Raw genomic sequence first — 57,029 nt, forward strand, 5'->3', positions numbered from 1 at the left:
GTATGCCCAGCGCCGCGTACAGCATGACCAGGCCGAATTTGTTGTCCACCAGCCCCATCGCATCCAGCAGGTAGAAGACCGGCAGGATGGCGAGATAGACCGGCAGCATCAGCCCGGACAGGAAGACGGCCTCGACAATGCTGGTCACCCGGGATTTGCTGCGCGCCAGCGCATAGGCCGCCAGCAGCGAGACGACAGTGGAAATCAGCACCGAGCCGATCGTGACCAGCAGGGAGTTCACGAAGAAGGTCCCGAAGGACGCCTGCACCCAGGCCTTGGTGTAGCTGGCGAAGTTGGGGTTCAAGGGCAGTGCCAGCGGGCTCCGTGCCATCTCGCGGGTGGTCCGCAGCGAGCTGAACACCATGACCAGCAGGGGCGCGACGGCGATCACCGCGTAAACCCAGAGGAAGCCCGAGACGGCGAACCTGCCGGCCGCGCCCTTCCTCCGGGCCGGCCGGCGGCGCGTCGGCTCCGCGGCCGGCACGCTGCCGGCAGGCTTCTTCTCTGTGAGGAGACTCATCAGGAGAGCTTCCTTTCCCTGCGTCGGATGATGGAGGTGAAGACCAGCGCCACTCCGAAGATGAAGACGAACAGCAGTGTGGCCAGGGCCGAGGAGACCCCGATGGCATTCGAGGCCCCGGATTCAAACGCGGTCCGGTAGAACATCAGCGACAGGACGTCGGTGGCCCCCGCCGGTGAACCGGAAGACCCTCCCATGGCGTACGGCAACGCCAGCGCCTCCATGGACCCGATGAAGGTGAGGATGCTGACGGTGCCGATCGCCGAGGTCAGCAGCGGCAGCGTGATCGAGCGGAACCGTTGCCACGCCGTCGCGCCGTCCAGCGACGCCGCTTCGGTGAGCTCCTCCGGGATGCCGCCCAGGGCCGCGCCGTAGAGCAGGATCGGGAAGCCCAGCCACTGCCAGGCGGTGACGAGCACAATCACCCAGAGCGCGGTGGACGGCTGGCCCAGCCAGGGCTGCGCCAGTTCGCCCAGTCCGATTGCCTTGAGCAGCGCGTTCACCGGGCCGAACAGCGGCGAGAGAAGCAGCGTCCACAAGTAGCCGATGACCAGCGGGCTCACCAGGTACGGCAGCGTGTAAAGCGTCTGGAACAGCTTCTTGAACCGCTTGCGCTTGTACAGGAAGGAGGCGATCGCCAGCCCGACGGTGTTCTGGAAGACCATGGCACCGGCGAACAGGAGCAGGTTGTGCATCAGCGCCCGCGGCAGCTCCGATTTGAACGGCTCCACGGTGAAGAGCGTGAAGAAATTCCCGACGCCGGAGAACGCACCCCGGGCGGTGCCCTGCCAGTCGAAGAAGGAGTAGCTGAAAGCCGTGATCATCGGGTAGAGCACGAAGATGGAGAAAATGATCACCGCCGGGGCGAGGAAAATCACGGTGGCCGGCCAACCAAGGACGGTCCCCGCCGGGCGGGGACCGCGCTTGCGCGGCTTGGGGCGGCTCAGCTGGTCGGCTTGAACCACTGGGAAACTCCGTCCTGGACCTTCTGGGCGACGCCGGAGGCGTCCTTGCCGCCGAGGAACAGTTCCTGGACTCCGGAACCCATGAGGTCGGTGCCGGAGGGCGTGCCGTACCGGAAGTCAACCAGCAGGGTGTAGGGAGCCGAGTGCGCCTGGTACAGGTCCCAGATTTCCTTCATGACCGGATCGTTGAAGGAGACGCCCTCGACCGGGGAGAACTGCTTCAGTTCGTCGGCGACCTTCTGGCCGAACTCCTTGGTGCCCATCCACTGCAGCAGTTTCAGGGACGCTTCCTGCTTCGGGGACTTGGCGTTGATGGCCCAGTTTCCGTCGGCGTAGGCCGGCGACACCGGCGTCGAGGACGCGGAGCCGTCGCGGACCGGGACCTGGAAGACGCCGAGCTCGAGCTCCGGGTTCTGCTTCTGGAAGAAGGCCAGCTCAAAGGACCCGCCGGGGAACATGGCGGCCTGCTCGTTGCTGAAGAGGACCTGGGCGTCGGTGTAGCTCACGCCCACCACGTCCTTGGGCATGAAGCCCTGCAGGTCCTTCAGGTTCTGGATGGAACTGACGTACTTCGCATCGGTGAAGGTCTTCTTCCCGGACTGGACGGCGTCGCGGAAGTCCTTGCCGCCGTACTCGGCCGAGCCGAAGATGTCGTGGATGAACGGCATCATCCAGGCGTCCTTGGCGCCGACGGCCAGCGGCGTCATGCCGGAGCCCTTGATCTTCTCGTTGGCCTTCATGAACTCGTCCCAGGTTTTGGGAACCTCGATGCCTTCATCCTTGAAGATCTTCTTGTTATAGAAGACCTGCATCGTCTGGGTGGCAAAGGGGACGCCATAGACCTTTCCGTCGGCTTTGCCCGTGGCACCGGTGACGATGGTCGGGTCCATGCTCTTCAGGCCGTCGACCTTGCCAGTGATCTCGGTGAGGTTTCCGCCGGCGATCAACGGCTGCAGGGCGCCGTAGGCTCGCGCCTGGACGACGTCGGGGCCGTTGCTGCCGGTCAGCCCGGTGGTGAGGATCTGGTTGTATTCGGTGTTTTTGAAGGCCTGGAAGTCGACTTTGACGCAGTTCTTCTCCTCGTAGGCGGCGAAGATCTTCTTGTACGCTTCCACATCCTCGGGGCGCCAGGACCACACCTTCAGCGATTCCGGGGAGGCACACCCGGCGGCGGTTCCAGCGGGCTTTTCCTGCGGCGTCGACGATGAGCCGGGGGCGCAAGCGGTGATCGGCAACATGGCGAGCGCAACGGCCGCGATCAGGTGCCTGGGACGTACCTTCATTGTTTTGATCCTTCTGGTTGGAAACAGACGTCGGAGGGTGGGACGTGGTTGCAAAGAAGCGGCGCCGGGCCTCGCCCGGCGGTGTGGGACAGCGTCAGACGGCGTCAGGCAGTGTCAGGGTCTCGACGGCGGCACGGACATCGCCGCCGGACGCGGCGAGCGCGTCGCGGGAGGGCCCGGGGCCGGCGCCCGTCAGCATGGCGGCCAGGGCCACCTTGAGGTCGCCGTCCGCGCCGGCAAGCGCGGCCCTGCAGGGCTCTTCGCCTTCTCCCGTGGCCTCCATCAGGATCCGTACGGTCCGGGCGCGGAGCTTCTCGTTCGTCGCGAGTACGGAGACCATCAGGTTGGACCAGGTCTTGCCGAGCCGGATCATCAGGGCGGTGGAGAAGCTGTTGAGCATCATTTTCTGGGCTGTCCCGGCCTTCAGTCGGGTCGACCCGGCCAGGGCTTCGGGGCCGGTGTCGGCGGCCAGCACAAAGTCGGCCAGGTAGCCGAGTTCCGGATCTTCGGCGCAGGTCATCAGGGCCGTGGGGACGTTGAGCCGCCGGGCCCGGTCCAGTGCGCCCCCGACGTAGGGCGTCCGCCCCGAGGCCGCAATGCCGATCACGACGTCGCCGGCCCTGACGTCTGCGGCATCGGCGCTGCCGGCTTCCCAGGAGTCCTCAAGGTTCTCGACAGCCCGGATGAGCGCGGCAGACCCGCCGGCCTGGTGGGCGATGACAACACCTTCGGGCAGGTTGAACGTTGGCATCAGCTCGGCTGCGTCGATGATCCCCAGCCGACCGGATGTTCCGGCACCGAAGTAGTGGATCCGGCCGCCGCCGCTGACCGCGTGCGCCGCGGCATCGACCAGCAGTGCCATGACCGGGAGCACCTGCCGGACGGCCTCCGGGGCGATCCGGTCCTCGTCGTTGAGCGCCTCCAGGATGCCGAGCGTGGTGCGCCGGTCCAGGTCCAGCGTGCGGGGATTTCGCACCTCCGTGCTGATGTCGAGCCAAGCGCTGCTCAACTGTCCGCTGGTGGGGTTCTCTGAACTCACCGATTTTCCTGTTCTCTCAGAAGGCGTTCCGTGATTTCCGTCACCAGTGAACTTACGGGCACCGACGATTTGTGTCAATCGCTTACAGAAATGCACCTTGCCATGTAAGCTTGTTACACGCCGGTTCCCCTGCCGGTTCCGGCGGGTCCCGCGGGTCCAGCACCCGAGAATACGAAGGATGGTCCCTGGTGAGCGCAGTCGCGGGAAACGAATCGTCACGGACCGTCCTGGTCCGCATCCGCTCGGCACTCCCCTCCTTGCGGCCCTCCGAGCAGTCCATCGCCACTGCGGTCCTGGCCGACCCCGCCCTTGCGGCGACCCTGTCCATCGGCGGGCTCGCCGAGAAATGCGAGACGTCGACGACGTCGGTGGTCCGCTTCTACAAGAAAGTCGGCTATCAGGGCTACTCGGACTTCCGCATGGACCTCGCCCGGGAAACAACCCGGGAGCAGGCCGTGGCCAACGTGTCCGCGGAAATGTACGAGGATATCGCCAAGACCGACTCGCTGCAGGACGTTGTGTCCAAAATTGCCTTCAACGAGACGATGTCCATTGCCGACACGGCCCAGGTGCTCGACGTCGGCAGGCTCTCCGACGCGGTGGCCGCCCTGTCACGCGCCAGACGGATCGACATCTTCGGTGTCGGCGCCAGCGCCTGGGTCGGCCAGGATCTTCAGCAGAAATTCCACCGGATCGGGATGACAGCCCACAGCTGGTCCGACGCGCATTCGGCCTGGACCTCGGCGGCCCTGCTGGACGGCGGGTGCGTGGCCGTGGCGATCTCCCACTCCGGCTCGACGCTGGATACCGTAGAAGCCCTGCGCATCGCCAACGAGGCCGGGGCCCGGACCGTCGCCATCACCAACCACTCCGACTCCCCGCTGGCACAGATCGCGGACATCGTGCTCACCACGGCGGCCCGGGAAAGCCCGTTCCGCTCCGGCGCCCTCGGCAGCCGCATGGCGCAGATGATGGTCATCGACTGCCTTTTCGTCGGCGTCGCCCAGCAGTCCTACGACACCTCCATCGCGGCACTCCGGAAGACCTACACGGCCGTCCAGGGCCGGAAAGTGTGACCCGGCGCCCCGGACGCCTTTCGCAGCCCGGTAGAAATCGCCGGTAGAATCGGGGGACCTCCCGCAGCCGGCAACGCCCGCGGGGGCAACCATGGCCGCCGCTGGTGAAGGGAGTGTTCCGTGCGCACAGCCGCCAGAGCACCGTTCCACGCCCTGCGCTCAGCCATGGTGGCCATCACCGCCCTGTCCCTTGCGGCGGGCGCGCACACCCTGGCCGGCGGTCAGCTTCCTCCCCCCGGCATCCTGCTGGCCCTGCTCGCCCTCACCGGGCTGGCCGCCACCACCGCGGCCCGGCTCAAACTCAACCTCCCGGCCCTGGCCGGGATCCTCGGCGCCGGGCAACTCGTGCTGCACGAGGCCTTCACGGCCTTCAGCGGCCCCGCCCTCGGCGGCTCCGCGTCCGGAACTGCGGCCGACGCCGCGCCGCACCACGTCGCCTCGGCTCACCTCACCGTCGGTGCTGACAGCACACTCGCGGCGTCCGGACCGGACCTGCAGTTTTCGCTGCTGTCCGTGCTGATGCTGGCCGGCCACGCGCTGGCGACGCTCCTCTGCGCCGGCCTCCTCGCCAGGGGCGAGGACGCGCTGTGGTCGCTGGCGGCCTGGCTCCGCCCGCTGCTTCGGCTCCCCGCTGCCGTGGCGCCCGACGCCGTCGCGGGTCCGGCAGTCACCGGCTGGCCGGCGGAGTCCGCGCCGCTGCCGTGGCGGAACCTCCGGCGGGATTGCCGCCGCGGGCCGCCCGCCGGCGTCGTATTTTCCTGACTCTCTTCCCGGCCGCGGCCGCGCGCCTGTTCCCAACACCTGGACCAGGTCACCGGCATTGCCGTGCCACCCTTCCCCCATTTTGTGCGCCTGCCGCTGGGCTGCGCACACGCCTGAAAGGCAACCCCTGTGAAGACTTCCTCCACCTCCGTCCTGCGCCGCACCCTCACTGCCACAGCTGTGGCGGGGGGAACCGCAGCCCTGATGCTCGCCGGCATTTCCGCCGCCTCGGCGCACGTCGGCGTCACCCCGGACAAGACCGACGCGAACTCCTACGCCCTGCTGACGTTCGGAATCCCCCACGGCTGCGAGGAATCCGGCACCACGAAGGTGACCATCACCCTCCCCGCCGAACTCAACGATGCCCAGCCGACGGTCAACCCCAACTGGACAGCCGCGAAAGTCACCGAGCAGTTGGCCGAACCGAAGAAGCTCGCCGACGGCACGTCCATCACCAAGCGGACCAGCCAGATCGTCTACACCGCCAAGGCGCCGCTGGAACCCGCCCTCCGCGATGCCCTCGTGCTCTCGGTGAAACTGCCCGACGCAGCAGGGAAGACCCTGTACTTCCCCACCCTGCAGAACTGCGAGGTGGGCCAGACCGACTGGTCGCAGCTCCCCGCCGAGGGGCAGGACCCGCACTCGCTCAAGGCGCCGGCGCCGTCCGTGACCGTCACGGCGGCCGCTGCGGCTGACGGGCACAACGCCCATGCGGCCAGCACCCCGGACGCCGCACCGGAGACGGTCCAGGCCGCTGCCGTGAACGACGACGGTACCCAGGCCCGCAGCTGGGCCGGACTGGTGGCCGGCGTCGGCGGGCTCGCCCTCGGCGGCCTCGCCCTGGCCCGCAGCCGGAGCAGCAAGCCGGTTCCGGTCCGTGTGCCGGCGGCGTCCACCGCGCCCACCTCCGATCCCAAGTCCGCGCCCAAGGAGTAGCTGACCTCGATTGATGCTTCGGAAATCACAATCCGGGCACCAATCGGGCGCCGCCGTCGTGGCATCGTTGACTCCGGCCCCATCGGGCATGAAGGTGGTGCCATGACGGCTCAGCGAATCAACAACAGACTGGTATTCACGACGGCGGCAGCCGCGGCAGCGCTTTTCCTCGCCGGCTGCGGCGCCGGCACCCCGCAGTCCCAGACCTCCAGCACCCCGGCGTCCTCCGCCGCCAGCTCCCCGAGCCAGTCCGCCGCCGCAGCCGCGGGGCCCAGCTCTGCGACGCCCGCACCGGCAGCATCCACCCCGGCCGGGCCCGCACTGTGCAAGGCCGCCGGCCTGACCGCAACCACCGATGCCACCGGCGGCGGCGCGGCCGGCAGTGTCTACATGCAGCTGATCCTCACGAATTCCGGCGCCGAGCCGTGCCGCCTGTTGGGCTTTGCCGGCGTCTCCCTCACCGCGGATGCGAACGGCGAACCGATCGGCGCCCCCGCGGCACGTGACGAGGCCACACCCGCCACCGACGTGCTGCTCGCACCGGGGCAGGCCGGAACCGCCACGCTGCGCTACACGCAGGCACGCAACTACTCGGACTGCACCGTCGTTCCGGCGGCCGGCTTCCGGATCTACCCGCCAGAGGACACCGCGTCCCTGTTCATCGCCGAACCCCATGACGCCTGCAGCAACGCCGGCATCAACGTGTTGACCATCGGGGCGTTCACGGCCAAGTAGCCCCGCTAACGCCGAGGTGATATTTCCTGCCCATGCGCGCACGCATCATCGGCGTGAAATCTCACCTCGCGGGGGTCCCGGCCGTCCAGGGCGGCCGGAATCCGCTCCCTGAGACCGCCCGCCAATTACTGTCACTGCCGTAAGGCATGATGGAGGAATGAAGGGGCAGGAGCTCTCCGGCGGCACACTCGCGGCCGAGGCCATGGACCGGTTCAGCCGGCCAACCCGGGACTGGTTCCTGGGTGCCTTCACCGCGCCCACCCCGGCCCAGAACGGCGCCTGGAATGCGATCTCCTCGGGCGCGCATGCGCTCGTGGTCGCCCCCACCGGTTCCGGCAAAACGCTCGCGGCCTTTCTCTGGGCGCTGGACCGGCTGCTCGCCGCAACGCCGGCCGAACCCGAGGGGCTGCCCGGCCTGGACACCGTCAAGGGCGCCCGGCGCAAGGCACCCAAACGCAAAACCCGGGTGCTCTACATCTCGCCGCTCAAGGCGCTCGGCGTCGACGTCGAACGCAACCTGCGCGCCCCGCTGATCGGCATCACCCAGACCGCCAAACGCCTCGGCCTGCCCGCACCGCTGATCACCGTGGGCGTCCGTTCCGGGGACACCCCGGCGTCGGACCGCCGCTCGCTGCTGAGCAACCCGCCGGACATCCTGATCACCACGCCCGAATCCCTCTTCCTGATGCTCACCTCGAAGGCGCGGGAGACGCTGAGCGAGGTGGACACCATCATCGTCGACGAGGTCCACGCCGTCGCGGGCACCAAACGCGGCGCCCACCTGGCCGTGTCCCTGGAACGCCTCGACGCGCTGCTCCCGAAGCCCGCCCAGCGGATCGGACTCTCGGCCACCGTGGAGCCCAAGGAGCTGGTGGCGCAGTTCCTCGCCGGCTCCGCACCGGTGGAAATTGTGGCCCCGCCATCGAAAAAGACCTGGGACCTAACGGTCTCCGTCCCGGTGGAGGACATGTCCGATCTGCAGGGCGCGGCCGGCGCCTTCGACTCCGGCCCTGCGTCCGGGCTGCAGCCCCAGGCTTCGATCTGGCCGCATGTGGAGGAGAAGATCGTGGACCTGGTGCTGGCCAACCAGTCCACGATTGTGTTCGCGAATTCCCGCCGTCTCGCCGAGCGCCTTACCGCCCGGCTCAACGAGATCTACGCCGAGCGGCAGCTGATGGCCGCCGGCGGCGGCTGGGGCGAGTTTGGCGCCGGGGCTCCAGACTTCGAGTCCGTGCCGTCGGGGGCACCGGCCGGCGGCGCTCCCGCGTTGCCGGCCTCCGTCGCCGCGCCGGCGTCCACCTCCACGCCGGCGCACATGATGGCCCAGGCCGGCAGCACCGCCGGCGCCGATCCGGTCCTGGCCCGCGCCCACCACGGCTCGGTCTCCAAGGACCAGCGCGCCCTGATCGAGGATGACCTGAAATCCGGCCGGCTGCGCTGCGTCGTCGCCACGTCATCCCTTGAACTGGGCATCGACATGGGCGCCGTGGACCTCGTGGTGCAGGTGGAGTCCCCGCCGTCCGTGGCCAGCGGGCTGCAGCGGGTGGGCCGCGCCGGCCACCAGGTCGGCGAGATCTCCCAGGGGGTGCTGTTTCCCAAGCACCGGGCAGATCTTGTGCACACGGCAATTACGGTGGAACGGATGCTGGCCGGCAAGATCGAACGGCTTTACGTCCCCGCGAATCCGCTGGACATCCTGGCCCAGCAGACCGTCGCGGCCACGGCCCTGGGGTCCATTAATGTGGAGGACTGGTTCTCCACGGTCCGCCGGTCAGCGCCCTTCGCCTCGCTCCCCCGCTCCGCGTTCGAAGCCACGCTGGACCTGCTCGCCGGCCGGTATCCCTCGGACGAGTTCGCGGAGCTGCGGCCCCGGATCATCTGGGACCGCAACGCCGGCACCATCGAAGGCCGGCCCGGGGCCCAGCGGCTGGCCGTCACCTCCGGCGGCACCATCCCGGACCGCGGGCTTTTCGGCGTCTACATCATCGGCACCGACGTCGAAGGCTCCGGCTCCCCGGGTTCCGCGAGCGGCGACGGCAGGGCGGCCAGCCCGGCCGCCGCCGCAGCCAAGGGCGGGCGGCGGGTCGGCGAACTCGATGAGGAAATGGTGTACGAATCCCGGGTGGGTGACGTGTTCGCCCTGGGCGCCACCAGCTGGAAGATCGAGGACATCACCCATGACCGGGTCCTGGTCTCCCCCGCGTTCGGCCAACCGGGGAAGCTCCCTTTCTGGAAGGGCGACTCCCTCGGCCGCCCGGTGGACCTCGGCCGCGCCCTGGGTGCGTTTATGCGCGAACTGTCCGCGTCCGACGTCGGGCCGGCCACGGAACGCTGCAAAGCCAGCGGCCTGGACGATTTCGCCGCCAACAACCTGATCCAGTACCTCGCCGAGCAGAAGCTGGCCACCGAGGTGGTCCCCAGTGACACCACCTTGGTGGTGGAGCGCTTCCACGACGAGCTCGGCGACTGGCGGGTGGTGCTGCACAGCCCGTTCGGCATGCCGGTGCACGCGCCGTGGGCCCTCGCCGTCGGGCAGCGGCTGCATCAGCGCTATGGCATGGACGGTTCCGCGATGGCCGCCGACGACGGCATTGTGCTGCGCGTGCCCATGATGGAGGACGAACCTCCCGGGGCGGAGCTGTTTATGTTCGACCCGGAGGAACTCGAACAGATTGTGACCGCGGAGGTCGGCGGCAGTGCCCTCTTCGCCTCCCGGTTCCGTGAGTGCGCCGCCCGGGCACTCCTGCTGCCCCGGCAGAACCCCGGCAAGCGGCAGCCCCTGTGGCAGCAGCGCCAGCGCTCCGCCCAGCTGCTGGACGTGGCGCGGAAGTACCCCACGTTCCCGATCGTCCTGGAGACCGTCCGGGAATGCCTGCAGGACGTCTACGATCTTCCGGCCCTGAAGGACATCGCCGCGTCCATCGAGCGGCGCGAGCTGCGGATCCTGCAGACCACCACCCAGCAGCCCTCCCCCTTCGCCAAGTCCCTGCTGTTCGGCTACGTCGCGCAGTTCCTCTATGAGGGCGACTCCCCGCTGGCCGAGCGCCGGGCCGCCGCCCTGGCGCTGGATTCGACCCTGCTCAACGAGCTCCTCGGCCGCGTGGAGCTGCGTGAACTGCTCGATGCCAAGGTCATTGACGCCACCGAGCAGGAACTGCAGCGGCTCGCCCCGGACCGGAAGGTCCGCGGGCTGGAGGGGGTCGCGGACCTGCTCCGCCTGCTGGGCCCGCTGGCTCCGGAGGAAGTCGCCGCCCGGCTGGAACCGGCCGGCGAGTCGGCCCCGGCGGCCGGGCTTGAAGGATCGGTCGCCGAGCCGGTGGTCGACGCTGTCGAGGCTCCGGTTGCCGATGCCGCCGCGCACCTCGTGGCGCTCCAGCGCGCCAACCGCGCCATCAAGGTCAACGTCGGGGGTGCCGAGCGGTACGCCGCTGTGGAGGATGCCGCCCGGCTGCGCGACGCCCTCGGCGTTCCGTTGCCGATGGGCGTGCCGCTTGCCTTCATCGAGCCGGTCGCTGACCCGTTGGGCGACCTCGTCTCGCGCTATGCCCGCACCCACGGGCCGTTCACCTCCGCCGAGGCCGCCGCCCGGCTGGGACTCGGCGTCGCGGTCGTCGGCACGGCGCTGAAGCGGCTCGCCGCGGACGGGCGTGTCGTGGAAGGCGAGTTCCGCCCGCACGCCGCACCCCCGCCGTCGACGGCACCGGAGGCCGACGACGGTGAGGCGGCCGCCGTCGGGACCCAACCCACCGGCGCCCCCACGGCGCCGTCGCTGGCCGGCGTCAGCGAATGGTGCGATGCCGAAGTCCTGCGCAGGCTCCGCCGCCGCTCGCTCGCCGCACTGCGCGCCGAGGTGGAGCCCGTGGATGCCGCCGCCTATGGCCGCTTCCTGCCGGCGTGGCAGAACGTCCGCGTCCCGGGCAAGCGCGGGCAGTCGGCGCTGCGCGGACTGGACGGGATCATTACCGCCGTCGACCAGCTGTCCGGTGTGCCCATTCCGGCATCGGCCTGGGAACCACTGGTCCTTGCCAGCCGGGTGGCCGATTACCAGCCCGCCATGCTCGACGAGCTCATGGCGGCCGGCGAAGTGCTCTGGTCCGGTGCAGGAGCGCTCCCCGGCAACGACGGATGGGTCAGCCTGCACCTGGCCGATTCGGCCGAGCTGACCCTGAACCCGGCGATCGACTTCGAGCCCGGTGACGCGCAGCAGCGGCTGCTGGACCACCTGCACAACAACGGCGGCGGCTACTTCTTCCGGCAACTGACAGAGGTTGCCGGCGGCATGGATTCGGTGCTCAGCGACCAGGACGTCATCTCCGCGCTCTGGGACCTCGCCTGGGCCGGCCGGATCACGGGCGACACCTTCGCCCCGGTCCGGGCGATGATTGCCGGCGGCCACACGGCCCACCGGCAGGTCGCCCGCGCCCCGCGGGCCAGGGCCCCCAGGTTGAGCCGGCTCGGGCGCTCCCACGGCACCGGTTTGCTCGGGTCCCCCGGGTTGACCGGCGGGCGGTACGGCTCCGCCAGCGGCACCGCACCCACTCCCCCGCTGGCCGCTGGCCGCTGGTCCGCCCTCCCCGCACCCGAACTGGACGCCACCATCCACGCACGGGCCACTGCGGAACTCCTGCTGGACCGGTACGGCGTGGTCACCCGCGGCTCGGTCATGGCCGAGAACATCCTGGGCGGCTTCGGCCTGATGTACAAGGTCCTGGCCCGGCTGGAGGAAGCCGGCCGGTGCCGGCGCGGGTACTTCATCGAGCACCTTGGCGCGGCCCAGTTTGCCGTTCCCGCAACTGTGGACCGGCTGCGGTCGTACGCCGAGGACACCCAGCTTCACAAGCCCGAGCCGGTGGCCCTGGCCCTTGCCGCGACGGACCCCGCCAATCCTTACGGCGCCGCCCTGCCGTGGCCTGCCCTCAGCGTCGAGGCCGGGACCGGCCACCGCCCGGGCCGGAAGGCCGGAGCCCTGGTGGTCCTGGTCGACGGCGCTCTGGTCCTCTATGTGGAACGCGGCGGCAAGACCCTGCTGGCCTTCAGCGAGGACACGGAGGTTTTGGCTGCGGCCGGAGCGGCGCTGGTCAGCGTGGTGACGCGGGGCGCGGTGGACAAACTGATCATGGAAAAGGTCAACGGCCACGGCATCCTTGATACTCCCGTCGCCGCCGCACTGGCGTACGCCGGGGCCTACTCCACGCCCAAGGGATTGAGGATCCGTGCCTGAGGGCGATTCGGTCTTCCGCGCGGGCGCCCAGCTGCATGCTGCTCTGGCGGGCCAGCAGCTCATCTCCTCCGATTTCCGCGTTCCGCGGTTCGCCACCCTCAAACTCGGCGGCTGGACCGTGACCGAGGTGGTACCGCGTGGCAAACACCTGCTCATGCGGCTGGAGGCCCCGGCACGGCCAGGTGCCGGCAGCCCGGCGGAACCGGAACGGCTGACCATCCACTCCCACCTCAAGATGGAAGGCACCTGGCAGGTCTACCCGCCAGGCGGCCGGTGGCGGAAGCCGGGATTCACCGCCCGCTGCGTGCTGCGCACCGCCAGGGCAGACGCCGTCGGGTTCTCGCTCGGCGTCCTCGAAGTGGTACGCAGCTCCGAGGAAAACTCCGTGGTCGGCCACCTTGGTCCGGATCTGCTGGGACCTGACTGGGACCTCGCCGAGGCGGAGCGGCGGATCCGGGCCGCTCCGGACGTCCCGATCGGCGTCGCGCTGTTGGACCAGCGAAACCTGGCGGGGATCGGCAATATCTACCGCTGCGAGGCCTGCTTCCTTTCCGGGGTGCACCCCGGGGCGCCCGTCTCGGCCGTGCCTGACGTGGCGGCCATGATCACCGACGCCAAGCTCCTGCTGGAGGCAAACCTGGGCGCCGGCCGCCGGACCACGGTCCTGAACCAGCGCGGCATTGCCGTGGGCCGGACTTCCGGGCTGCCCGGTTACTGGGTCTACCGGCGCGAACACCAGCCGTGCCTGAAGTGCCGGACACCGGTGCGGCGCGGAGTCCTCGCCAAGGCCACGGGTACCGAGGAGCGGGACATCTACTACTGTCCGACGTGCCAGCCGCTGCCGGGTGCCGGCGTGAGTGCGGGATAGATGCGTCCAGGGTGCGGCGCGATGAGGTCACGACGCGGCAATGAGCTGGCGACGCGCTAATTACCTGACGCCCACCGAATTCCGGTAGCGAGCGGCACTCTGCGCGTCGCCAAGGACTTCCCGCATCGTCAACCTGCAGGACGTGATGCAGCGGCAGCTCGGGACTGCGGCCCTGGGGTGTGCGGCTCAGGGGCCGGCGACTGCCGGATCGGCTGCCACCACCACGAGCGCGGGCTTCTTCTCTTCCGGCACGGTGAACCGCGGCAGCAGGAGCTGCACGAGCGGCCCGATCGCCAGGGCGTAGAGCACGGTCCCGACGCCGACGGAGCCGCCGAGCAGCCAGCCCGCGGCGAGGACCACGATTTCAATGCCGGTCCGGGATGTCCGCACGGACCAGCCTGTGCGGCGGGCGAGTCCGGTCATCAGGCCGTCCCGCGCACCGGGTCCCAGCCGGGCACCGATGTAGCAGGCCGAGGCGATTCCGTTGAGCACGATGGCCCCTGCGAGCATCCCGGCCTGCCCTCCGAGGTGGGAGATTTCGGGGATCAGCGCCAGTCCGACGTCGGCGAAAACGCCCACCAGCACGGCGTTGCACAGGGTGCCGACACCCGGCCACTGGCGCAGCGGAATCCACAGGAGCAGCACGAGGAAACTCACGATCACCACCACCGTGCCAATGCTGAGCCCGGTCTTGACCGCGAGGCCCTGGTGAAACACATCCCAGGGGTCCAGGCCTAGGCCGGCGCGGATGAACATTGCCAGGGATATGCCGTACATGGCGAGGCCGATAAGGAGCTGAAGGAGCCTGCGGGTCATCATGCAACCCATCCTCCCGGAAAACTGGCCTTGCATCCCATAGCCAGTTTGAAATACTGGCCCTATGCCCGGATCCCTGAACCCCAGTTCGCTGGCCCGATTGCTCGGCGACTGGAACCTCGGCGCAGCCCCCGCCTACCGGGAGCTGGCCGACGTCATCCGCCTCCTGGTCCTTGACGGCCGCGTGCCATTGGAGGTTGCGCTGCCCAGCGAACGGGCCCTGGCCGCGACGCTCGGCATCAGCCGGACCACCGTCACCGCCGCGTACTCGCTGCTGCGCGAGCAGGGATTCCTGAGCAGCGGGCAGGGCAGCCGCGGCCGGACGTGTATCCCGCAGACCATTCCGGTCGGCGGCCGCAGCGGCGGCGGCGGGGCGAGCCTCAGCGGCGCTCCGGGCCTGGCCGTTCCGGACGGAATTCTCGACCTCGCCTATGCCTCGCTGCCGGCCAGCGGCGAGGTGGTCCATCGGGCATTCGCCTCGGCCCTGACCGAGCTTCCGGCGCTGCTGCCCGGCTTCGGCTACGACGCCCTCGGCGTGAGACCGCTGCGGGACGCCATTGCCGGGCACTATTCGGCAGCCGGCGTGCCCACCACCGCGCAGCAGATTCTCGTGACGTCCGGCGCGCAGCACGCGCTGAACATCGTGCTGCGCACCCTGGCCGGCCGGTCTGACAAGGTCCTGGTGGAGCATCCCAGCTACCCCAACGCGCTCGACGCCATCCGGGCCGCGGGCTGCCGGCTGGTTCCGGTGGCCATGCCCGCGGCCCATACGGCCACCCGCCCGGGGCAGGCTTCCGGCGGCCGGCCCGGCTGGGACCTGGAGGCGATCGAGACCGCCCTGATGCAGCAGCGGCCCGCCATGGCCTACGTGGTCCCGGACTTCCACAACCCCACCGGGCGGCTGATGTCGGATGCCCAGCGGCGCCGGCTGGTCCACGCTGCCACCGCAGCCGGCACTGTCCTCGTGGTCGACGAGACGCTCCGGGAGGTGAACCTCGACGGCGCCGAGTCCACTCCGCTGGCAGCCTTCAGCCCCGCCGTCGTCGCCATCGGTTCGCTCAGCAAGTCGCACTGGGCCGGGTTGCGGACCGGCTGGATCCGGGCCGAGGAGCCGCTGATCCAGCGGTTCGCCGCCGCCCGCACCACCATGGACCTGGGCGGCCCGGTGGTGGAACAGCTAGCGGCGGCCCACTTGGTCAACGCCCTCTCCGAGCCACTCCCGGCACGGCTGGCCTCCTTGCGGGACAACAGGGACACGCTGCTGGACCTTATCGCCGGACACCTGCCGGGCTGGCAGAGCGAACGGCCCGACGGCGGGCTGTCCGTGTGGTGCCGGCTCCCGGCCCCGATCAGCACGGCCCTTGCCGTGGTGGCCCCGGACTTCGGCATCCGACTCGCGGCCGGGCCCCGGTTCGGCACCGGCGGCGCTTTCGAGCACTACCTCCGGGTGCCGTTCACCCTGCCCCCGGAGCAGCTCGAAACCGCGGTGGCGGCACTGCGTTCCGCCCAGGACCGGCTGGAGGCTTCCCCGCAGTTGCGTCGCAGCCTCGGGTCGACGCCAGCCGCGGCCATCGCCTGAGCCTCACGCGGTGAGGGCAGACCCGAGCGCACGGCCCGGCGACGCGGCTACTTCTCCACGAGGCGAAAAATTCCTGGCGCGCCCGGATTCCGGCGTCGCCAGGAATTTGGAGTGTCGCTCGTGACTTTCGGTGTCGCCCTCGCGGCCAGGAGCTGCGGATCCGCTAGGCGTAGACCTTCTCGAGGAAGCCGCTCCAGGCCTTCGCCGTGGCCGCAGAGTCCCCGCTGCCGCTGAAGTCGTGGACCGTCATCCCGACCGGAGCGCCGAAGGCGTTGCGTCCGAAGAAACGGTACAACGCATCCGCGGTGCGCAGGCCGAGAAAGTTCTCGTTGGCGAAGTCCACCTCCGCGGAGAGCGTTCCGACGCCGTCGAGCTCAAGTTCCACGGCGCGGCCAGGCGCCGTCCCCTCGATGCCCAGGGCCTTCCTGAGCCGGACAAAGCCGTCCGGCGTCGCCGAGGAGGGCGGAGCCTGAACGTCGGTGAAAACCACGGGCCTGCCGTCAAAGTACTTCAGATACTGACCCAGGGTGTGGAGGTAGAACGCGGTGTGCTTGCTGGCGCCGTCGTACTGCTGGTCCCAGTCCTCGGCGAAGATGCCGCTGTGGACGTAGTGCAGCCGGGCCCGGCCGCCGTCGAGCGGTTCCAGCACGTGTTCCAGCTGGTTGAACCAGCCGTCCGGGCCGTCCATCCGGGACACGAGGTGGGCCGGGTACTCATCAACTGTTCGCACTGCCGGCCACTCGTCGGTGGGGAACATCCATGCCGGAGTGCCCGCGGTGACGGCTTCCCAGACCCGCTCGGGGGTGCCGGGCAGTTCCGTGTCCACGATAATTTCGAAGTTTCGCTTGTCAGTCATTGTCCTGCTCCTTAGCTGAGGGGGTTCCGGGTGATGCCTTGCGTGGTGTCCTGAGCGACGGGTGAAGCGCGACGACGAGGCGGTGCTTGCGACCGCCGCCCGCGGTGGCGCCGGACCCCGGTCCGCCGTCGTGGTATTCGTCCACGAGCCGGGTCACGGCGACGCCGAGTTCTTCGGCGAAGGCGGCCCGGTCCGCGGCGGTGCGGAAGGTGATCTCGCCGTCGATGGCGAAGGTGGCGACTGGCTGTTTGGCCGCGGCGGCGCCGGCGATCAACTGGCCCATCTCCTGGACCATGCGGCCGGCCAGCGCCAGCAGCCAGAAGGCCGAAAAGCGGTCCGAGAACCGGTGCGGGTCGGGTGCCACGGACGCCAGTGCCGCCGGGGATATGAGGTAGGAGGCCGCGCTCGCACGCAGGATGCGCTCCGTGACGTTACCCCGCCGCCGCTCTTCGACAAGCTCCACCAGCCCGTGCCGCTCCAGGGCCTTGAGGTGGTAGTTCACCTTCTGCCGCGGCAGGCCGACTTTCGCGGCAAGCTGCGTGGCCGAGCCGGGCTCGGCGAGCTCCATCAGGATGCGGGTCCGGATCGGGTCCAGGGACGCCTCCGCGGCCGCGGGGTCTTCGATCACTTCGATGTCCAACATGCTTCCAGTGTCGCTGCCGACAGTTTTATTTGTCAAGAACTTTTTTACCGTCGGCGGAGGAGTAGTGCGCCGAGGTCGCCGGCGAAGGGTGCGCCACCCCCGGCAAAGTAGAATGGACCGGTGATGCAATCCCCCCTTCCCGTGCGCGACGGCGTCAACGCGACCCGCCTCCGTCTCCCGGACGAGGGGCCCTGGGACACCGCGATGGACTACATGATGCACCGCTGGGGCCACATCGACCCGCAGGGCATCGAGGACCGCTTCGACGCCGGCGAGATCGTGGGCGAGGCGGGCATCCCCCTGGACCGCGCCACCCCGCTGCGGCACCACACCTTCATCTGGTACTACCGCACCCTGCCGCCGGAGGTCCGGATCCCGGTGGAACTGACCATCCTGCACCAGGACGAGCACCTCCTCGTGGTGGACAAGCCGCACTTCCTGCCCACCACCCCGGGCGGCACCTACATCCAGGAGTCGGCACTGGTCCGGCTCCGGAACCAGCTGAACCTCCCGGACCTCATTCCCATGCACCGGCTGGACCGCATGACCGCCGGAATCCTGCTGCTCTCCACGAATCCCGAGACCCGGGGCAAGTACCAGGTGCTTTTTGAGAAGCGCCAGGTCCAGAAGGAGTACGAGTGCGTGGCCGCGGCCGAGCCTGCTCCCGGGCACCCCGCCGTCGACTTCCCCGTGGTGGTCCGGAACCGGATGACCAAGTCCCGCAGCTACCTGCTCGCCGAGGTGATCGACGGCGAACCCAACGCCGAGACCAGGATTGAGCGGCTGCGGACCTTCGACGGCCCCGCCCCGGAAACGGCCGGCGCCCCTGCCCTGCGAGCCCCCAACGCCGCCACCCGCCGCGCCGTATACCGGCTGGAGCCGCACTCGGGCAAGACCCACCAGCTCCGGGTGCACATGGCCTCGCTGGGGCTGGGGATCGTCAACGACGCCTTCTACCCGGAGCTTTTGGACAAGGCGCCGGACGATTACTCGAAGCCGCTCCAACTCCTCGCCCGCGGCATCCGGTTCGTGGACCCGATCACCGGGGTGCCGGTGGAGTACGGCAGCGGGCTGGAGCTCAGCGAAGCCCGCTAGGCCCGCCAGGGAACCAGTTCCGGGCCGGCCGGCAGCCCGTCATGGACCGGCGTCCGGCCGGAAGTGCGGTACCTTGTGCCCATGGACTTCGGCAACGCTGACAGCTGGGGGGACACGATCTATTTCTGGATCATCCCGGTGGTCATGGGCGATGCCATTTTCCCGCCCATCCCGTCCGAAATGGTGGTCATTACCGGCGGTGCGCTGTCCGCCATCGGCCGCGCCAACGCTTTCCTGGTGGTCTTCCTCGCCGCCGGAGCGTCCTGGCTCGGCGACATCCTGGTGTTCCAGCTTTTCAAACGGCGCCTGAGCCATGTCCTGGACCGCTGGCGGTGGGGCCGCGCGTTCCATCAGGCCGTGCACACAGCAATCGGGAAGGCCGGCCGGTCCACCACCTACGGGGCCATCATCGGAATCCGCTTCATTCCCGGCGGGCGCCTCGCGACGACTGCCGCGGCGGGCATCGCCAACGTCTCCACCCGCGGCTTCAGCCTTTGCGCGGCCCTGGGTGGACTTCTTTGGGCCGCGTGGTCCGTCGGTCTCGGGTATGCCACCGGCGCCGCCACCGGGCTGCCGTTCTGGGTGAGCTCATTGATCGGCGTCGGCGTCGGGATCGTGATCGGCGCCGCCGTGGGTGTGATCGTCACCAGGAAGCGCGGCAACCGCTCCCCCGTCGTGGACGGCCCCGACGAGGAACTGGACTTCTGAGGCCGGTGCCCGGCACTTACACGGGCGCCCAGCGGCCGCGGTTGCGGCGGAGCACCAACAGGTTCCCGGTGACCGCAACGCGTTCGACGGCGTCGCGCATCATCGCAGCCGACTCCAGCGCCTGGCGGTTCTCGCCGCTGTAGGAGGTGGGCTCAACGAGGAAGCGCAGGTTCAGCTGCGGGACCCCGCCGGCCAGGTCCAGCTGGTTCGCTTCGACGTGGTGCCGCGTCTCCAGTGCTTCGACGGCCGCGGCCATCACGGCCTCCGGCGGGTTGCCCGGCTTGAGTCCGGTGATCTTCAGTCTGGTCTGGAACGACGGCATGCAACCACCCTAGCGGGACGGGCCGCCGGACCCCTTCTGGGCCTAGCCGGTGTTGCGCAGGCCCGCCGCGACTCCGTTGACGGTGATGAGCATGGCGCGCTGGAGGCGTTCATCGATCCCGCCGTTGGGCATGCCCTCCCCTGTGGCCTCGGAACGCACCCGGCGCAACAGTTCCACCTGGAGGTAGCTGATCGGGTCGAGGTACTGGTCGCGGATCTCCAGTGAGCGCTTCAGGGTGGGCTGCGCGTCGAGCAGGAGGTCCTCGCCGGTCAGGTTCTGGATCTCGGTGACGGTCAGCTCGTATTCGGCCCGGATGGCATGGAAGAGGTGGTGGAGCTTCTCCGGCACCAGGGTGGAGACGTAGTAGCCGGCGATGTCCAGGTCCGTCTTCGCCAGCGTCATTTCGACGTTGGAGAGCACCGAGCGGAAGAAATGCCAGCCGTCCATCATCTCCACCAGCTGGGCGGAGTTGCCGGCCTCGCGGGCGGCCTTGAGCCCGGAGCCGACACCGAACCAGCCGGGGACGATCTGCCGCGACTGGGTCCAGCCGAACACCCACGGGATGGCCCGCAGGCCTTCGAGCCCGGCGCCGGAATCGGGCCGCTTGGACGGGCGGGAGCCGATGTTGAGGGACCCCAGCTGTTCCACCGGGGTGGAGGCCATGAAGTAGGCGGGCAGGTCCGGGTCGTCGATCAGGGTCCGGTAGCGGGCGAAAGCGGCGTCGGAAATGGTCTCCATAACGTGGCCGTAGCGTTCGCGCTGGTCCTCCGAGGTGCGTGGGGTGCGGTGCAGCGCGGACCCCTGCATGACCGCCGCGAGGGAGAGCTCCAGGTTCTCGCGGGCGAGTTCGGGCAGCGAGTATTTGTCCGAGATGACCTCGCCCTGTTCGGTGAACTTGATCTCGCCTTCGAGCACCCCGTTCGGCTGGGCCATGATGGCGTCGTAGGTCGGCCCGCCGCCGCGGCCCACGGAGCCGCCCCGGCCGTGGAAGAGGCGTACCCGGACGCCGTGTTTCGCTGCGATGTCCCGGAGTTTGCGCTGGGTCTTGTGGATCTCCCACTGGCTGGTCATGACGCCGGATTCCTTGTTGGAGTCCGAGTAGCCGAGCATGATTTCCTGGACGTCGCCGCGCAGCCGGACCAGCTCGCGGTAGGAGGAATCGGAGAGCAGCTGGTCCACGATTTCGGCCGAGGCCCGCAATTCCTCCACGGTTTCCAGCAGCGGCGCGAAGCCGATTTTGGCATACGGGGCTGCGCCGAAGAGGCTGACCAGCCCGGCTTCGCGGGCCAGCACCGCAGCGGCCAGGACGTCGTCCGCGCCGCGGGTCATCGAGATGATGTACGTCTCGATGACGTCCGGGCCGTAGGTGCGCAGCGCCCGCCGGATTTCGCGGAAGACGTCGTAGGTGCCGTCGGCGACGCCGTCGAGCTTGATCGGGTGGCCCGAGAGCGGGCGCCGGGAGGCGAGTTCGGAGCCCAGGACCTCGAGCCGCTCCGGGCGGCTGAGTTCCGCGTACCGGACGCCGGGGCCGCCGAGGCGGTCCATCAGCTGGCCGACGGCGTCGTGGTGGTGGTCGGCGTGCTCGCGGATGTCGAGGGTGGCCAGATGCAGGCCAAAGGAGGCGATGGCGCGGCGGGTCCGGGCAAGGGCGCCGTCGGCGGCGAGCGCGGCGTGGTGGTTGCGGAGCGAGCGCTCCAGCAGGCCCAGCTCGGCGAGGAGCTCCGCGGTGGCGGTGTAGTCACGGCCGTGCTCGTGCGCCGACGCGGCCGAGACGCGCCGGGCGGTGTTGAGCAGTTTGGCCTTGATGCAGGTGAGTTTGAGCCGGTAGGGCTCCTGCGCGTTCAGTTCGAGGACCCGGCGGTCAAGGCCCGGCAGGTTCTGGAGGTCGACGTCGATCGAGTCCAGCAGCTCCTGGTCAGCCCCGGCGAGCGCCGTGGAGTTGGACAGGATGGAGATCAGCCCGTCGATGAGGCCGATGCTGATCCGGACGGCGTGCTGGTTCTGGATCTGCAGGATTTCGCGGGTGACGGCTGCGGTGACGTTGGGGTTGCCGTCCCGGTCGCCACCGATCCAGGAGCCGAAGCGGATGGGAGCCCTCTCCGCGGGGAGCGTGACGCCGTGTTCGCCGAGCAGATCGGAGAGGTCCGCGAGCATCTCCGGCAGGGCGTCGCCCAGGATGCCGGTGAGGTAGTAGATCGCGTTCCGGGCCTCGTCCACCGGGGTGGGCCGGACCTGGCGGAGTTCGTCCGTCTGCCACATCTGGTCGATCACTTCGGCGAGGTGGCGGTCCTGGCGGCGGCGGGCGGAGGTGCCCTCCGCTGTGCTCTCGGCGAGGATGTCCGAGAGCCGGCGGACCTTGTCCAGCACGGAGCGGCGGGACGCTTCGGTGGGGTGGGCGGTGAAGATGGGCCGGACGTCGAGTTCATTCACGACTTCCTGCAGGACCGACGTGCCGGCCTGGCCGGCGATGTCGGTGACGGCCTTGGCCAGCCAGCCGTCCTTTTCCTGCCGCGTGCGCAGCCCGCGGACCCGGTGCACCTGCTCGGCGGCGTTCGCCAGGTGGAAGTAGAACGCGAACGCGCGGACCAGGTCGGTCGCCTGGTCCAGGGGCAGGGAGCCGAGCAGCTCACGGACCTGGGCGACGACGTCGTACGAACTCCACGGACCGGTGGCGTCCGCGCCGCCACGGGCGGCTTCCTTGGACTCCTTGGTCAGCAGGCGCACCTGCTCGACGAGGTCCAGGAGCTCGGGACCGTGCTGGCGGACCAGGGATTCGCCGAGGAGGGTGGAGACCCGGCGGACGTCGGCGCGCAGTTCGGAGGCGAGGTCGGTGCCGGAATTCGTTGCAGTGTCAGCCATGGAGACAATCTTTCGGGAGGACTTGGCTCGTACACTGCGCTGGATACTGTGAGCCGGGTTACGTTCTTCCTACAGGATGCTACCCGCCGCCGCGGCCGGCGGGGAATCCGTCTCAGATAGTGTCGGCGCACCCGCCCCCGGCTTGAAGGTCCTAGCGGGCGATCTTGAAATTGAAGTCCGCTGTTCCGAGCGCACCCCAGAGCCGCAGCCAGATCGGCAGGATCATCTCGGCGCCGCGGGCCGTGGTGATGTCGCCCAGGTCGATGATGTCCCGGTGGCCCAGGCTCGCCAGGAGCGCGGCCACGTCCCGCTTGGCGTCGGAATCGTTGCCGGAGACGAAGACCGAGTGGTCCCCGCCGGCCACGCGCCCGGGTTCCACCATGAGGGCAGCGTTCATGGTGTTGAGGGTCTTGACCACCCGGATGTCCGGGAAGGTGCGCTGGATTTCCTCGCCGAGGCTGTCGGTGTTCACCGGGTTCAGCACCGGCGGCATGCCATGCCGGAAGTCCAGGGGGTTGGCGATATCCACCAGCACCTTGCCGGCGAGGTTCGCTGCGCCGGCCGCCGTGAGCGCCGCGAGGGAGCCGACGCCGTTGGTCGCGTTGACCACGAGGTCGGCCCCGGCAGCGGCGTCGGCAAAGCGTGCGACGTCGACCTGCCCGTGGGACTGATGCCACTGGGCGAACGGCGCTGTTCCCATTACGTCGGGCTCGGTCCGCGCCAGGGTTGCCTGCGGGTCGCGGGTGCCGATGACGACGTCGTGGCCCAGGCCCGCGAGCGCAGCGGCGATCGTGCGGCCCACGGTGCCGGTTCCCAGTACAGCGATCTTCATGGCATCCTCACTCAACAAAGCGGTGGAGTAGACAGGTTCGTCTACCGGTGCGCAAGACGCTATCAGACAGACCTGTCTACGGCAAGGAGGCCAGCGTTCACTCGGAGTGGATGCCCGGCTACGGCTTGGGGATCCATCGCTCAAGGGAGCGGTCGCCCACCACCGATATGACCAGGAGCAGCACCGCCGCTACAGCGAGACCAAGCGGCGTCTTGGCGAAGTCCCACTGAACCAGCAGGGGAAAGTGGAACACGTACAGGCCGTAGGAAATCGAGGCGGTAAATGCGGCCGGGACCGCCAAGGGCGCGGCAACCCGGACGAAATATCTCGCCAGAACGGTGGTCGAAGCGGCAACGCAGGCCAGGGCGAACACAAAAAGATTCAGTGAGAGCCTCAGGATCTCCACCATCTCCGGGTGCCGGTTCAGCACAACCCCGGCACCGGCAACGGCGCACAGCGCCACCAGCCAGCAGCCAACAGGCACCACGGCCCGGAGGCTGAGCCGGTCCGAACCGTAGAGCTCGGCAATCACGGCTCCGGCCCACCACGTGAGCATGTAGGCGAAGACCAGGGAGAAGTGGTTGGGTGCCACGACGTAGGTGCCGAAGCCGATCACGGACCAGCTTCCTACGATCCCCAAAGACAGGCCGGCGGAGCGGCGGTGGGCACTCATGATCAGCGGAAAGGCCAAGTAGAAAAGCACTTCATATGACAGGGACCAGAGAGGACCATTTCCCAGGAACGGGTAGGCAATAACGCCCGGCTTGAAATCCCCAAGATCCTGGAGGGAAAGCAAGTTCAGCCCCAGCGTCAGGGGTGAGAAATCGCGGACCAGCGTGCCGTCCAGCCAGGCAACCAGTGCTGATACAGCAAACGCGACCAGCAACGGCGGGTAGATGCGGCGCAATCGGCGCAAATAATAGGACGTGACACTCTTCTGCACCCGGGTGCTTTCGTTGGCGAAGATGACGAATCCGCTAAGCAGGAAGAAGACAATAACAGCCTGGGGTCCGTACTTGAAGACCACCTGCGGCAGGCCGGTCATGGTCGAGTTGACCACGACGTGATGGATCACGACGTAGACGGCGGACAGTGCACGGATAACGTCAAGAGCCACCCGGAGGCGCGGACTTGGACGCCGGACGGAAACTGACGGCGTGGCGACGGCAGAAGTCATGCGCCAAACGTATTGGCCAATGGAATTGCCGCCAACAGTACTGACTACTTGGATTTCGCAAAGAACGGGTCCTCCGGAGGCAACCGTAGACAGACTTGTCTGTGTAGCATGAAACCATGACTCCGACCGCCAACAGGACACCGCAGGCCGTCCGGACGGCCGCCGGGCAGGCGCGGGAAAAGATCCTTGCCACGGCGTTCCGGCTCTTCTACGCCCAGGGGCTCCGCGCCGCCGGCATCGATACGATCATCGCCGAATCCGGCGTCGCGAAGGCCACGTTCTACAAGTACTTTCCGGCCAAGGACGACCTGATCCTGGCCTACCTGGAGAAGGTGGACAGGGTTTGGACCGGGCAGCTCCAGGCCGCGGCGGATGCCGCCGGGCCTGACGCCGCGGCCCAGCTCGTGGGGTTGTTCGACGCCCTGGCCAGCGCCTGCCGCCGCGACGGCTACCGCGGTTGCGCCTTCATCAACGCCGCGGCCGAGTCCGCCTCCGGAACCCGCGTCCACGAACGGACGGTGGCCCACAAGGAGCACATCAGGGCCTGGATCCGTGACCTCGCCGTCCAGGCCGGCGCCCCGGATCCGGACAAGCTCGCCCGCAGCCTGACCCTGGTGCTCGACGGCGGACTCGCCAGCGGCGTGCTCGACGCCGATCCGGCGGCGGCCACCGCCGCCCGCGACACCGCATCACAACTTGTCGCCGCCAGCCTCGGGAGGAACCCTTGAACGCGACGCATCCCGCCCCTGACGCCCAGCTCGCCCGCTGGCAGCGCTTCCGCAACAGCCGCAACACGGCCCTCGCCAGCGAGTACGGCTGGCTGACACTGACCTCCTTCCAGTGGCTGGAGGACCGGCCTGCCGCCGTCGACCTCGCCCCCGGGCTCTGGTCCACCGACGGCACGACGGCGTTCCTCACCGCCGCCGCGGCCGAGGGCCTCACCCTCGTGGACACCGGCGAATCCGTGGAGGGCACCGTCAGCGCGGCGCTGTCCAATGAGGAGTCCCTGATGTGGGTCCGGTACGGCGGCGCGGACGGCCGGCAGGTGGTAGTCGAACTGGCAATGCGCGCCAACAGGTACGCCGTGCGCACCCGGGATTCCAAGTCCCCGGTGTTGACGGAATTCGACGGCGTGCCGACCTTCGATTTCCGCCCGGACCTCGTGGTCGAGGCCCGGTTTGTCCCGTATCCGGAGCCCGTCGACGTCCCCATCGGCACAGCCAACCCGCTGGTGGACGGGGTCCACCGTTCCGTGGGCGAGCTCGTGTTCCGGCTCCCCGGCAAGGACCACGAGTTCCACCTGCAGGCCGAGGAGGAAAAGCTCGGCGCCCTGACGGTCACGTTCCACGATGAGACCAACGGGGAAAGTACAGATGAGTGGCGCAAGGTGTCCACGGCCCGCCCGCGCGTCGACGCCCTCGGAAACCGCACGGTCAGCCTGGATTTCAACCGGGCCATCAACTACCCCAGCGCCTTCACACCGTACGGCACGTGCCCCATGCCGGTGAAGAACAACAGCCTGGACTACCGGATCGAGGCCGGGGAGAAAGAGCCGGCCCTGTTCTAGACACCAGTTCTAGACGATCGCGGACACTCCGGTCACGGCACGTCCCACGATCAGCGTGTTGATCTCGAACGAGCCCTCGTAGGTGTAGATCGCCTCGGCGTCGGCGAAGATCTTGGCCATCCGGTAGTCGGTCACGATCCCGTTGCCGCCCAGCAGGGACCGGCCCATCGCCACGGTTTCGCGCATCCGGGCGCTCACATAGGACTTCGCCAGCGCCACCTGCGGCATGTCCGCGGCGCCCGCATCCTGCAGCTGGGCAATCCGGACCATCATCCCCATGCTCGCCACGGCGTTGCCAAGCATGGTGACCAGCTGCTGCTGGACCAGCTGGAACTTCGCCAGCGGCCGCCCGAACTGCCGGCGTTCGACGGCGTACTGCCGGGCGACGTCGAACGCGGCCAGCTGCTGGCCAACGCCCTGCCAGGCGACCATGATCCGCGAACCGCGCAGCAGTTCGTTGGTGTCCTCGAAGCTGTTGATCCCGGCGAAGCGGTCCGCCTCGGCCACCGGCACGTCCGTGAAGACGATGTCGGCGTTCTGCACCGTGCGCAGCGCGATCTTGTTCTCGATCCGGCTCCGGCTTACGCCGGGCAGGGTCGCGTCCACGATGAAGCCGCGGATGCCGCCGCCGGCCTCGTCGCGGGCCCACACGAGCATGTAGTCGCAGAACGTGCCGTTGCCGATCCAGCGCTTGGCACCGTTGAGAACCCAGGAGTCGCCGCCGTCAGGCGCCCCGCCGGGAACCCGCCGTGCCCTGGTTTCCATGCCGCCGGCCACATCCGAGCCGTGCTCCGGCTCGGTCAGCGCGAACGCCCCGGTGGTCCGGAGGTTCGCGGCGTCATCGAGCAGCCGCGCCTTCTGCTCCTCGGAGCCGAAGCCGTAGAGCGCCTCCACGAAGAGGTCATGGTGGACCAGGAAGAAGGTCGCCAGCGAGGTGTCCACCCGCGTCATTTCGGCGATGACCAGCCCCGCAAACAGATTGCTATAGCCGCGCTGGGCCGGTGCGCTGAGCTCGAGGGCGGCCAGCTTCGGCAGGATCTGCGCGGGGAACTCGGCCTTGTTCCACCATTCACCGGCGAAGGGCGCCACCTCGCGGGCCAGGAACTCCCGCAGTTCGGCCATCTTCGCCTGCTCGGCGGCGTTGAGCATCGACTCGAAGCCGAAGAAGTCGGCGGTCGGCAGCCCCGCGACGGAATCAACGGCCCCGGGCGAAGCGGCGAGTCCGGCCTGCATCATTTCGGCCCCATCCGGATGGCGCCGTCGAGCCGGATGGTTTCGCCGTTGAGCATGGCGTTGTCCACGATGTGCGCGGCAAGGTTCGCGTATTCGGCGGGCCGGCCCAGCCGCGACGGGTGCGGTACCTGCTGCCCGAGGGAGTCCTGCGCTTCCTGCGGCAGCCCGGCCATCATGGGCGTCTCGAAGATGCCCGGTGCGATGGTCACCACCCGGATCAGCGACCGGGCGAGTTCCCGGGCGATCGGCAGCGTCATCGCGTGCACCGCACCCTTGGAGGCGGCGTAGGCAGGCTGGCCGATCTGGCCATCAAATGCGGCGACGGAGGCGGTGTTGATGATGACGCCGCGCTCCGGGCCGCCGAGCCCGGTCACGGCAGGCTCGGTGGCTGCCATCGCGGCCGCTGCAAGGCGGATGACGTTGAAGGTTCCCACGAGGTTGATCTGGATGACGCGGTTGAAGGTCTCCAGCGGCAGCACGCCGTCGCGGCCCAGGACCTTGCCGGGGGTGGCGATCCCGGCGCAGTTGACCACGATCCGCAGCGGGCCGAGGGCGACGGCGGCGTCGACGGCAGCCTGCACCTCGGCTTCGCTGGTGACGTCGGCGGGCACGAAGACGGCCTTGCGGGCCGGCTCCAGCGCGGCGCCGGGTGCTCCTGTCTGGACGTTCCCGCGGGCGTTCAACTCGGCGGCGAAGGCCTGCCCGGCGGAGCGAGGCAGGTCCACCAGGACCACCGAGGCGCCGGCGTCGAACAGGCGGCGCGCCGTTGCAGCCCCGAGGCCTGAGGCCCCGCCCGTAACCAGCGCGACTGTACCTTTGATGTCCATGCATCCTCCTTGATGTGGAACCGGAACCCGCCACGACACTGTGTGCAGCGTCACGAACCGACTGGGAACATTAGTTAGTGAATGTTAACTGGAATGCCGGCATTCCGCACCTTCACCCCGCGGCGCCGCCCCTGGGGCAGCGCAAACATCCCCGCCGCCGGCCCCGAATCGCCTCCCGAACCGCCTCCCAAATCACCGCCCGAGACGCAGCAACGATCACACCCCGGACGCACTGCCGCTACTAGGCTGGAACCATGACCCCAGCAGACCTTTCCACCGCACCCAACTGGTCGTTCCGGGCTGACGAGGCGGCCCGCTCGGTGACCCGGCTGTTCGGGCAGCGGCTCTTCTTCCTGCCGGGGACCCACATCGCCGCAACCGTGCGCCCCTCGGGCCGGCTGAAGAACCTGGCCCGGCCCTGGCACTACTGGTGGCAGGCGCACTACGTGGACTGCCTCGTGGACACCGGGCGGCGCGAACTGGGACCTGAGGGCCGTCCGGAAATGCGGTTCGACGGCGGGAACCGGCCCAGCGCCGGCCGGCTCGCCTCCAGGCTGGTCACCGGGATCCGGTTCCGCAACTTCCTCACCGTCGTCAACAACTACTACGACGACATGGCGTGGCTGGCACTGTCCACGCTGCGGCTGGAGAACCTGGCCCGGGACAGCCGCAAGGAGGCCGGACGCCGCCGCAACGCCAAGGTCCTGAAAAGCCTCACGCTGCAGTTCGATTCCGCGTCCACGGACGACCTCGGCGGCGGCACTTTCTGGAGCAAGAAGCGGGATTTCAAGAACACGCCGGCCACGGCGCCAGTGGCGCTGTACTACGCCCGCACCGGGCAGCCGGCCAGGGCGCAGGCCCTGCTGGACTGGTTGGACGCCCGTCTGTTCGACCCCGAACAGGGCATGTACCGGGACGGCCTCCGGATCGCACCCGGCGGCGACGTGGTGCTGGAAAGCGCCATCTACACCTACAACCAGGGCCCCGTCCTGGGCGCGCTGCTGGAGCTCGGCGGCGAGGCCAACCTGGCCCGGGCAGCCTCACTGGTGGCGTCGGTGGCGCGCAGCCTGACCCTACCCGCGCCCCTGATGGGGCGCAGCGCCACGGTGCTGCGCTGCGAGGGCACCGGCGACGGCGGACTGTTCACGGGCATCCTGGTCCGGTCCCTGGCCCTCGCCGCCGTCGACGAGCGGCTTCCCGCCGGGACCCGGGCGACGGCCGCGACGCTCGTGAACGACACCGCCGAGGCCTTCTGGGAGGGCCGCCGCGTTATGTCGGCCCGGGAGCCGCTGGCCCGCAAGGGCGGCCGGATCCTGTTCCCCCCCCGCCCCGAACTGCCGGCCAGGCGCAGCTACCCGGCGGGCGCCGCCGTCGAACTTTCCACCCAGCTGCAGGCCTGGATGGTGCTGGAAGCCGCTGCCTCCATCGCCGGACGGGGCGAGCTTGCGCCTGTTGAGTCCCCGGCCGAGTCCCCGGCCGAGTCCCCCGCCGACAATTAGGTCACGCAATAGTTTCGTAATTGATGTGATCCTGGTCACTTAAGGCGCCCTCAGCTTGGTTGCTTAGGTTTGGCTAACCTACAGTTTTTCCTAGTGAGCATGCCCTAACTTCCCCCGCTCACAGGGGGCTAGGGTTCCGAAGACCTTCCCTCCAGAAAGCAGCCCCATGAAGATCCGCAACAACGCGCTGGCAGGTATCGCACTTGCCGCCACTGCCGCGCTCGGCCTGGCCGCCTGTGGCTCCGGCACCTCCACGTCCCCCAGCAGCAGCGCCGCCGCTGACGGCAAGATCTCCGGTGAGATCACGGTCTACAACGCCCAGCATGAGTCTTTGGCCAAGGAATGGGTGGACGCGTTCACCGCGGAAACCGGCGTCAAGGTCACCATGCGCCAGGGTTCGGACACCGAGATGTCCAACCAGATCATCCAGGAAGGCCAGGCCTCCCCGGCAGACGTCTTCCTCACCGAAAACTCCCCTGCCATGGCCCAGGTCGAAAACGCCGGCCTCTTCGCCGACGTCGACAAGGCCACCGTCGAGCAGGTGCCCGCCGAGTTCCGGCCCTCCACGAACAAGTGGACCGGCATCGCGGCCCGCTCCACCGTTCTGGTCTACGACAAGGCCAAGCTGAGCGAAGGCCAACTGCCCAAGTCCATGCTGGACCTGGCCAAGCCGGAGTGGAAGGGCAAATGGGCGGCGTCCCCGTCCGGCGCCGACTTCCAGGCGATCGTCTCCGCCCTGCTCGAACTCAAGGGCGAAGCCGCCACCGAGGAATGGCTCAAGGGCATGAAGGAAAACTCCAAGGCCTACAAGGGCAACAGCACGGCCATGAAGGCGGTCAACGCCGGTGAAGTCGACGCCGCCCTGATTTACCACTACTACTACTATGGCGACCAGGCCAAGACCGGCGAGAACTCCAATAACGTCTCCCCGTACTACTTCAAGAACCAGGATCCGGGCGCGTTCGTGTCGGTCTCCGGCGGCGGTGTGCTGAAGTCCTCGAAGAATGCCGCGGCGGCCCAGGCCTTCGTCAAGTTCATCACCGGCAAGAAGGGCCAGGAAGTCCTGCAGAAGGGCACCTCGTTCGAGTACGCCATCGCCTCCGATGTCCCGGCCAACGAGAAGCTCGTCCCGCTGCCGGAACTGCAGGCACCGACGGTGGATCCGGCCAAGCTCAACTCCGCCAAGGTCACTGAGCTGATGACCAAGGCAGGACTGCTGTAACCACGTGACAACCAAGCTGGCGGCTCCCGAAACACCGGGGAGCACGACGACGGCGGGTCGGGGCAAGCGCCCCCGCCCGCCTTTCGGCGTTTCTGTAATAGCGGTCCTGGCGGTCCTGATCGCCCTCTTCGCACTGATTCCGCTGGGCTACGTCATTGTCATGACGGTGGCCACCGGCTGGGACACCGCCGTGGAGCTGATCTTCCGGGAACGCGTCGGCGTACTGCTGCTGAACACGGTGCTCCTGATGCTGGTCACCGTGCCGCTGTGCCTCATCCTCGGCGTGGGCGGCGCGTGGCTGGTGGAACGCACGCATCTCAAGGGGCACAAGTGGTGGGCAGTGCTGCTCGCGGCCCCCCTGGCCATCCCGGCCTTCGTCAACAGCTACGCGTGGGTCTCCGCGGTGCCGTCGCTCGAGGGCTTGTGGTCCGGCGTGCTGATCGCCACGCTGTCCTATTTCCCGCTCGTCTACATTCCGGCCGCCGCCACGCTCAGCCGGCTGGACCCGGCCATCGAACAGTCCGCCGCGTCCCTGGGCCTCGGCGCCTGGCGCGCCTTCTTCCGCGTGGTGCTGCCGCAGCTGCGGATCGCGATGACCGGCGGCGCGCTGCTCGTGTCCCTGCATCTCCTGGCTGAATACGGCGCCTTCGCGATGATCCGCTTCGACACCTTCACCACCGCGATCATGGTGCAGTACCAGTCCACCTTCAACGGCACCGCCGGGAACATGCTGGCCAGTGTGCTCGTGTTCCTCTGCCTGATCCTGCTGCTGGTTGAAGTGCGCAGCCGCGGCAGTGCCCGGTACGCCAGAGTTGGCTCCGGCGCCCAGGCCCGCGCCCTGCGGCTTCCGCTGCGCGCCTACCAGCTCCCGGCCCAGCTGTTCCTGATCGCGCTGACCGCGCTGGCTTTCGGGCTTCCGCTGACCTTCGTGCTGCGCTGGATCTTCTCCGGCGGCCCGGAAATCTGGGCGGCGGACGAGTTCCTGCCCGCCCTGCTGCAGACCCTCACGTACGGCCTGGCCGGCGCCCTGGCCACCACCGTGGTCGCGTTTCCGATGGCGTACCTGGCCGTGCGGCACCCCAGCTGGTTCAGCAAGGCCCTGGAGCTCTCCAACTACATCACGAGCTCCATGCCGGGAATCGTGGTGGGCCTGGCGTTCGTGACGGTCAGCATCAAGGCCGCACCCAACCTCTACCAGACCTCGGCACTGCTGATCGCGGCCTACGTGCTGCTGTTCCTGCCGCGGGCGCTGGTGAACATCCGTTCCGGCCTGGCCCAGGCGCCGAAGGAACTCGATGAGGCCGCCCAGGCACTCGGCAAGCCGCCGCTGCTGGCCTTCCTCCGGGTCACGCTGCGGCTCACCGCCCCGGCCGCCGCGGGCGGTGCCGCGCTGGTGTTCCTGGCGATCGTGAACGAACTGACGGCAACACTCCTGCTCTCCCCCAACGGCACCAGGACGCTCGCCACCGAGTTCTGGAGCAAGAGCAGCGAAATCGACTACGCCGGGGCGGCGCCGTACGCCCTGCTGATGATCCTGATTTCGGCACCGATGACCTACCTCCTCTTCCAGCAGTCCAAGAAAGCAGCGGGACAGTGACCGACTACAGCCCCTCCCGGCTCCCGGAACCGCGGATCGCCGCGTCCGTGGCCACCAGCACCAACAGCCACCTGCAAATCGACGCCGTCACCAAGAACTTCGGCGCCCAGGCCGTGCTCAAGGGCGTCAACCTCTCGGTGGCGAAGGGCGGCACGACGGCGATCGTGGGACCTTCCGGCTCCGGCAAGACCACGCTGCTGCGGCTGATCGCCGGTTTTGAACACCCGGACACGGGCAGCATTTCGCTCGACGGCGCCAAGGTGGCGGGCGACGGCGTCTGGGTCCCGGCGCACAAGCGCCACGTGGGCTACGTGGCGCAGGACGGCGCCCTGTTCCCGCACCTGAGCGTCGGTCAGAACATCTCCTTCGGGCTCGACGCCGGCAAGCTCCCCGGCGGGCACCGTGGTGTGAACGACCGGGTGGCGGAACTGCTGGACATGGTCTCCCTGGACCCGGCCATGGCCAAGCGGCGCCCGCACGAGCTCTCCGGCGGGCAGCAGCAGCGTGTGGCCCTGGCCCGTGCCCTCGCCCGCGAGCCGGAACTGATGCTGTTGGACGAGCCGTTCTCCGCCCTGGACGCGGGCCTGCGCGTGGCCACCCGCCGGGCGGTGGGCAAGGTGCTCCAGGACGCCGGCGTCACCACCATCCTGGTCACGCACGACCAGGGCGAGGCGCTCTCATTTGCGGACCAGGTGGCGGTGATGCGCGGCGGACGGCTGGCGCAGATCGGCAACCCGTTCATCGTCTACACCCGCCCAGCGGACCGCGCCACCGCCGAATTCCTGGGCGACGCCGTCATCCTCGATGCCTGGATGGAAGGCTCGCTCGCCACCTGCTCCCTGGGCGGCATCCCTGTCCGCCGGCCGCCAGCGCAGGGCCGGGTCCAGCTCATGCTGCGCCCGGAGCAGATCCGGATCGCCGAGGACGGACCCATCCGCGGCGTTGTGGTGGACACCGACTACTTCGGGCCTGAAACCACGGTGCGGCTCAAGCTCGCCGTCCCGCCGGTCCTCGCGGAAGGCGCTGTAGCCGACCCCCGCTACCCCGGCGGCGGCGAGATCATCACCATCCGGCACTGGAACGCCTCGATCGCCCGGCCCGGCACCGAACTGTGCCTCCGCGTCGTCGGCGAAGCGGTGGCCTTCCCGATGGAAGACCTGCCGCCGGCGTAGTCAGGGACAGTCCCTCGCCCCTCCTGCTCCATCACGCGGGGCCCCGCGGTGCCCGTTGAGACGGTCCGTCACCCGGCATAGGGTGGGGCGCATGACTGTCCAGCCAGCACTCCACCGCCAGCACTGCTCGGTTGCCGCCCCCACCCAGTTGTGGCTCGATGCCGAGGGGCGGCTGTCCAGCGGACCCCGCACCTCGGACGCGTCCGGCGGTGCGGGCGGCGGCTGGTTCACGGGCCTGCTGCACGGGGACACGCGGATGCTGTGCCGGGCAGAGGTTCGGGTGAACGGCCTCGAGCCGGAGCCCGCCACGGTCGAGGCGGAGCCCGGCGGTGTGCTGCGGGTGCGTGGACTGGTCCGTGGCATCCCGGGGCCCACGGAGGACCCCGCCGTCGAACTTCTCCAGACCTGGACAGTCACGCCCGGCGTCGTCCGGCACTCCCTGCAGCTGCGTACCTCCTTGGAAGCCCTCGACGTGGAAATCGACATCCAGCTCGCCGCCGACTTCACCGATCTGGCCGCCATCCGCCTCAGCCGCTTCCGGGAGCCCGGCGCACCGTTCTCCGCGGACGATTCCACGCTGCGCTGGCGCGACGGCGGACGGGCCCTGACTGTCGCCGCCCCCGGGAGCTTCGCCGCCGGCGAACGGCTCCTCTGGCGCGGCACGGCGGGCCGGGGTCGTCCGTTCGAAGCGGAGTGGCAGGCAGTGCTGGCTGACAGCGAGGACGCGGTTGTGGCAGCCCGCCCGCCCGCCTCGCGCCGGGTCCGGGCCGAACCGTCCGGCGCCCTGGGCCTGCTGCTGGACAACGCGCTCGATGAGCTCGCCGGCCTCCGCCTCGCCACCCGGAAGCTGCCCGACGCGCCGTTCGCCGCCGCCGGGGCGCCCTGGTATTTCACCCTGTTCGGACGCGACTCGCTGTGGGCCGCGCGGCTGCTGCTGCCGCTCGATGCCGGGCTCGCCGCCGGAACGCTGCGCACCCTGGCCGCCTTCCAGGGCAACAGGAACGATCCCGACGCCGCCGAGGAACCCGGCAAGATCCTGCACGAGCTCCGGTCCAAGGAGCTGGTGCTGGAGAGCCAGGGCCTGCGCCTGCCCCCGGTGTACTACGGCGCCGTGGATTCCACCCCGCTGTGGCTGTGCCTGCTGGCCGAACTTGGCCAGGCCGGGCTGGACGACGCCGCGGTCCGCTCGCTCCTGCCCAACGCGGCCCGGGGGGCCGACTGGCTGCTGGCCGCACGGGGTGCGCCCGGACGCGCAAACGGCGGGTTCCTCAGCTACCAGGACACTACCGGCCACGGTCTCAGCAACCAGGGCTGGAAGGATTCCCAGGACGCCATGCAGTTCCGCGACGGCCGCCTGGCCGACGGCCCGATCGCGCTGTCCGAAGTGCAGGGCTACGCCTACCAGGCCGCCGTGGACACGGCCGATCTCTTCGACGCCTACGGCGAACCCGGTGGCCAGGCGCTGCGGGACTTTGCCGAGGCGCTGCAACAGGACTTCCGCGAACGCTTCTGGGTCGAGGACGACGGCGGCCCCTTCCCCGCCATGGCCCTCGACGGGCACGGCGATCCCCTGGACATCCCCGGCTCCAACATGGGGCATCTGCTCGGCACCGGAATCCTGGACGCGTCCGAAGCCCGGCTCGTGGCGGACCGCCTGCTGGGCCCCGAGCTGTTCTCCGGCTATGGCGTCCACACACTCTCCCGGCGCGCCGCCGGATTCTGGCCGTTCAGCTACCACTGCGGCTCGGTCTGGAGCCACGACACCGCGATCGCGGTCCGGGGGCTGCTCGCGGAGGGCTTCACCGTCGAAGCCCGGACCATCGCCGAGGGCCTGCTGGCCGCGTCCGGTTCGTTCGGGCACCGCCTGCCGGAACTCTTTGCCGGGATCACGGCCGGGGAAGCGAAGCACGCGGTGCCGTATCCGGCGTCGTGCCGTCCGCAGGCGTGGTCCTCAGCGTCTGCCGTGGTGATCGCCCAGGCCATGGGCGTCGGGTTTTAGCTCGTCCCTGTTGCTCCGGGACGGGAGCGCCAGGCCTGGGCCGGTCACGGGCCGGGCGGCCGTTTGGCCTGCGGGTACGGCGTTTCGTGCCGGGCGAGCATTTCGACGAAGCCCGCGATCTTCCGCTCCCTCGTAGCGGCTTGTTTGACCGCATTGGTCCGGTAGATCAGGGCGTACCTGTTGACGGAGGTCAGGACCTCGAACATTGCCTGCGCCCGCGGCTCGGACGCGATGGCCGCGGCGAGGTCCCCGGGCACTTCCGCTGCCGCGGCGCCGGAGTAGGCAGCCTCCCAGCGGCCGTCGGCTTTGGCGCTCTCGACGGCGGCGCGGCCCGCGGGAGCCATCCTGCCCGCCGCCTCGAGGCGGGCGATGCGCTCGACATTCCGGGCGGACCACACACTCTTCGGGCCCCGGCGGGTCATCCGCTGGAAGGAACTGCCCTCGTCGCGGCGCCGCCCCTGGCCGTCGATCCAGCCGAAACACAGGGCCTCCTGCAGGGCGGCCCCGTAGTCGAGCTCCGTCACCGTGCCGCCCTTCTTGTGCAGCACCAGCCACACGCCGGGGCTCTGCGCGTGGTGCTGCTCCAGCCAGGCGCGCCACTGGACAGAGTCCCTCACCAGCAGTTCCTCAAGTTCAACGGCCATGGCCCCATTCTGCTCCGTACTGACCAAAAGCGCTGTTTGGTGGCACGATATCCCTGAGAGCCGGATCCCGTCACAACCTACAGGAGCAACGATGCTGCGTGTCCGCCCGATCCATTTCACCTCCCGCCTTGATGCTTGGGAGCGGCTGCTAACCGACTTGGGCATGGTCAAGACCGTCGACGAGCCCACGTGGCGGGAGCTCGACGCCGGCTCCGGCCGCCTCGCCCTCCGCTTCGTCGAACAGGGCTCGGCTGAGGATGGCACCACCTCCTTCGGCGTCGAGGTGGGCGACCTGAAGGAATTCGCCAGGCGGACCGAGGAGGCCGGGACGGCCGCAGGCACAACGGCTGCCGGGACCTCCGCGGAACTCATCGAGGCGGACCACGGGCCTTCCTGCCGCGTCACCGCTGCGGACGGATTCACTTTCCTCGCCGACCCGGCCGCGCGCGCCGCCGACGGCAGCTGGGTGGGGTCGGCGGAAGCGGACCCGGGCATCGCCGTCGTCGAAGTCTGGTTCTCCGAAGACGCCGTGGCGGCGGCCCAAACCCTGCGCGATATCGGTGCCCGGCCCCGTCCGGTCGCGGATAGTGGCGCGGGCGCCGCCGACACTGTCGAATCGGAAACGTTCACGGCGAAAAACGGCGGGGTCCTCATGGTCGGCGCAGGGACCGGTGCCGGGCGTGCCGGCCTGGGCTTCGAATACGACGGCGACTTTGACGCCCTCCGCGAACGCCTGATCGAGGCGGGGCACGAGGCCGCGGTCATCGAGGAAGCCGCCATCCCCACCCTGCATGTGGCCAACCCCGACGCGGACGGCATGGCCTCCCACCCACCGCTCTGGATCTCCGCGGCACCGGCTGCCGGGTGAGCGTGACCACGTCCTAACGGCGGGGATGGGGTAGAACTTAACCATGAACGTTCGCACTCCTGACCCGAACCCCGGCTGGCTCTCCGACGATGATTTGTTCGAGGCGCGCGGCCGGTTGCCCATGGTCTACGTCGAGGCCGTCCCGGTCCGGCTGGATCCGCTCGGGTTTGTGAACGAGGTCGGCACGCTGCTGCAGGCCGACGAGGACGGCACGATGGTCCGTTCGCTGGTTTCCGGCCGGGTGCTGTACCGCGAGACCATCCGGGCGGCCCTGCTGCGCCACATGGAGAAGGACCTCGGCCCGCTGGCCTTCCCGCAGCTGCCCATCAGCCCGGTGCCGTTCACGGTGGCCGAATACTTCCCGTCCCCGTCCCACACGGGGTTCACCGACGACCGCCAGCACGCCGTCGCACTGGCGTACATCATCCCGGTCACCGGCGAATGCTCCCCGCGGCAGGACGCGTTGGAACTGACCTGGATGACCCCGCAGGAAGTCATGAGCTCCGATGTCCAGCTGGAATTCAGTGGCGGCCGCGGTGCCCTGATCCGCCAGGCGCTGGCGTTCGCCGGCGTCGGGAACTGACCGCAGGAGGCTGCGGAAACTGACTTCCGCTGGCTGCCCACGCGCGCCTTTGTAGACTGTTGGGCGGACCGCAAAAGACTTTAAGGACTCCAGATGACCCACCCCCCGGCCGCCCCGAACTACATCGAACAACAGGCTGGATCTCTGCAAAGCGGCGATCATCTGCTTCTGCCCGACGGCAACCGCTCAGCCGAAATCCAGCGTGTGGACGTCGAAACCGACGATTTCGGCACGCCTGCCATGGTCCTGGCGACCCTCACCGGTGGCGGCGGACTCCGGATCGCCGCCGCCTCGACCGTCCTGATCCTGGAGGCTGCCGCCGAGGCCGGGGAACTCCCGGCCGAGGACGCCGGCTCCCCCCTGCAGCTCGTCGAACCGGACGCGGATGAGGGCGGCGGAAGCAGGCAGGACCGGGACGGCGAGGACGACGGCGCCGCTCCCGCCGTCGTCGTCCCTCCCTTTCCGTCCGTTCCGCCCGTGGTGAGCGGCCCCAGCGACGAGGACCTGGGGCTGATCCCGGCCCTCGAGGGCACGCCCGAGTCCGTCGTGGAGGCTGTGGCCGAGGCGCACCCGAGCTCGGTGGGAGTGCTGCTGCTCAGCGAACGCCTCGCCAAGGGGATCAACACGAAGTCCGGGAGTTGCCTCAAGGACCTCAGCGACCTCGCCCAGGAACTCTTCATTGTCCTCAAGGACGCCGAAAACGCCCTTGCCGTTGCCGACCTGCTCAACGTGTTGCCCTTCGACGGAAACCGCGGCCGCTGGACGTCGGTGGAGGCCTCGCTGGCCCTGTCCAGCTACATCTGCCGCCAGCTGGGACAGGAGGAACGCGCCGCGGTCTACGAGAAGTTCCTCCGCGCCCCCGATTCCATGGAGACGGATCAGTTCAAGGCGCGGATCAATGCCAAGGTCCGGCAGCGCTCGCTCAACGAACCGAACCTGTATGACAAGGAAATCTTCCGCGCGATGGACAACTCGAACCCGGATGCGGAACGCGAGTGGCGGCTCCTGCGGCTCGAGGCGCTGCTCTTCCTGCGCGCCCACGGCGGATCGGAAACCATCGGCGCCCCGGAGCTGGACCGCCGGATCGGCAACGAACTCGAGTCCGTCCGGTCCTGAGGCGTTTGGCCCCTACCCCCTTCCGGCCGGGCGTTGTAAATTCAGCCCATGACGAACAATCTGAGCGTTGTGATCAACTCCGACGCGCAGCAGGTTTGGACGATGCTGCGCGAACCCGCCAAGGTTGCCCAGTGGCACGGCTGGGAAGCCGATGACCAGGCGGCCGAGATCAATGAAATCTACTTCAGCCCCAATGTGATCGAAGGCGCCGACCACACCTCGCTCGTGGTCGATGGCGGGGACGTGTTCACCTTGAAACCGGTCCCGTCCGGCACGGAGGTCAGCGTCACGCGGGCCGCGGTGGACCACAATTCCGAATGGGCCGCCTGGGACGAGGACATTACTCAGGGCTGGCTGACCTTTATCCAGCAGCTCCGCTTCGCCCTCGAACGGCATCCGCACGGCAAGCGCCGAACCTTCTTCTTCTCCGTTCCCGGGAACGAGGGGTCCGCCATTGAAAAGCTGGGCCTATCGGACGTTCCCAAGCCCGGCGAGCCGTACTCGCTCACCTTGGCCACGGGCGAGGAAGTCTCCGGAAAGGTCTGGTTCCGCAGCAACCATCAGGTGGGCCTCACAGTCCACCCTTACGCGGAGCACGGAGAGGGCCTGGTGATCGTGGCGGACCAGCCGGCCATCAAGGACATCCGGCCTGAAGGCGGATCCCTGGTCATCGTCTCCACCTACGGCCTCGGGGCGCACCAGCTGGAGTCCATCCGCAAGTACTGGGACGAGTGGCGGGCTGAGAACTACCCCACATCCGATCCACTGCACTAAGGGTTGGACGCTGTTAGCTGGCACACTTGAACGGTGCCAGCCATTCCTGAATCACCTGTGTCATCACTCCTGCCGGCCCGGCAGTCCGAGTTTTCCTTCCGAGTGGGCAAACGCCTGAGCGAAAGCTGTTCACCGTCGGAGGCCCAGGTCAGCGCCAACGGCGGGGAGTTCCTCGGCCGCACCGGCACCATCACCACTCCGCACGGCGAGATCCAGACCCCTGCGTTCATCGCCGTCGGCACCAAGGCCACGGTCAAATCGGTACTGCCGGAATCCGTCGCCGAGCTGGGCGCACAGGCCGTACTGGCCAACGCCTACCACCTGTACCTGCAGCCCGGCGCGGACATCCTGGACGAGGCCGGCGGGCTGGGCGACTTCATGAACTGGCGCGGCCCCACGTTCACCGACTCCGGCGGGTTCCAGGTGATGAGCCTGGGCTCCGGGTTCAAGAAGGTCATCGACATGAAATCGGTCGACCATTCGGGACCCGACGACGCCGTCGCCCCCGGCAAGGAACGCCTGGCCCACGTGGACGAGGAAGGCGTGTGGTTCAAGAGCCACCTCAACGGCGACCGGCACCGCTTCAGCCCGGAGATCTCCATGAACGTCCAGCACCAGATCGGCGCGGACATCATGTTCGCCTTCGACGAGCTCACCACGCTGCAGAACTCCCGCGACTACCAGGAGGAGTCACTGGAGCGCACCCGCCGCTGGGCCGAGCGCTGCATCACCGAGCACTTCCGGCTCACGGACGAGCGTGCCGGGAAACCGTACCAGGCGCTCTTCGGCGTGATCCAGGGTGCCCAGTACGAGGACCTGCGCCGCAAGGCCTGCCGGGATCTCGGCGCCATGAACTTCGACGGCTTCGGCATCGGCGGGGCGCTGGAGAAGGAGAACCTGGGCACGATCGTGAGGTGGTGCAACGAGGAACTGCCGGAGAACAAGCCCCGGCACCTGCTCGGCATCTCCGAACCGGACGACATCTTCACGGCGATCGAGAACGGCGCGGACACCTTCGACTGTGTCTCCCCCACCCGGGTCGCCCGCAACTCGGCGTTCTACCACCCCACCGGCCGGTACAACCTCTCCGGCGCCATGTACAAGCGCGACTTCGGCCCGCTGCAGGACGGCTGCGACTGCTACGCCTGCCTGAACTACTCGCGGGCCTACATCCACCACCTGTTTAAGGCCAAGGAAATGGTCTCGGCCACCCTGATCTCGATCCACAACGAGCGCTTCGTGGTGAAGATGGTCGACGACGCCCGGCTGGCCATCGAGGCCGGCACCTTCTTCGAGTTCAAGGCCGAGACCCTGGGCCGGTACTACTCCTAGGCCCCGTAGCTCGGTTCGCGCTTCTTGATCCAGCCGATCGCGGCCGCGGTGACCGGGACAAAGAGGAATTCCACGAGGGTCTTGTAGAGGAAGCCCACAGCGACATAGTTGACGAACATCGCGGCGTCGGTAATCCCGATCACGGAAGCCGCGATGCTGCAGAAGATCAGGGTGTCCACAAACTCGCCGGCCACGGAGGAACCCATGATGCGCGCCCAGAGTGACTTTTCTCTCGTGCGTGCCTTCATCTTCACCAGGATCCAGGCATTGATGGTCTGCCCGGCAAGGAACGCCAGCAGTGAGGCGAGCACTATCTGCGGCACCGGGCCCAGTGCGCCTTCCAGCGCGGTCTGCTTGGAAACGCCGAACTCGTCGTCAAAACCGGGCAAGGCGATGATGATCCAGTAGCAGAGGGACGCGAAGACCGAGAGCGCGAAGGTGGTGATGATGGCCTTGCGCGCCACCTTGAATCCGTAGACCTCGCTGATGACGTCACCCAGGATGTAGGCCAGGGGGAAGAGGAAGAAGCCGCCGTCGGTGATGACCGGGCCGATCGCCACCCCCTTCGATGCACCGATGTTGGACAGGATCAGCACCACGGCCATGACGGCCAGCAGGATGCCGAAGTAGGGGGAACCGATCGAGGCGAACTTTGGCGGTGCTGCGGCCGGGAGTGTCTTGGCGGAAGGCATGGGTGTTCCATTCATAGTGGTTCGCATGGCTCCCGGATCCTCCGGGGAGGTCGTCTCGGCAGCCGGCTATATTAGCACTGGATGGCTCCTGACGGGCTGACCGCCGGAACCGCCCTCCATTCTCTCACCCCGTACCGGCAGCGGACCGCGGTGCCACCGGGTCCCGCAACATGGCACTCCTGCACTGTGTCCGCTCCGGGCGTGGTGGCAGGATGGGGGCCATGGAGGACGACAGTGCCTGACACCGCGGTTTCCACCCGCGCACTCACCAAGCGGTACGGTGACGTCACCGCGGTGGACTCGCTCGACCTCGACGTCCGCCGGGGCGAGATCTACGGGTTCCTCGGCAGGAACGGGGCGGGTAAAACGACGGCCATCCGCATGCTGCTGGGCCTCGTTCGCCCGAGCGGCGGGGAGGTGACAGTCCTTGGCCGGCGCATCGTGCCCGGCGAGATGAGCGTGTTTTCGCACATCGGCTTCCTCGTCGAAACGGCCACCGCCTACCCCAACCTCACAGTGCGCGAGAATCTCGACATCCAGCGCCGCCTCACTGGTTCGCCGCCGCGAACGGTCGCTGACTCGATCGGGCTGCTGCGCCTCGATCCGTACGCCGACCGGCGCGCCGGGACGCTCTCGCTCGGCAACAAGCAGCGCCTCGCGCTCGCCCGCGCCCTGCTGCACTCCCCCGAACTGCTCGTGCTCGACGAGCCCGCCAACGCGCTGGATCCGGCCGGAATCGTAGAGATCCGCGAACTGCTCCGTTCGCTCGCAGACGAGCGCGGAGTCACCGTGTTCATGTCGAGCCACATCCTCGCCGAAGTTGCCCACCTGGCAGACCGTATCGGCATCGTCCACCACGGCCGCCTCGTCGAGGAGGCATCGCGCGACGAACTCGCCGCGGAGGCACGCGCCTTCGCGGCCGACGCCTACACGCAGGAAGAGCGTGAGCAGGCGCGGCTGACGCTGGATCTGGAGCGCTACTTCCTCGCGCGCACGGACGATGAATCCAACGACGGCGGCGCCTGATGTTAGGCCAGGTTCTCGCCACCGAGTTCATGAAGCTCCGCCGCGCCAAAGTCACGTGGGGCACGCTGGCGGTGCTGGCGATGATGCCGCCCGGCATCGCTTTGTTTATGTGGATCGTGCGGGAACCGGAGCGGGCGGCCCAGTTGGGGCTTCTGGGCACCAAAGCCAGCGTGGTAGGGCTCGAGGCGACGTGGCCCGAATACTTCTACATGCTGACGCTGGTCTTCGGCGTCGGCGGGATGCTGCTGCTGGCGTTCATCGTCGCCTACCTGTTTGGCCGGGAGTACCGTGATGCCACCGCGAAGAACCTGCTCGCGCTGCCCGTGGCGCGTCACTGGTTCGCTGTCGCCAAGCTGGGGGTGGCAGCAGTGTGGTGGATGGCGCTGATCGTCGTCGTCCTCGCTGAGGCTATGGTGATCGGACTGGCGATGGGGCTGCCGGGGTTCTCGGCGGAGCTGGCCGCGAGGGGAGTCGCGAACGTGCTGCTCGCTTCTGCGATCTCGTTCCTGCTCGCGCCCGTGGTCGCCTGGATCGCCGTGTGGAGCCGCGGGGAAGTGGCCCCCATCGCCTTCGCGCTTGTGATGCTGGCACTGGGAAATCTGTTCGGCAGGACCGGCTGGGCGGAGTGGTTCCCCTACTCGATCGTCCCGCTGCTGGTCGGCGTGGTGGCAGACCCGGTCGGCTCGCTTCCGGCGGGCAGCTACGTGGTGCTCGCGGGGACGTTCATGACCGGTGTGGCCGCCACGATCCTGCAACTGCGGTTCGCTGACAATGCCCAGTAGCCAGGGCCGATCGGTCGCCGCTGGGCGTTCCACTCCGCTGGCCCGCGGCTGACGGCCGCGAAGTTAATAACGACGACGGCGGGCCGCCGGCTTCCGGAACGCACGTTCCGTAGCCGGCGGCCCGCCGTCGTTCTTCCCTTCCGCGGTCTTCACCGCGGGGTGGCCTTAGCGGCGCTCAGCGTCGACCAGGTCCTTGTCGTCGTCCTTCCGACCGTCGCCAGGCAGAGCCGGGGAAGCAGCAGGCTCCCAGGCGTGGCCCTGCTCTTGGTCCAGGTGGGTGGACTTCTTGTTCTTCAGGGCGAAGATGTAGACCACCAGCGAGATGGCGATCGCCACGGTGACGTAGGTGAAGAACAGGTCCACGCGCTCGGCCTTCTGGAATGCGGCGCCGATCAGCGGGACCGTTCCGCCAAAGAGCGAGTTGGCGATCGCGTAGCCCAGGCCCACCCCGAGGGCGCGGATGGACGCCGGGAAAAGCTCGGCCTTCACCAGGGCGTTGATGGACGTGTAGCCGCCGACGATCAGCAGGCCGCCCATCATCAGCAGGAACGCGGTGAAGGGGTCCTTGGTGCCGGCCAGGGTGGAGAGCAAGGGCCAGGTGAACAGGACACCGGTGATGCCGAACCACAGCAGAAGCGGCTTGCGCCCGACCTTGTCCGAGATGATGCCGTAGACGGGCTGGAGCAGCATGAAGATGAACAGCGCCCAGAAGTTGATCACCGAGGTGTCGGTCTTGGCGATGCCGGAGGTATCGTTCATGAACTTCAGAAGGAAGTTGGTGTACGTGTAAAACGCAACGGTGCCGCCGAGGGTGACGCCGATGCAGATGAGCAGCGGCTTCCAGTACTGGGTGAACAGCAGCTTCATGGTGCCCGGCTGGGCAACGCCTGCCACGGCGGGAGCCTTTGCGGCCTCGACCTGTTCGGCCGAGACGGTCTCCTCCATTGAGCGCCGCAGCCACAGGACTACGAGCGCGGCGGCGCCGCCGATTGCGAACGGGATGCGCCAGCCCCACTCGGTCAGCTCCCCCTTGGGCATGGCGTTCTGCAGGATAACGAGGACCAGCAAGGCCAGCATCTGGCCGCCGATCAGCGTGACGTACTGGAAGCTCGAGAAGAAGCCCCGGCGCTTGGAGGTGGCGGCCTCGGACATGTAGGTGGCGCTGGTGCCGTATTCGCCGCCCACGGAGAAGCCCTGGATCAACCGCACCAGAACCAGCAGGATCAGGGCCCAGACGCCGATCTGCTGCTGCGTGGGCAGGATGGCGATCGCGAAGGAACCCGCGGACATCATTGTCACGCTGAGCGTCAGCGCCGCCTTGCGGCCCTTGCGGTCGGCGTAGCGGCCGAAGAACCAAGCGCCGACCGGCCGCATGAGGAACGAGGTCGAGAAGACGGCCATCGCCTCGAGACCGGCCTGAAGATCGTCAGTGGCGTTGAAGAAGTGCGACTGGAAATATGCCGCAAACGCGGTGTAGACGTAGACGTCGTACCACTCCACAAGGTTGCCGGCAGATCCTTTGAGGATGTTGCTTACGGCTTTTCTCGTCTGTGCCGATTCGGACAGCTGGGTGCTCATCAATGAACCTTCCTGGATCCGGCGCCGCAAGAAAGCAACACCGTCCGCCACCGTAGTCCTGGTGATGCGGAACACCCGGGTTTTGTTCATATTGGTCATACGCACAATGCGGGCAGATTCCGGTGGGTGGCAGGATGGGACCATGACTTCCACCGCCTTTGACTCCGCCGCCCGGGCGGCTTCCGACGCCGCCATTCCCGCCGTCGCCCTGACCATCGCCGGCTCCGAAGCAACCGGCGGCGCCGGTGCGCAGGCTGACCTGAAGACCTTCCAAGAACTGGGCGTCTTCGGCATCGCGAACCTGACCTGCATCGTTTCCTTCGATCCGAAGGACAACTGGAACCACCGCTTCGTCCCGGTCGAACAGCAGGCCATCGCCGACCAGCTCGAGGCGACGACGGCGGCGTACGGCGCCGCGTCCGGCGCACCCTCCGTGCTGGACACCGTCAAGATCGGGATGCTGGGCAGCCCGGCGACGATTTCAACCGTCGCCACGGCGCTGGCCGCTGCCGCCTTCACCAACGTGGTGCTGGATCCCGTGCTGATCTGCAAGGGCCAGGAACCAGGACACGCGCTGGACACCGACCAGGCGCTCAAGGCGCAGATCCTGCCGTTGGCCACGTTCGTCACGCCGAACCACTTCGAGGCCGAATCACTCTCGGGTCTTAGGATCACCGACCTCGAATCGCTCAAGGCCGCCGCCGTCCGCATCCACGAACTCAGCGGCGCCGCGGTGCTCGCCAAGGGCGGAGTGCGCCTGGCCGGGCCCGACGCCGTCGACGTCTACTACGACGGCGGGACGCTGGAGGTCCTGTCCGCCCCGAAGGTGGGCGAAGTGGCTGTCTCCGGCGCCGGCTGCTCGCTGGCCGCCGCCGTGACAGCGGAACTGGCCAAGGGCGCGACGCCGCTGGCGGCCGCCCGCACCGCCAAGACGTTTGTGACCGCCGGTATCCGCAACCGGGTGGCCTCGGGCGCGCCGTTCGATGCGCTCTGGCAGGGCGGCCCGCGCTAACCATTCGCCCAGTTCGCCGGAAACCTGCGGGTTCGCGGGAAGTTCGGCGAACCCGGGAGTGTCCGGCGAACCCGAGGTTCCGTCAGCGCCGCGGGATGTTGCGGAGGTTGCTGCGCGCCATGCTCACGGCCTCGCCCGCGCCCCGGTTAAGCACCACTTTGGACATCGCCGTGGCGAACCCGAGGATCTGCGCGCCCTTGATCTTCGGAGGGAGGGAGAGCGCCTTGGGATCGGTGATCAGTTCCACCAGGGAGGGCCCCGGATGGGCAAACGCCTCCCGGTAGGCGGCCTCGATGCGGGACGGGTCCGTGACGCGGACCGCGTGGAATCCCAGGGCCCGGGCCACCGCGGCATAGTTGGCATCGGGGACGTCCACGCCGAAGTCCGGGAGCCCGTCCACCAGCATCTCCAGCTTGACCATGCCCAGGGTGGAGTTGTTGAACACCACCACGTTGACCGGGAGCCGGTGCGCCGCCACGGTGATCAACTCCCCCAGCAACATGGACAGCCCGCCGTCGCCCGACACCGACACCACCTGGCGCCCGGGGAAGGCCAGTTGGGCGCCGATCGCATGCGGCAGCGCGTTCGCCATGGAGCCGTGCAGATACGAGCCGATCAGCCGGCGGGTCCCGAGCGGGTTGATGTACCGGGCGGTCCAGACGTTGCACATGCCGGTATCAGCGGTGAAGATCGCGTCCTTCGCCGCAACCTGGTCCAGGACCGAGGCCGCATATTCGGGGTGGATCGGCTCTTTGGTTTCCACCTTGCGCGTGTAGGCGCCGACGGCTTTGTTCATCAGCCGGTCATGCTTTTTGAGCATCGCATCGAGGAAGCGGCGGCTCTTCTTCGGCTTCAGCAGCGGCATCAGCGCCGCCAGGGTGGGCAGCACGTCGCCGTGGACCGCGACGTCGACGTCGGTCCGCCGGCCCAGTTTCTGTGCGGCCCGGTCCACCTGCGCCGTGCGGGTTCCGGGGAGAAACTGGTCGTAGGGGAAGTCGGTGCCGAGCAGGATCAGCAGGTCCGCGTCCTCGATCCCTTCGGCGGCAGCGCCGTAGCCCAGCAGCCCCGTCATGCCGATGTCGTACGGGTTGTCGTACTGCATGAAGTCCTTGCCGCGCAGCGAATGCCCGATCGGTGCGTTGACGGCTTCCGCGAGGGCAATGACCTCGTCGTGGGCGCCTTGGACGCCGGCACCCGCAAAGATCGCCACTTTGTCCGCGGCGTTGATCGCCTCAGCCAGATCCCGGACACTCTCCGCTGCCGGCACCAGGCTGGCCGGCACAAACGTTGCCGGCAAGGGAGCCTCCGCGGTTGCGTCCAGCCCGGCGATGTCACCGGGAAGGGTGACGACGGCGACGCCCCGGAGGGCGACGGCGTGCTGGATGGCGCTGTGCATGACCCGGGGGGCCTGTTCGGCGGTGCTGACCAGCTCGGAATAGACCGAGCACTCGTTGAACAACCGGTCCGGGTGTGTCTCCTGGAAGAAGCTGCTGCCAATCTGTTTGCTGGGGATGTGCGAGGCGATGGCCAGCACCGGGGCTCCGGAGCGGTTGGCGTCATACAGCCCGTTGATCAGGTGCAGGTTTCCCGGCCCGCAGGAGCCGGCGCAGACCGCCAGACGGCCGGTCAGCTGGGCCTCTGCGGCCGCCGCGAACGCGGCGGCCTCTTCATGCCGGACGTGGATCCAATCGATGCCGCCCTTTGCGGCGCCGCCCGATTTCCGGACGGCGTCGACTATTGGGTTAAGGCTGTCGCCGACAATCCCGTAGATGCGCTGCACGCCGGCAGCCTGGAGTTGTTCAACGAGCTGGGTGGCGAGTTCCTTGGCCATGAGTGCACACTCCCGGGATCAGGTTGATGAGCTGACAGGGCCAATATAGTCCGCACACCTTGGAACGCTTCCCAGTCCCGCTGCTAACGCGTCCGCCGGATGTCCGCAGCACGGATCAGCCGATGGCGGCTGTCAGCGCCGAGTCCCGGCTCAGGCTTGTGTAACCGGTCTTGCTACCGGTCACCCGGACTTTGAGGGCGCTTCCCTTGTCGGCCGCGACCAGCGTGTAGGTCTGGGCCGTTGCGCCGGTGATTGCTGTGGTGCCGCGGTACCACTGGTATTTGAGGGTTACCGGCGAGGGGCCCCAAGCGCCGGGGGTCGCTGTCAGAATGCTCCCCACGGTCTTGGTTCCGGTGATCGTGGGTGTCGGCCCGGTCAGGGTGCCAACTACAACGGTTACCGTCGCCGCGGAGGTCTTGGCCGCCGTCGTGAACCCGGCCTTGGACCCGGTCACCCGGACCGTGATCGTCTTGGCCAGATCCGCCGCCGCAAGGTCATACGTAGCCGCAGTAGCCCCCGTGATCGCCACGCCGCTGCGGAACCACTGGTACGCCAGCGTCACCGGAGCCGGACCCCAGACCCCCGGATTGGCCGTCAGCTTCTGACCGACCTTCGCCGTGCCCGTGGTGGTCGGCACGGGCGCAGTCAGCGTGCCGGCAACTACTGTCACGGAGGCCTGCCCGTAGTAGGGCTCGAGTGTCCCGTTATGGACGCTGACAGTGATTGTTGTACCACTCGGCCGCATACGTATTAGAGCACTCGCCGCTCCCGCAAGTGATCCAGAGTTTGTAGCTGCCCGCAGCCGGAACGGTGAAGCTATAGGTACCGTCGGCCGCAGACCATGCGCCTGCCACGTAGGCGGCCGACGAGTCATTCGAATACGCCCCGACCCATACGCTTCCAAGAGCCGACGGCGCCGCAGCAGCCGTGAGTTTTCCCGATACCGCGCCCTTGAAGGTGTAGGTCGCCGCGTTGGCAGGTACCGCCCCGGCGATCAGGCCCGCGGCGACGAGTACGACGGCGGCCAGGTACGCAACTGCCGTGCTCAACGCCCCCGGCCGGATAGGCGGTTTAATTTGTGGCAAGTAAGTGGCAGCGTTCAACAACGGCATGTGATAGGTCTTTTTCCCCCAGAAACGGACCGACCGGTCCACGGTCATCGTATGCGGGAAGTGAAGTCGCCGCGATGGGTAGTTGTCCCCGGCGTGCCCGGGCCGGCTGGCCGGCGCAGCACACCCCAAGCACTAAGGCGCCGAGTTCGCCGGAAACTCTCCACTTCGCGGGATTTCCGGCGAAGTGGAGGGTCTCCGGCGACTTGGGTCCTGGGCGGCAGGAACACGCCCGGATCAGCTGCCCGAGTGCGCCTGCAGGAAGCTGTAGACCTCGGTCTCGTCCACGCCGGGGAACGCGCCCGGCGGCATCGCGGCGAGCAGGTGCGAATGCGCCCGCGCGGACGGCCAGGCGTTGCCGGCCCACTCCGAGGTCAGGGCCGCCGGAGGGCGCCGGCAGCAGCTTTCATCCGGGCAGGTCGACTTGGACCGCTCGGTGGTGTCGCGGCCCCGGAACCACTTCACCTGGGCGTAAGGGACACCCACGGAAAGCGAGAACTCACCGTTGGCGGAGCGTTCCGTCCGCGCCGTGCACCAAAAGGTCCCCGCCGGGGTATCGGTGTACTGGTTGTAAGCGCTGAACTTGTCCGGCACGTCGAACACCACACGGGAGGTCCAGTTCTTGCAGGACGGCTGGCCCTCGATGGCGCCGGTGTGGTCCTGCGGGAACGTCACGCCGTCGTTCTCATAGGCCTTGTAGATGATGCCGCTTTTGTGGGTCTTCTGGAAGTGTGTCCGCAGGTCCAGGTGCTGGGTGGCGAGGTTGGTGAAGCGGTGCGCGGCGGTCTCATACGACACGGCGAAGGCGTCCCGGATGTCCTCCACTGCGATTTCCCTGGCCTGCTTGGCCTTCTGCAGGAACTCCACGGTGGCCTGCTCCGGCAGCAGGAGCGCGGCGGCGAAGTAGTTCGTGGCCACCCGCTGCATCAGGAAGTCACCGTAGTTCGTCGGGGTCTGGTGGCCCAGCACGTAGTGGCCCAGCGCCTGCAGCAGCACCGAACGCGGGTCGTGATCGCTGCGCGCATTCTGCGTGAGGTAAATCCGGCGGTTCTTAAGATCGGTCACCGAACGGGTGGAATGCGGCAGGTCGCCCACATGGTGCAGGCTGAACCCGAGATGCCCGGCGATGTCAGCGATGACGTGATGGGACAGCGGGCCGCTGGTGTGCCCCACGGAGGCGAGGACCTTCTGCGCCTCCGCCTCGTACTCCGGGAAGTAGTTGTTCCGTTCGCGCATCATGGCGCGCAGTTCACCGTTCGCGCGGCGGGCCTCTTCCGGCGTCGCAACCTGCTCGTTGAGCCGGCGTTCCAGCTCGTGCTGCAGACCCACCATGGACTCCAGCACGTCCATCGGGAGCCGCGAACTGATGCGGATCTTGGGCAGCTTGAGGGACTCGTAGATCGGGCTCCGCTGGTAGCGCTCCAACTCAATCTCCAGGGCGGCGCGGCGGTTGGGCGGCTCCGCGCCGAGCAGTTCGTCGATGCTGACGCCGAGGGCCGCGGCGAGCTGCTGGAGCAGGCCGAGTTTAGGCTCGCGCTTGCCGTTCTCGATCAGGCTCAGCTGGCTGGGGGCAGTTCCCACCGTGGCGCTCAGGTCATCGAGCGTGAGACCGGCGGCCTTGCGGAGGTGACGGACGCGGCGGCCCATGCTGATGACGTCCACCTCCGGGACGGCAGGCGAGGCGGCGGATGCGGGGCGGTTCCAACTGGCGGGGTGCATTTCTTGAGAATACGCGAAGAAGTGCATTTCTTTCCACCTTCTTGGTCTAGAAAGCCCCTTGAAACTACAGAAAAGTAGGTCTTACGGAAAAGTTACACCGCACCGGATCATCCTGTCGCACTGCGAGGAAGCAGTAACACCGGCCCGGGCCCCACTAAGGAGACAAAGATGACTGCAGCATTTGAGCCCACCCAGACGCCCGAAGAGCAGGCCGCCGCGCTGGAGCTCGAGTGGGCCGCCAACCCGCGCTGGGAAGGTGTCACCCGGGACTACAAGGCCTCCGACGTCGTCCGCCTCCGCGGCCGCGTCTCCGAAGAACACACCCTGGCCCGCCGCGGTTCCGAGAAGCTGTGGAAGCAGCTCACCACGGAACACCAGGAAGGCAAGTACACCAACGCCCTGGGTGCCCTGACCGGCAACCAGGCCGTGCAGCAGGTCAAGGCCGGACTCCGCGCCATCTACCTTTCCGGCTGGCAGGTTGCCGCCGATGCCAACAACTCCGGCCACACCTACCCGGACCAGTCCCTGTACCCGGCCAACTCGGTGCCCACCGTGGTCCGCCGCATCAACAACGCCCTGCTCCGCGCCGACCAGATCGAGTTCTCCGAGGGCATCCAGACCGTCGAGGACTGGATGGTCCCGATCGTCGCCGACGCCGAGGCCGGCTTCGGCGGCCCGCTCAACGCCTACGAGCTGATGAAGTCCATGATCCAGGCCGGCGCCTCGGGCGTGCACTGGGAAGACCAGCTCGCCTCGGAAAAGAAGTGCGGCCACCTCGGCGGCAAGGTCCTGATCCCCAGCCAGCAGCACGTCCGCACCCTGAACGCGGCCCGCCTGGCAGCCGACGTTGCGGGCACCCCGTCCGTCATCATTGCCCGCACCGACGCCGAGGCCGCCACCCTGATCACCTCCGACGTCGACGACCGCGACAAGGAATTTGTCACCGGCGAGCGCACCGCAGAGGGCTTCTACAAGGTCCGCAACGGCATCGAACCCTGCATCGCCCGCGCCAAGGCCTACGCCCCGTACTCCGACCTCATCTGGATGGAAACGGGCACCCCGGACCTGGAGCTGGCCCGCAAGTTCGCCGAAGCCGTCAAGGCCGACTTCCCGGACCAGATGCTCTCCTACAACTGCTCGCCGTCGTTCAACTGGAAGAAGCACCTCGACGACGCCACGATCGCCAAGTTCCAGCGCGAACTCGGCGCGATGGGCTTCACCTTCCAGTTCATCACCCTGGCCGGCTTCCACGCCCTGAACTACTCGATGTTCGACCTCGCCCATGGTTACGCCCGTGAAGGCATGAGCGCCTACGTCGAACTGCAGGAGAAGGAATTCGCCTCCGAATCCCGCGGCTACACCGCGACCAAGCACCAGCGCGAAGTCGGCACCGGCTACTTCGACGACATCGCAACCGCGCTCAACCCGAACGCATCCACCCTGGCCCTGGTGGGATCCACCGAAGAAGGCCAGTTCCACTAACACTTCCGACGGCGGCAACTCCGCCAGCGGACCGAACACTCCTCCGCGTGCTATTCCCCATTGCCGCCTTCGCCACTACCCACTTTGGCGGGGCGGCAATGGGGCCCCTTTACGCACGCTTCCGGAGCATCCGGCCCGCCGTCTCCAGCGCACGTCACCACCGCCGTCGAACATTTGCTTCTCCGAGGAGAGATTGAGATGAACAGCTTCACTGACAACTTCACCATCAACGGGGTTACGTTGACCGCACAGCCGATTTGCCGGCAGAGCGAGGTCCTGACGCCGGACGCGCTGGCCTTTGTTGCCAAGCTGCACAAGGCGACTGCGGGTCGGCGGCTGGAGCTGTTGCAGGCCCGCCGCGACCGCCGCCAGCAGATCGGCAAGGGCCAGGACCCGCGGTTCCTCCGCGAGACCGAATCCGTCCGCAATGACCCGAACTGGCGCGTTGCTCCCCCGGCCCCGGGCCTGGAGGACCGCCGCGTCGAGATCACCGGCCCGGTGGACAAGAAGATGACCATCAACGCGCTGAACTCCGGTGCCAAGGTGTGGCTCGCGGACATGGAGGACTCCTCCACCCCGTCGTGGCGCAACGTCATCCAGGGCCAGCTCAACCTCACCGACGCGCTGGAGCGCCGGATCGACTTCACCTCCCCCGAAGGCAAGGAGTACAAGCTCCGCGCCGCCGAGGACCTGCCCACGATTGTGGTCCGGCCCCGCGGCTGGCACCTGCCGGAAAAGCACATGCTCATTGACGGCACCCCGATCGCCGGCGGCATCGTGGACTTCGGCCTGTACTTCTTCCACAACGCCCGCCGCCTGATCGCCCAGGGCAAGGGCCCGTACTTCTACCTGCCGAAGATCGAGAACCACCTCGAGGCCCGGCTGTGGAACGACATCTTCGTCCTCGCCCAGGACCTGCTCGGCATCCCGCAGGGCACCATCCGCGCCACCGTGCTGATCGAAACCATCACGGCCGCGTTCGAAATGGAGGAGATCCTTTTCGAGCTCAAGGACCACGCCGCAGGCCTGAACGCCGGCCGCTGGGACTACATCTTCTCGCTGATCAAGAACTTCCGCACCCGCGGCCCCCGCTTCGTCCTGCCGGACCGCAGCCAGGTGACCATGACCCAGCCGTTCATGCGCGCCTACACCGAACAGCTGGTCCGGGCCTGCCACAAGCGCGGCGCCATGGCCATCGGCGGCATGGCCGCGGCTGTCCCCAACCGCAAGGACGCCGAAGCCAACGCGATCGCCGTCGAAAAGGTCGGCGCCGACAAGACCCGTGAGGCGGGCGACGGCTTCGACGGCTCCTGGGTGGCCCACCCGGACCTCGTTCCGGTGTGCCGCGAAGTGTTCGACGGCGTCCTCGGCGACCGCCCGAACCAGCTGGACCGTCTCCGCGAGGACGTCACCCCGGATGACCGCGCTTTGCTCGACATCGCCTCCACCACCGGCACCATCACCGAGCAGGGCATCCGGAACAACATCGAGGTCGGCATCCGCTACATCGAGTCCTGGCTTCGCGGCAACGGCGCCGTCGCCATCCACAACCTGATGGAGGACGCCGCCACCGCGGAAATCTCCCGCTCGCAGCTCTGGCAGTGGATTTTCTCCCGCGCCATCACGGACACGGGCGACGTCATCACCCGCGAATGGGTCGAGGACATGCTGGACGAGGAGTTCGCCAAGCTCGAACGCTTCGAAGGCGACCGCTTCGCCGATGCACGGGACATCTTCGAGGAAGTCACGCTGACCCCGTCGTTCCCGGCCTTCCTGACGCTTCCGGCGTACGACCGGTTCCTGCATGAAGCGCGCGACGGCGGCGACCTCCCCACGGAGGATCCAGCGCTCGTCCCCGCCTAGGGCCTGCTCAAGGCCTCAGTAAGGTACAGATTTCCGTCTGCTGGGCTGCCATGCCCTTCGCAACAGGCACCCCCGAGATCCGGGGCGGCAGCCCAGCGACGGAAGACCCCCTCAGGGGCTCGACAATGGCGTCGAGGTGACAGTTAAGGCCCATGTTCCCCGTGAACATGGGCCTTAATTCTGACCTCGGCGGGCCGCGGGCCAGGCCGCGACCCGCTGGTGAAGTGGTCCTTCTTGGTGGCAATACCTGCCATTTGGCGCGGACTACTTGACTTCACTGTGACTACTGTTGCGCCAAGGTGCCCACGGTTACGATGTGACAACGTGAATGCACCAGCCCGCTCGGCAGGCTCTCGGCACCTCAACGGAGGCAAGCAATGGAATTCAGGTCCGACCCAGTGGCGAAAATACCAGTCCGAGCCTGCATCACGGTGGGAGCAAGAGGTACCGATGCTGCTGCGTGATTTGGGCAGAGGTTTGCTGCGACGCTGGTACTTTGTCGTCGTTGGCGTCTTGCTGACCGCTTGCGCCGCACTGTTGTTGACCTCTGTTGTACCGCCAACTTACAAAGGGACCGCGCGAGTCGTGCTCATTCCGCCAGCGTCCCTGGTCACCCCGGGAGGAAATCCGTACCTGTTCCTGGGCGGTCTGGATCAAGCGCTCAGCGTGCTCAGCGTGAGGCTGGCCTCAGGTTCCGTTCAGGAAGAGATCGTGAAAGGTCACGCCGGAACTGGCTACATTGCAGAGAAGGACCTGGCGTCCTCCGGGCCAATCATGATCATCACATCGGAAAGCGAGAGTCCGGAAAGCAGCCTCCAGGTGCTCGACGACGTGCTGAAAGTGGTACCGCAGAACCTTGTGATCATGCAGGACCAATTGAATGTTCCCTCCTCATCCCGCATCACGGCAATGACGATTGTCCGGGAGAACGAGGCCCTCATTGACCGGAAGAGCCAACTCCGGGCCGTGTTGGCCGTCGTAGCTCTGGGTGCTTGCATCACTGTGCTGGTGACCGGACTGCTCGACCGCTTCATCGCTTCCCGGAAAGGGACCAAGCGGCGGCGACGCCAGGACATGGGGGTGCAAGATCAGCCCCGTGAGGACAATCCCCCGACGGCGCAACAAGACGGGAGCTCCAGGTCAGGGTTCCGAATCGGGCGACCAGTCCCGGCCGAGCACGGGGCGTCCGAAGGTCCGGCCCCACTCCCGCAGGTTGAAAAGAAAGTAGAATTCCCGACCATGGCATCGAACAAATAAACGTGGCTGCCATGGCCACGCCAACGCGGGGGCGTCATGAGTTGGTCATAGCCAAATTCCGGAATCTCAACGGCCCGGATGCGGTCAGCGTCATCACATGGTTTGCCATTTTGCTGTTCGTGGTTCCCACCGACCGGGGAATCCAAGCGCTTGGCAGTGCGGGTTCACCGGCCTATCTCCTGGCAATTGTGGCCTTGTTATGGTGGGCCTGGCATCGTATCCAGCGGCCCGCCCTGGCCGGGCCGCAAAGCATTCAGTGGGTTCGAGCCGCGGCCTTCATCTTCGTCGGCGCGTGCGTGGCAAGCTACTCGAAATCTGCCCTGGTGGCCTTGCCGTCGTCGGAGATCAGCATCGCTGACATGGGGCTTATCAAGGTCGGAGCGCTGGTTGGCATCTTGCTCGTTGCACATGACGGGATCACGCGCGAGGACCGTCTAATGGTCCTCGTGAGAAGACTCACCCTGTTCGCCGGCCTCTACGCCGGGTTAGGCCTTGCACAGTTCTTTACTGGATTGAGCCTTGTGGACACGTGGCAGATTCCTGGTCTGTCGGCGGCCGGGAATGTCGGGATTGGGGACAGAGGCGGGTTCGTGCGAGCGGCTGCGACGGCCACCCACCCCTTGGAATACGCTGTCGTGCTATCGATGATGTTGCCGTTTTGCCTGACCGCCGCAATTTACGATCGATCCCGGTCTGCTTTCCTGCGCTGGTTTCCGGTCGCCGCAATAACCCTTTCCGCGGTGTTGTCGGTCAGCAGGTCAGCTTTCATTTCCTTGGCCGCCGTTCTTCTGATCCTGATTCCGTCGTGGACGCCCGCAGTAAGGCGGGCTGCCGGCTTCGTGATGGCAGTGGGTGCCGTCACAGTGTATGTGGCCGTTCCCGGGATGGCCGGCACCGTTGTGGGAATGTTCTCCGCCAGTGACTCGAGCGTCGCCTCCCGGACCGACAGCTATGACGACGCACTATCGTTCCTGCTTGTCAGTCCTTGGTTCGGGCGTGGGTTCGGGACGTTCCTGCCCACCTATCGGATCCTGGACAACCAGTACTTGGCGAGCAGCATTGAAATCGGGCTCGTCGGCCTCGTCAGTTTGTTGGCCATCATCGTGTCAGCCGTGGCTGTGGCCATTTCCGCCCGTCGTCATGGCAAAGGACAGCCGATGCATGCCATGGGACTGACCCTGGCCGCCTCAATGGTGGCGGGTAGCTTGAGTTTCGCCTTCTTCGACGCCTTTAGCTTTCCGCAGGCTTGCGGCACGCTCTTTTTGGTCGCCGGCCTGTGCGGCGCCTATGCAAATATCCGGCGAACGGCTGCCGCGGTGACGGACGGGCAACCATGAGACTTCGCGATCACCTACGGCACCGCGTGGCGCGTGGTCGAACCACGATTTTCCGCCGTTGGTACTTGGCCCTTGGCATAGTGGTCCTCATGTTGCCGGTCCTGATCGCTGCCCACGCGGGAACGGGCGTTTACTACTCCAAAACGGATGTGCGCTTTCTGCCGCCATTGCCGATCGAAGGCAACGTCTTTCAGGCGGACCCGCTTCAAGTTGTCCCCTTTGCGTCGATCGTGGTCCATCGCTTCAATGCAGATGACCGTGACGAAAGTCCGCGGAGTACTTCGGCCCCGCTCTACGGTTCGGGCGTCCGTACGGGCCACCTCGTCTACCTCCCCAATTCAGGAAGTCAATGGCAGGTGAGCTACAGCCGCGCGGTGATAACGGTCGAGGTTGTCGGCGAGTCCGCCGACGACGTGGCCGTTGAGCGCGACCGAATAGTGAAGCACATTTCGGAGCTTGCCGAGGCGACGCAGCAGGAACGGGACATCGGTCCGCCGCTCCGGATAACCACAGAGCTGGACCGAACCACGGCCTTCATAACATATGTCGGGGTACGGAATACTAGAGCAGAATTGGCGCTCACTTTTCTGACAGTCGGCTTGGCCGTGGGAATACC

General features: G+C 67.8%; 49 protein-coding genes (2 of these 49 cut by a window edge). 29 read left to right on the forward strand and 20 right to left on the reverse strand.

Annotation, left to right across the window (positions count from 1 at the left end):
• The 4 genes from GXK59_RS15000 to GXK59_RS15015 all read right to left on the reverse strand — a co-directional run.
• Nucleotides 1-520: the 5' portion of a carbohydrate ABC transporter permease gene (locus tag GXK59_RS15000; RefSeq protein ID WP_160667964.1), read on the reverse strand. It extends 377 nt beyond the left edge of the window; only the first 520 of its 897 coding nucleotides appear in the window; the start codon lies at nt 518-520; the stop codon falls past the left edge of the window.
• Complete coding sequence (locus GXK59_RS15005) at nt 520-1,485, reverse strand: carbohydrate ABC transporter permease (RefSeq protein WP_237393908.1); 966 nt, start codon at nt 1,483-1,485, stop codon at nt 520-522. Before GXK59_RS15005 ends, GXK59_RS15000 begins: the two co-directional genes overlap by 1 nt.
• Nucleotides 1,464-2,768, reverse strand: coding sequence for an ABC transporter substrate-binding protein (locus GXK59_RS15010; protein WP_160667966.1), 1,305 nt, complete (start codon nt 2,766-2,768; stop codon nt 1,464-1,466). Before GXK59_RS15010 ends, GXK59_RS15005 begins: the two co-directional genes overlap by 22 nt.
• 94 nt (nt 2,769-2,862) lie before the next feature.
• Nucleotides 2,863-3,807, reverse strand: a complete 945-nt coding sequence (locus GXK59_RS15015; protein ID WP_237393909.1) for an N-acetylmuramic acid 6-phosphate etherase — start codon at nt 3,805-3,807, stop codon at nt 2,863-2,865.
• Nucleotides 3,808-3,995: 188 nt separating this feature from the next.
• Here GXK59_RS15015 and GXK59_RS15020 point away from each other — a divergent pair, with 188 nt between their 5' ends.
• From GXK59_RS15020 to GXK59_RS15045, 6 genes are all read left to right on the forward strand, one after another.
• Nucleotides 3,996-4,883 carry a MurR/RpiR family transcriptional regulator gene (locus GXK59_RS15020; RefSeq protein ID WP_160667968.1) on the forward strand — a complete coding sequence of 296 codons (888 nt, stop codon included), beginning with the start codon at nt 3,996-3,998 and terminating at the stop codon, nt 4,881-4,883.
• Nucleotides 4,884-5,003: 120 nt separating this feature from the next.
• Nucleotides 5,004-5,645, forward strand: coding sequence for a hypothetical protein (locus GXK59_RS15025; RefSeq protein ID WP_160667970.1), 642 nt, complete (start codon nt 5,004-5,006; stop codon nt 5,643-5,645).
• 129 nt (nt 5,646-5,774) lie between these two features.
• Nucleotides 5,775-6,581, forward strand: a complete 807-nt coding sequence (locus GXK59_RS15030; protein ID WP_237393910.1) for a YcnI family copper-binding membrane protein — start codon at nt 5,775-5,777, stop codon at nt 6,579-6,581.
• 102 nt (nt 6,582-6,683) lie between these two features.
• The gene (locus GXK59_RS15035) at nt 6,684-7,316 is read left to right on the forward strand and encodes a DUF4232 domain-containing protein (RefSeq protein WP_160667972.1); all 633 of its coding nucleotides are present in this window, start codon (nt 6,684-6,686) and stop codon (nt 7,314-7,316) included.
• Between the two features lie 157 nt (nt 7,317-7,473).
• On the forward strand, nt 7,474-12,537 hold the full coding sequence (locus tag GXK59_RS15040) for an Lhr family ATP-dependent helicase (protein WP_160667974.1): 5,064 nt from the start codon (nt 7,474-7,476) through the stop codon (nt 12,535-12,537).
• Complete coding sequence (locus tag GXK59_RS15045) at nt 12,530-13,405, forward strand: Fpg/Nei family DNA glycosylase (RefSeq protein WP_160667976.1); 876 nt, start codon at nt 12,530-12,532, stop codon at nt 13,403-13,405. The genes GXK59_RS15040 and GXK59_RS15045 overlap by 8 nt, the downstream gene beginning before the upstream one ends.
• A 186-nt stretch (nt 13,406-13,591) precedes the next feature.
• Here GXK59_RS15045 and yczE read toward each other — a convergent pair whose 3' ends face one another.
• Complete coding sequence (gene yczE, locus GXK59_RS15050) at nt 13,592-14,224, reverse strand: membrane protein YczE (RefSeq protein ID WP_160667978.1); 633 nt, start codon at nt 14,222-14,224, stop codon at nt 13,592-13,594.
• 61 nt (nt 14,225-14,285) lie between these two features.
• Here yczE and yczR point away from each other — a divergent pair, with 61 nt between their 5' ends.
• Nucleotides 14,286-15,800, forward strand: a complete 1,515-nt coding sequence (gene yczR, locus GXK59_RS15055) for a MocR-like transcription factor YczR (protein WP_160667980.1) — start codon at nt 14,286-14,288, stop codon at nt 15,798-15,800.
• 163 nt (nt 15,801-15,963) lie between these two features.
• On the opposite strand, the gene GXK59_RS15060 is transcribed toward yczR, so the two are convergent.
• Nucleotides 15,964-16,656, reverse strand: a complete 693-nt coding sequence (locus GXK59_RS15060; protein ID WP_160667982.1) for an SRPBCC family protein — start codon at nt 16,654-16,656, stop codon at nt 15,964-15,966.
• Entirely contained in the window at nt 16,649-17,299 is a 651-nt protein-coding gene (locus GXK59_RS15065; protein WP_160667984.1) for an ArsR/SmtB family transcription factor, read from the reverse strand. The genes GXK59_RS15060 and GXK59_RS15065 overlap by 8 nt, the downstream gene beginning before the upstream one ends.
• A gap of 123 nt (nt 17,300-17,422) precedes the next feature.
• Here GXK59_RS15065 and GXK59_RS15070 point away from each other — a divergent pair, with 123 nt between their 5' ends.
• On the forward strand, nt 17,423-18,394 hold the full coding sequence (locus GXK59_RS15070) for an RluA family pseudouridine synthase (RefSeq protein WP_160669205.1): 972 nt from the start codon (nt 17,423-17,425) through the stop codon (nt 18,392-18,394).
• 81 nt (nt 18,395-18,475) lie between these two features.
• Nucleotides 18,476-19,102 carry a DedA family protein gene (locus tag GXK59_RS15075; protein WP_160667986.1) on the forward strand — a complete coding sequence of 209 codons (627 nt, stop codon included), beginning with the start codon at nt 18,476-18,478 and terminating at the stop codon, nt 19,100-19,102.
• 16 nt (nt 19,103-19,118) lie between these two features.
• Here the strand turns inward: GXK59_RS15075 and GXK59_RS15080 are convergent, their stop codons facing one another.
• The 4 genes from GXK59_RS15080 to GXK59_RS15095 form a co-directional block, all read right to left on the reverse strand.
• A complete protein-coding gene (locus GXK59_RS15080) occupies nt 19,119-19,424 on the reverse strand; it encodes a hypothetical protein (RefSeq protein WP_160667988.1) in 306 nt (101 codons plus the stop codon).
• A gap of 42 nt (nt 19,425-19,466) precedes the next feature.
• Nucleotides 19,467-22,283 (reverse strand): phosphoenolpyruvate carboxylase, encoded by a 2,817-nt coding sequence (ppc, locus tag GXK59_RS15085; RefSeq protein ID WP_160667989.1) that lies wholly within the window; start codon nt 22,281-22,283, stop codon nt 19,467-19,469.
• Between the two features lie 151 nt (nt 22,284-22,434).
• Nucleotides 22,435-23,115 carry an NADPH-dependent F420 reductase gene (locus GXK59_RS15090; RefSeq protein WP_160667991.1) on the reverse strand — a complete coding sequence of 227 codons (681 nt, stop codon included), beginning with the start codon at nt 23,113-23,115 and terminating at the stop codon, nt 22,435-22,437.
• 118 nt (nt 23,116-23,233) lie between these two features.
• A complete protein-coding gene (locus tag GXK59_RS15095) occupies nt 23,234-24,292 on the reverse strand; it encodes an acyltransferase family protein (RefSeq protein ID WP_160667993.1) in 1,059 nt (352 codons plus the stop codon).
• Between the two features lie 116 nt (nt 24,293-24,408).
• Here GXK59_RS15095 and GXK59_RS15100 point away from each other — a divergent pair, with 116 nt between their 5' ends.
• Both GXK59_RS15100 and GXK59_RS15105 read left to right on the forward strand, forming a co-directional pair.
• Nucleotides 24,409-25,020, forward strand: a complete 612-nt coding sequence (locus GXK59_RS15100) for a TetR/AcrR family transcriptional regulator (protein ID WP_160667995.1) — start codon at nt 24,409-24,411, stop codon at nt 25,018-25,020.
• On the forward strand, nt 25,017-25,859 hold the full coding sequence (locus tag GXK59_RS15105; RefSeq protein ID WP_160667997.1) for a DUF1684 domain-containing protein: 843 nt from the start codon (nt 25,017-25,019) through the stop codon (nt 25,857-25,859). The genes GXK59_RS15100 and GXK59_RS15105 overlap by 4 nt, the downstream gene beginning before the upstream one ends.
• A gap of 9 nt (nt 25,860-25,868) precedes the next feature.
• Here the strand turns inward: GXK59_RS15105 and GXK59_RS15110 are convergent, their stop codons facing one another.
• Nucleotides 25,869-27,095 carry an acyl-CoA dehydrogenase family protein gene (locus tag GXK59_RS15110; RefSeq protein ID WP_237393911.1) on the reverse strand — a complete coding sequence of 409 codons (1,227 nt, stop codon included), beginning with the start codon at nt 27,093-27,095 and terminating at the stop codon, nt 25,869-25,871.
• A complete protein-coding gene (locus GXK59_RS15115; RefSeq protein ID WP_160667999.1) occupies nt 27,092-27,919 on the reverse strand; it encodes an SDR family NAD(P)-dependent oxidoreductase in 828 nt (275 codons plus the stop codon). The genes GXK59_RS15110 and GXK59_RS15115 overlap by 4 nt, the downstream gene beginning before the upstream one ends.
• Before the next feature lie 254 nt (nt 27,920-28,173).
• On the opposite strand from GXK59_RS15115, the gene GXK59_RS15120 reads away from it, so the two are divergent.
• The 5 genes from GXK59_RS15120 to GXK59_RS15140 all read left to right on the forward strand — a co-directional run bounded on the left by GXK59_RS15120 (nt 28,174) and on the right by GXK59_RS15140 (nt 35,408).
• Nucleotides 28,174-29,418, forward strand: a complete 1,245-nt coding sequence (locus GXK59_RS15120; RefSeq protein ID WP_160668001.1) for a glycoside hydrolase family 76 protein — start codon at nt 28,174-28,176, stop codon at nt 29,416-29,418.
• Between the two features lie 166 nt (nt 29,419-29,584).
• A complete protein-coding gene (locus GXK59_RS15125) occupies nt 29,585-30,640 on the forward strand; it encodes an iron ABC transporter substrate-binding protein (RefSeq protein ID WP_160668002.1) in 1,056 nt (351 codons plus the stop codon).
• A 4-nt stretch (nt 30,641-30,644) separates the two neighbouring features.
• Nucleotides 30,645-32,237 carry an ABC transporter permease gene (locus GXK59_RS15130; protein WP_202129139.1) on the forward strand — a complete coding sequence of 531 codons (1,593 nt, stop codon included), beginning with the start codon at nt 30,645-30,647 and terminating at the stop codon, nt 32,235-32,237.
• A complete protein-coding gene (locus tag GXK59_RS15135; protein WP_202129140.1) occupies nt 32,234-33,409 on the forward strand; it encodes an ABC transporter ATP-binding protein in 1,176 nt (391 codons plus the stop codon). The genes GXK59_RS15130 and GXK59_RS15135 overlap by 4 nt, the downstream gene beginning before the upstream one ends.
• A 91-nt stretch (nt 33,410-33,500) precedes the next feature.
• Nucleotides 33,501-35,408: a glycogen debranching N-terminal domain-containing protein gene (locus GXK59_RS15140; RefSeq protein ID WP_160668004.1), complete on the forward strand. Its 1,908-nt coding sequence runs from the start codon at nt 33,501-33,503 to the stop codon at nt 35,406-35,408.
• Nucleotides 35,409-35,452: 44 nt separating this feature from the next.
• Here GXK59_RS15140 and GXK59_RS15145 read toward each other — a convergent pair whose 3' ends face one another.
• Nucleotides 35,453-36,052, reverse strand: coding sequence for a YdeI/OmpD-associated family protein (locus GXK59_RS15145; protein WP_160668006.1), 600 nt, complete (start codon nt 36,050-36,052; stop codon nt 35,453-35,455).
• A gap of 91 nt (nt 36,053-36,143) precedes the next feature.
• Here GXK59_RS15145 and GXK59_RS15150 point away from each other — a divergent pair, with 91 nt between their 5' ends.
• The 5 genes from GXK59_RS15150 to tgt all read left to right on the forward strand — a co-directional run bounded on the left by GXK59_RS15150 (nt 36,144) and on the right by tgt (nt 40,725).
• Complete coding sequence (locus tag GXK59_RS15150) at nt 36,144-36,920, forward strand: VOC family protein (RefSeq protein WP_160668008.1); 777 nt, start codon at nt 36,144-36,146, stop codon at nt 36,918-36,920.
• 43 nt (nt 36,921-36,963) lie between these two features.
• The gene (locus tag GXK59_RS15155) at nt 36,964-37,503 is read left to right on the forward strand and encodes an NUDIX hydrolase family protein (protein WP_160668010.1); all 540 of its coding nucleotides are present in this window, start codon (nt 36,964-36,966) and stop codon (nt 37,501-37,503) included.
• Nucleotides 37,504-37,596: 93 nt separating this feature from the next.
• Nucleotides 37,597-38,619: a DUF6707 family protein gene (locus tag GXK59_RS15160; RefSeq protein WP_160668011.1), complete on the forward strand. Its 1,023-nt coding sequence runs from the start codon at nt 37,597-37,599 to the stop codon at nt 38,617-38,619.
• A gap of 48 nt (nt 38,620-38,667) precedes the next feature.
• Nucleotides 38,668-39,393: an SRPBCC domain-containing protein gene (locus GXK59_RS15165; protein ID WP_160668013.1), complete on the forward strand. Its 726-nt coding sequence runs from the start codon at nt 38,668-38,670 to the stop codon at nt 39,391-39,393.
• Between the two features lie 57 nt (nt 39,394-39,450).
• On the forward strand, nt 39,451-40,725 hold the full coding sequence (tgt, locus tag GXK59_RS15170) for a tRNA guanosine(34) transglycosylase Tgt (RefSeq protein WP_443094291.1): 1,275 nt from the start codon (nt 39,451-39,453) through the stop codon (nt 40,723-40,725).
• On the opposite strand, the gene GXK59_RS15175 is transcribed toward tgt, so the two are convergent.
• Entirely contained in the window at nt 40,722-41,417 is a 696-nt protein-coding gene (locus tag GXK59_RS15175; protein WP_160668016.1) for a queuosine precursor transporter, read from the reverse strand. The two genes, tgt and GXK59_RS15175, sit on opposite strands and share 4 nt — an antisense overlap.
• A gap of 81 nt (nt 41,418-41,498) precedes the next feature.
• Between GXK59_RS15175 and GXK59_RS15180 the strand changes: the two genes are divergently transcribed.
• A complete protein-coding gene (locus GXK59_RS15180) occupies nt 41,499-42,443 on the forward strand; it encodes an ABC transporter ATP-binding protein (protein ID WP_160668018.1) in 945 nt (314 codons plus the stop codon).
• Nucleotides 42,443-43,225, forward strand: coding sequence for an ABC transporter permease (locus tag GXK59_RS15185; RefSeq protein WP_160668019.1), 783 nt, complete (start codon nt 42,443-42,445; stop codon nt 43,223-43,225). Before GXK59_RS15180 ends, GXK59_RS15185 begins: the two co-directional genes overlap by 1 nt.
• Before the next feature lie 165 nt (nt 43,226-43,390).
• On the opposite strand, the gene GXK59_RS15190 is transcribed toward GXK59_RS15185, so the two are convergent.
• Nucleotides 43,391-44,803 (reverse strand): MFS transporter, encoded by a 1,413-nt coding sequence (locus tag GXK59_RS15190; protein WP_160668021.1) that lies wholly within the window; start codon nt 44,801-44,803, stop codon nt 43,391-43,393.
• Between the two features lie 142 nt (nt 44,804-44,945).
• Here GXK59_RS15190 and GXK59_RS15195 point away from each other — a divergent pair, with 142 nt between their 5' ends.
• The gene (locus GXK59_RS15195) at nt 44,946-45,815 is read left to right on the forward strand and encodes a hydroxymethylpyrimidine/phosphomethylpyrimidine kinase (protein WP_160668023.1); all 870 of its coding nucleotides are present in this window, start codon (nt 44,946-44,948) and stop codon (nt 45,813-45,815) included.
• 82 nt (nt 45,816-45,897) lie between these two features.
• Here GXK59_RS15195 and GXK59_RS15200 read toward each other — a convergent pair whose 3' ends face one another.
• From GXK59_RS15200 to GXK59_RS15215, 4 genes are all read right to left on the reverse strand, one after another.
• Nucleotides 45,898-47,646 carry a pyruvate dehydrogenase gene (locus GXK59_RS15200; RefSeq protein ID WP_160668024.1) on the reverse strand — a complete coding sequence of 583 codons (1,749 nt, stop codon included), beginning with the start codon at nt 47,644-47,646 and terminating at the stop codon, nt 45,898-45,900.
• A 115-nt stretch (nt 47,647-47,761) separates the two neighbouring features.
• Complete coding sequence (locus tag GXK59_RS15205; protein ID WP_237393912.1) at nt 47,762-48,283, reverse strand: hypothetical protein; 522 nt, start codon at nt 48,281-48,283, stop codon at nt 47,762-47,764.
• Nucleotides 48,284-48,350: 67 nt separating this feature from the next.
• Nucleotides 48,351-48,800, reverse strand: a complete 450-nt coding sequence (locus GXK59_RS15210) for a hypothetical protein (protein ID WP_160668027.1) — start codon at nt 48,798-48,800, stop codon at nt 48,351-48,353.
• 192 nt (nt 48,801-48,992) lie between these two features.
• Nucleotides 48,993-50,501 (reverse strand): helix-turn-helix transcriptional regulator, encoded by a 1,509-nt coding sequence (locus GXK59_RS15215; protein ID WP_160668029.1) that lies wholly within the window; start codon nt 50,499-50,501, stop codon nt 48,993-48,995.
• 141 nt (nt 50,502-50,642) lie between these two features.
• On the opposite strand from GXK59_RS15215, the gene aceA reads away from it, so the two are divergent.
• The 5 genes from aceA to GXK59_RS15240 all read left to right on the forward strand — a co-directional run.
• Nucleotides 50,643-51,956: an isocitrate lyase gene (gene aceA / locus GXK59_RS15220; RefSeq protein ID WP_160668031.1), complete on the forward strand. Its 1,314-nt coding sequence runs from the start codon at nt 50,643-50,645 to the stop codon at nt 51,954-51,956.
• A 198-nt stretch (nt 51,957-52,154) separates the two neighbouring features.
• On the forward strand, nt 52,155-53,819 hold the full coding sequence (aceB, locus tag GXK59_RS15225; protein WP_160668033.1) for a malate synthase A: 1,665 nt from the start codon (nt 52,155-52,157) through the stop codon (nt 53,817-53,819).
• 450 nt (nt 53,820-54,269) lie between these two features.
• On the forward strand, nt 54,270-55,076 hold the full coding sequence (locus GXK59_RS15230; RefSeq protein WP_160668035.1) for a hypothetical protein: 807 nt from the start codon (nt 54,270-54,272) through the stop codon (nt 55,074-55,076).
• 11 nt (nt 55,077-55,087) lie between these two features.
• Entirely contained in the window at nt 55,088-56,413 is a 1,326-nt protein-coding gene (locus GXK59_RS15235) for an O-antigen ligase family protein (RefSeq protein WP_160668037.1), read from the forward strand.
• 89 nt (nt 56,414-56,502) lie between these two features.
• Nucleotides 56,503-57,029, forward strand: partial view of a hypothetical protein gene (locus GXK59_RS15240; RefSeq protein WP_160668039.1) — the 5' portion only. Its footprint extends 142 nt past the window's final position; only the first 527 of its 669 coding nucleotides appear in the window; it begins with the start codon at nt 56,503-56,505; the stop codon falls past the right edge of the window.

The sequence above is a fragment of the Pseudarthrobacter sp. ATCC 49987 genome (assembly GCF_009928425.1).
In the GTDB taxonomy this organism is placed as follows: domain Bacteria; phylum Actinomycetota; class Actinomycetes; order Actinomycetales; family Micrococcaceae; genus Arthrobacter.

What these genes read in the sequence shown, in the direction of transcription:
- GXK59_RS15065 (WP_160667984.1), bottom strand. Translation starts at nt 17,299, where the DNA reads ATGTTGGACATCGAAGTGATCGAAGACCCCGCGGCCGCGGAGGCGTCC.
- GXK59_RS15080 (WP_160667988.1), bottom strand. Translation starts at nt 19,424, where the DNA reads ATGCCGTCGTTCCAGACCAGACTGAAGATCACCGGACTCAAGCCGGGC.
- GXK59_RS15145 (WP_160668006.1), bottom strand. Translation starts at nt 36,052, where the DNA reads ATGGCCGTTGAACTTGAGGAACTGCTGGTGAGGGACTCTGTCCAGTGG.
- aceA (WP_160668031.1), top strand. Translation starts at nt 50,643, where the DNA reads ATGACTGCAGCATTTGAGCCCACCCAGACGCCCGAAGAGCAGGCCGCC.
- GXK59_RS15100 (WP_160667995.1), top strand. Translation starts at nt 24,409, where the DNA reads ATGACTCCGACCGCCAACAGGACACCGCAGGCCGTCCGGACGGCCGCC.
- GXK59_RS15035 (WP_160667972.1), top strand. Translation starts at nt 6,684, where the DNA reads ATGACGGCTCAGCGAATCAACAACAGACTGGTATTCACGACGGCGGCA.
- GXK59_RS15125 (WP_160668002.1), top strand. Translation starts at nt 29,585, where the DNA reads ATGAAGATCCGCAACAACGCGCTGGCAGGTATCGCACTTGCCGCCACT.
- GXK59_RS15070 (WP_160669205.1), top strand. Translation starts at nt 17,423, where the DNA reads ATGCAATCCCCCCTTCCCGTGCGCGACGGCGTCAACGCGACCCGCCTC.
- GXK59_RS15115 (WP_160667999.1), bottom strand. Translation starts at nt 27,919, where the DNA reads ATGGACATCAAAGGTACAGTCGCGCTGGTTACGGGCGGGGCCTCAGGC.
- GXK59_RS15200 (WP_160668024.1), bottom strand. Translation starts at nt 47,646, where the DNA reads ATGGCCAAGGAACTCGCCACCCAGCTCGTTGAACAACTCCAGGCTGCC.
- GXK59_RS15120 (WP_160668001.1), top strand. Translation starts at nt 28,174, where the DNA reads ATGACCCCAGCAGACCTTTCCACCGCACCCAACTGGTCGTTCCGGGCT.
- GXK59_RS15185 (WP_160668019.1), top strand. Translation starts at nt 42,443, where the DNA reads ATGTTAGGCCAGGTTCTCGCCACCGAGTTCATGAAGCTCCGCCGCGCC.
- GXK59_RS15140 (WP_160668004.1), top strand. Translation starts at nt 33,501, where the DNA reads ATGACTGTCCAGCCAGCACTCCACCGCCAGCACTGCTCGGTTGCCGCC.
- GXK59_RS15010 (WP_160667966.1), bottom strand. Translation starts at nt 2,768, where the DNA reads ATGAAGGTACGTCCCAGGCACCTGATCGCGGCCGTTGCGCTCGCCATG.
- GXK59_RS15230 (WP_160668035.1), top strand. Translation starts at nt 54,270, where the DNA reads ATGCTGCTGCGTGATTTGGGCAGAGGTTTGCTGCGACGCTGGTACTTT.
- GXK59_RS15110 (WP_237393911.1), bottom strand. Translation starts at nt 27,095, where the DNA reads ATGATGCAGGCCGGACTCGCCGCTTCGCCCGGGGCCGTTGATTCCGTC.
- GXK59_RS15160 (WP_160668011.1), top strand. Translation starts at nt 37,597, where the DNA reads ATGACCCACCCCCCGGCCGCCCCGAACTACATCGAACAACAGGCTGGA.
- yczE (WP_160667978.1), bottom strand. Translation starts at nt 14,224, where the DNA reads ATGATGACCCGCAGGCTCCTTCAGCTCCTTATCGGCCTCGCCATGTAC.
- GXK59_RS15165 (WP_160668013.1), top strand. Translation starts at nt 38,668, where the DNA reads ATGACGAACAATCTGAGCGTTGTGATCAACTCCGACGCGCAGCAGGTT.
- GXK59_RS15215 (WP_160668029.1), bottom strand. Translation starts at nt 50,501, where the DNA reads ATGCACTTCTTCGCGTATTCTCAAGAAATGCACCCCGCCAGTTGGAAC.
- GXK59_RS15235 (WP_160668037.1), top strand. Translation starts at nt 55,088, where the DNA reads ATGGCCACGCCAACGCGGGGGCGTCATGAGTTGGTCATAGCCAAATTC.
- GXK59_RS15095 (WP_160667993.1), bottom strand. Translation starts at nt 24,292, where the DNA reads ATGACTTCTGCCGTCGCCACGCCGTCAGTTTCCGTCCGGCGTCCAAGT.
- yczR (WP_160667980.1), top strand. Translation starts at nt 14,286, where the DNA reads ATGCCCGGATCCCTGAACCCCAGTTCGCTGGCCCGATTGCTCGGCGAC.
- GXK59_RS15180 (WP_160668018.1), top strand. Translation starts at nt 41,499, where the DNA reads ATGGCTCCTGACGGGCTGACCGCCGGAACCGCCCTCCATTCTCTCACC.
- aceB (WP_160668033.1), top strand. Translation starts at nt 52,155, where the DNA reads ATGAACAGCTTCACTGACAACTTCACCATCAACGGGGTTACGTTGACC.
- GXK59_RS15060 (WP_160667982.1), bottom strand. Translation starts at nt 16,656, where the DNA reads ATGACTGACAAGCGAAACTTCGAAATTATCGTGGACACGGAACTGCCC.
- GXK59_RS15040 (WP_160667974.1), top strand. Translation starts at nt 7,474, where the DNA reads ATGAAGGGGCAGGAGCTCTCCGGCGGCACACTCGCGGCCGAGGCCATG.
- GXK59_RS15150 (WP_160668008.1), top strand. Translation starts at nt 36,144, where the DNA reads ATGCTGCGTGTCCGCCCGATCCATTTCACCTCCCGCCTTGATGCTTGG.
- ppc (WP_160667989.1), bottom strand. Translation starts at nt 22,283, where the DNA reads ATGGCTGACACTGCAACGAATTCCGGCACCGACCTCGCCTCCGAACTG.
- GXK59_RS15075 (WP_160667986.1), top strand. Translation starts at nt 18,476, where the DNA reads ATGGACTTCGGCAACGCTGACAGCTGGGGGGACACGATCTATTTCTGG.
- GXK59_RS15090 (WP_160667991.1), bottom strand. Translation starts at nt 23,115, where the DNA reads ATGAAGATCGCTGTACTGGGAACCGGCACCGTGGGCCGCACGATCGCC.
- GXK59_RS15190 (WP_160668021.1), bottom strand. Translation starts at nt 44,803, where the DNA reads ATGAGCACCCAGCTGTCCGAATCGGCACAGACGAGAAAAGCCGTAAGC.
- GXK59_RS15155 (WP_160668010.1), top strand. Translation starts at nt 36,964, where the DNA reads ATGAACGTTCGCACTCCTGACCCGAACCCCGGCTGGCTCTCCGACGAT.
- GXK59_RS15195 (WP_160668023.1), top strand. Translation starts at nt 44,946, where the DNA reads ATGACTTCCACCGCCTTTGACTCCGCCGCCCGGGCGGCTTCCGACGCC.
- GXK59_RS15175 (WP_160668016.1), bottom strand. Translation starts at nt 41,417, where the DNA reads ATGCCTTCCGCCAAGACACTCCCGGCCGCAGCACCGCCAAAGTTCGCC.